The 49,998-nt window shown below is 71.0% G+C and carries 44 protein-coding genes and 1 tRNA gene; 21 read left to right on the top strand and 24 right to left on the bottom strand.

The window, feature by feature from the left end:
* Positions 1-149: 149 nt before the first annotated feature.
* The 5 genes from QNO09_RS36450 to QNO09_RS36470 all read right to left on the bottom strand — a co-directional run bounded on the left by QNO09_RS36450 (position 150) and on the right by QNO09_RS36470 (position 3,825).
* Positions 150-596 (bottom strand): organic hydroperoxide resistance protein, encoded by a 447-nt coding sequence (locus tag QNO09_RS36450; protein ID WP_283974525.1) that lies wholly within the window; start codon positions 594-596, stop codon positions 150-152.
* Positions 597-698: 102 nt separating this feature from the next.
* Positions 699-1,223, bottom strand: a complete 525-nt coding sequence (locus QNO09_RS36455; RefSeq protein ID WP_283974526.1) for a MarR family winged helix-turn-helix transcriptional regulator — start codon at positions 1,221-1,223, stop codon at positions 699-701.
* 10 nt (positions 1,224-1,233) lie between these two features.
* The gene (locus tag QNO09_RS36460) at positions 1,234-2,010 is read right to left on the bottom strand and encodes an energy-coupling factor ABC transporter ATP-binding protein (protein ID WP_283974527.1); all 777 of its coding nucleotides are present in this window, start codon (positions 2,008-2,010) and stop codon (positions 1,234-1,236) included.
* Positions 1,998-2,759 (bottom strand): cobalt ECF transporter T component CbiQ, encoded by a 762-nt coding sequence (cbiQ, locus tag QNO09_RS36465; protein WP_283974528.1) that lies wholly within the window; start codon positions 2,757-2,759, stop codon positions 1,998-2,000. Before cbiQ ends, QNO09_RS36460 begins: the two co-directional genes overlap by 13 nt.
* A 1-nt stretch (position 2,760) precedes the next feature.
* Complete coding sequence (locus tag QNO09_RS36470; RefSeq protein ID WP_283974529.1) at positions 2,761-3,825, bottom strand: energy-coupling factor ABC transporter permease; 1,065 nt, start codon at positions 3,823-3,825, stop codon at positions 2,761-2,763.
* A 168-nt stretch (positions 3,826-3,993) separates the two neighbouring features.
* Here QNO09_RS36470 and QNO09_RS36475 point away from each other — a divergent pair, with 168 nt between their 5' ends.
* Positions 3,994-4,359, top strand: coding sequence for an SsgA family sporulation/cell division regulator (locus QNO09_RS36475; RefSeq protein ID WP_283974530.1), 366 nt, complete (start codon positions 3,994-3,996; stop codon positions 4,357-4,359).
* 214 nt (positions 4,360-4,573) lie between these two features.
* On the opposite strand, the gene QNO09_RS36480 is transcribed toward QNO09_RS36475, so the two are convergent.
* From QNO09_RS36480 to QNO09_RS36490, 3 genes are all read right to left on the bottom strand, one after another.
* Positions 4,574-6,241: a penicillin-binding transpeptidase domain-containing protein gene (locus QNO09_RS36480; RefSeq protein ID WP_283974531.1), complete on the bottom strand. Its 1,668-nt coding sequence runs from the start codon at positions 6,239-6,241 to the stop codon at positions 4,574-4,576.
* Between the two features lie 96 nt (positions 6,242-6,337).
* Positions 6,338-7,969 (bottom strand): penicillin-binding transpeptidase domain-containing protein, encoded by a 1,632-nt coding sequence (locus tag QNO09_RS36485; protein WP_283974532.1) that lies wholly within the window; start codon positions 7,967-7,969, stop codon positions 6,338-6,340.
* A gap of 130 nt (positions 7,970-8,099) precedes the next feature.
* On the bottom strand, positions 8,100-9,848 hold the full coding sequence (locus QNO09_RS36490) for a dolichyl-phosphate-mannose--protein mannosyltransferase (RefSeq protein WP_283974533.1): 1,749 nt from the start codon (positions 9,846-9,848) through the stop codon (positions 8,100-8,102).
* 112 nt (positions 9,849-9,960) lie between these two features.
* Here QNO09_RS36490 and rsmI point away from each other — a divergent pair, with 112 nt between their 5' ends.
* From rsmI to QNO09_RS36545, 11 genes are all read left to right on the top strand, one after another.
* On the top strand, positions 9,961-10,809 hold the full coding sequence (gene rsmI / locus QNO09_RS36495) for a 16S rRNA (cytidine(1402)-2'-O)-methyltransferase (RefSeq protein ID WP_283974534.1): 849 nt from the start codon (positions 9,961-9,963) through the stop codon (positions 10,807-10,809).
* 603 nt (positions 10,810-11,412) lie between these two features.
* Positions 11,413-11,841, top strand: a complete 429-nt coding sequence (locus QNO09_RS36500; RefSeq protein ID WP_283974535.1) for a hypothetical protein — start codon at positions 11,413-11,415, stop codon at positions 11,839-11,841.
* 79 nt (positions 11,842-11,920) lie between these two features.
* Complete coding sequence (locus tag QNO09_RS36505; RefSeq protein ID WP_283974536.1) at positions 11,921-12,811, top strand: TatD family hydrolase; 891 nt, start codon at positions 11,921-11,923, stop codon at positions 12,809-12,811.
* A gap of 119 nt (positions 12,812-12,930) precedes the next feature.
* On the top strand, positions 12,931-14,391 hold the full coding sequence (locus QNO09_RS36510; protein WP_283974537.1) for a resuscitation-promoting factor: 1,461 nt from the start codon (positions 12,931-12,933) through the stop codon (positions 14,389-14,391).
* Between the two features lie 61 nt (positions 14,392-14,452).
* Positions 14,453-15,343 (top strand): 16S rRNA (adenine(1518)-N(6)/adenine(1519)-N(6))-dimethyltransferase RsmA, encoded by an 891-nt coding sequence (gene rsmA, locus QNO09_RS36515; protein WP_283974538.1) that lies wholly within the window; start codon positions 14,453-14,455, stop codon positions 15,341-15,343.
* Positions 15,340-16,239 (top strand): 4-(cytidine 5'-diphospho)-2-C-methyl-D-erythritol kinase, encoded by a 900-nt coding sequence (locus QNO09_RS36520; RefSeq protein WP_283974539.1) that lies wholly within the window; start codon positions 15,340-15,342, stop codon positions 16,237-16,239. Before rsmA ends, QNO09_RS36520 begins: the two co-directional genes overlap by 4 nt.
* A gap of 267 nt (positions 16,240-16,506) precedes the next feature.
* Positions 16,507-18,318 carry an ABC-F family ATP-binding cassette domain-containing protein gene (locus QNO09_RS36525; protein WP_283974540.1) on the top strand — a complete coding sequence of 604 codons (1,812 nt, stop codon included), beginning with the start codon at positions 16,507-16,509 and terminating at the stop codon, positions 18,316-18,318.
* Between the two features lie 191 nt (positions 18,319-18,509).
* Positions 18,510-20,312, top strand: a complete 1,803-nt coding sequence (locus QNO09_RS36530) for an outer membrane protein assembly factor BamB family protein (protein ID WP_283974541.1) — start codon at positions 18,510-18,512, stop codon at positions 20,310-20,312.
* A gap of 58 nt (positions 20,313-20,370) precedes the next feature.
* Positions 20,371-22,248 carry an outer membrane protein assembly factor BamB family protein gene (locus QNO09_RS36535; protein ID WP_283974542.1) on the top strand — a complete coding sequence of 626 codons (1,878 nt, stop codon included), beginning with the start codon at positions 20,371-20,373 and terminating at the stop codon, positions 22,246-22,248.
* 248 nt (positions 22,249-22,496) lie between these two features.
* Entirely contained in the window at positions 22,497-23,189 is a 693-nt protein-coding gene (locus tag QNO09_RS36540) for a helix-turn-helix transcriptional regulator (protein ID WP_283974543.1), read from the top strand.
* 235 nt (positions 23,190-23,424) lie between these two features.
* On the top strand, positions 23,425-23,853 hold the full coding sequence (locus QNO09_RS36545) for a hypothetical protein (protein ID WP_283974544.1): 429 nt from the start codon (positions 23,425-23,427) through the stop codon (positions 23,851-23,853).
* 308 nt (positions 23,854-24,161) lie between these two features.
* Here QNO09_RS36545 and QNO09_RS36550 read toward each other — a convergent pair whose 3' ends face one another.
* Both QNO09_RS36550 and QNO09_RS36555 read right to left on the bottom strand, forming a co-directional pair.
* Positions 24,162-24,476 (bottom strand): hypothetical protein, encoded by a 315-nt coding sequence (locus QNO09_RS36550; protein WP_283974545.1) that lies wholly within the window; start codon positions 24,474-24,476, stop codon positions 24,162-24,164.
* Positions 24,477-24,494: 18 nt separating this feature from the next.
* The gene (locus tag QNO09_RS36555) at positions 24,495-26,174 is read right to left on the bottom strand and encodes a sodium:solute symporter family protein (RefSeq protein WP_283974546.1); all 1,680 of its coding nucleotides are present in this window, start codon (positions 26,172-26,174) and stop codon (positions 24,495-24,497) included.
* A gap of 162 nt (positions 26,175-26,336) precedes the next feature.
* Here QNO09_RS36555 and galT point away from each other — a divergent pair, with 162 nt between their 5' ends.
* Genes galT through galK form a run of 3 tightly spaced genes read left to right on the top strand, consistent with a single transcriptional unit; the run spans position 26,337 to position 29,517 of the window.
* The gene (gene galT, locus QNO09_RS36560; RefSeq protein ID WP_283974547.1) at positions 26,337-27,398 is read left to right on the top strand and encodes a galactose-1-phosphate uridylyltransferase; all 1,062 of its coding nucleotides are present in this window, start codon (positions 26,337-26,339) and stop codon (positions 27,396-27,398) included.
* Complete coding sequence (galE, locus tag QNO09_RS36565) at positions 27,395-28,363, top strand: UDP-glucose 4-epimerase GalE (RefSeq protein ID WP_283974548.1); 969 nt, start codon at positions 27,395-27,397, stop codon at positions 28,361-28,363. The genes galT and galE overlap by 4 nt, the downstream gene beginning before the upstream one ends.
* Positions 28,363-29,517, top strand: a complete 1,155-nt coding sequence (gene galK, locus QNO09_RS36570; RefSeq protein ID WP_283974549.1) for a galactokinase — start codon at positions 28,363-28,365, stop codon at positions 29,515-29,517. Before galE ends, galK begins: the two co-directional genes overlap by 1 nt.
* Before the next feature lie 176 nt (positions 29,518-29,693).
* Here galK and QNO09_RS36575 read toward each other — a convergent pair whose 3' ends face one another.
* A complete protein-coding gene (locus tag QNO09_RS36575) occupies positions 29,694-30,173 on the bottom strand; it encodes a GNAT family N-acetyltransferase (RefSeq protein WP_283974550.1) in 480 nt (159 codons plus the stop codon).
* 307 nt (positions 30,174-30,480) lie between these two features.
* Between QNO09_RS36575 and QNO09_RS36580 the strand changes: the two genes are divergently transcribed.
* Positions 30,481-31,248, top strand: a complete 768-nt coding sequence (locus QNO09_RS36580; protein WP_283974551.1) for a LuxR C-terminal-related transcriptional regulator — start codon at positions 30,481-30,483, stop codon at positions 31,246-31,248.
* Here QNO09_RS36580 and tamR read toward each other — a convergent pair.
* Complete coding sequence (tamR, locus tag QNO09_RS36585) at positions 31,207-31,704, bottom strand: MarR family transcriptional regulator TamR (RefSeq protein WP_215120920.1); 498 nt, start codon at positions 31,702-31,704, stop codon at positions 31,207-31,209. The genes QNO09_RS36580 and tamR overlap by 42 nt on opposite strands.
* A 127-nt stretch (positions 31,705-31,831) precedes the next feature.
* Here tamR and QNO09_RS36590 point away from each other — a divergent pair, with 127 nt between their 5' ends.
* Positions 31,832-32,653, top strand: a complete 822-nt coding sequence (locus QNO09_RS36590; RefSeq protein ID WP_283974552.1) for a trans-aconitate 2-methyltransferase — start codon at positions 31,832-31,834, stop codon at positions 32,651-32,653.
* A gap of 109 nt (positions 32,654-32,762) precedes the next feature.
* On the opposite strand, the gene QNO09_RS36595 is transcribed toward QNO09_RS36590, so the two are convergent.
* Together QNO09_RS36595 and QNO09_RS36600 are read right to left on the bottom strand one after the other, a co-directional pair.
* The gene (locus QNO09_RS36595) at positions 32,763-33,440 is read right to left on the bottom strand and encodes a TetR/AcrR family transcriptional regulator (protein WP_053675827.1); all 678 of its coding nucleotides are present in this window, start codon (positions 33,438-33,440) and stop codon (positions 32,763-32,765) included.
* Positions 33,437-34,456, bottom strand: coding sequence for an acyl-CoA desaturase (locus QNO09_RS36600; protein WP_283974553.1), 1,020 nt, complete (start codon positions 34,454-34,456; stop codon positions 33,437-33,439). The genes QNO09_RS36595 and QNO09_RS36600 overlap by 4 nt, the downstream gene beginning before the upstream one ends.
* A 341-nt stretch (positions 34,457-34,797) precedes the next feature.
* Between QNO09_RS36600 and ppc the strand changes: the two genes are divergently transcribed.
* Positions 34,798-37,530 carry a phosphoenolpyruvate carboxylase gene (gene ppc / locus QNO09_RS36605; RefSeq protein ID WP_283974554.1) on the top strand — a complete coding sequence of 911 codons (2,733 nt, stop codon included), beginning with the start codon at positions 34,798-34,800 and terminating at the stop codon, positions 37,528-37,530.
* Between the two features lie 63 nt (positions 37,531-37,593).
* Here ppc and QNO09_RS36610 read toward each other — a convergent pair whose 3' ends face one another.
* The 8 genes from QNO09_RS36610 to QNO09_RS36645 form a co-directional block, all read right to left on the bottom strand.
* Positions 37,594-38,304 carry an LPXTG cell wall anchor domain-containing protein gene (locus tag QNO09_RS36610; RefSeq protein ID WP_283974555.1) on the bottom strand — a complete coding sequence of 237 codons (711 nt, stop codon included), beginning with the start codon at positions 38,302-38,304 and terminating at the stop codon, positions 37,594-37,596.
* 139 nt (positions 38,305-38,443) lie between these two features.
* Positions 38,444-38,935, bottom strand: a complete 492-nt coding sequence (locus QNO09_RS36615) for a hypothetical protein (protein ID WP_283974556.1) — start codon at positions 38,933-38,935, stop codon at positions 38,444-38,446.
* Positions 38,936-38,989: 54 nt separating this feature from the next.
* On the bottom strand, positions 38,990-39,592 hold the full coding sequence (pth, locus tag QNO09_RS36620) for an aminoacyl-tRNA hydrolase (protein WP_283974557.1): 603 nt from the start codon (positions 39,590-39,592) through the stop codon (positions 38,990-38,992).
* Between the two features lie 69 nt (positions 39,593-39,661).
* The gene (locus tag QNO09_RS36625; RefSeq protein WP_283974558.1) at positions 39,662-40,255 is read right to left on the bottom strand and encodes a 50S ribosomal protein L25/general stress protein Ctc; all 594 of its coding nucleotides are present in this window, start codon (positions 40,253-40,255) and stop codon (positions 39,662-39,664) included.
* A 218-nt stretch (positions 40,256-40,473) separates the two neighbouring features.
* On the bottom strand, positions 40,474-41,454 hold the full coding sequence (locus tag QNO09_RS36630) for a ribose-phosphate diphosphokinase (protein ID WP_283974559.1): 981 nt from the start codon (positions 41,452-41,454) through the stop codon (positions 40,474-40,476).
* Positions 41,455-41,589: 135 nt separating this feature from the next.
* Positions 41,590-43,038, bottom strand: coding sequence for a bifunctional UDP-N-acetylglucosamine diphosphorylase/glucosamine-1-phosphate N-acetyltransferase GlmU (gene glmU / locus QNO09_RS36635; RefSeq protein ID WP_283974560.1), 1,449 nt, complete (start codon positions 43,036-43,038; stop codon positions 41,590-41,592).
* Between the two features lie 124 nt (positions 43,039-43,162).
* A tRNA-Gln gene (locus QNO09_RS36640) sits at positions 43,163-43,235 on the bottom strand.
* 23 nt (positions 43,236-43,258) lie between these two features.
* The gene (locus QNO09_RS36645; protein WP_283974561.1) at positions 43,259-44,119 is read right to left on the bottom strand and encodes a hypothetical protein; all 861 of its coding nucleotides are present in this window, start codon (positions 44,117-44,119) and stop codon (positions 43,259-43,261) included.
* A gap of 167 nt (positions 44,120-44,286) precedes the next feature.
* On the opposite strand from QNO09_RS36645, the gene QNO09_RS36650 reads away from it, so the two are divergent.
* Positions 44,287-45,588: a sensor histidine kinase gene (locus tag QNO09_RS36650; RefSeq protein ID WP_283974562.1), complete on the top strand. Its 1,302-nt coding sequence runs from the start codon at positions 44,287-44,289 to the stop codon at positions 45,586-45,588.
* Positions 45,589-45,611: 23 nt separating this feature from the next.
* On the opposite strand, the gene QNO09_RS36655 is transcribed toward QNO09_RS36650, so the two are convergent.
* Both QNO09_RS36655 and QNO09_RS36660 read right to left on the bottom strand, forming a co-directional pair.
* The gene (locus tag QNO09_RS36655) at positions 45,612-46,145 is read right to left on the bottom strand and encodes an SUKH-3 domain-containing protein (protein WP_283974563.1); all 534 of its coding nucleotides are present in this window, start codon (positions 46,143-46,145) and stop codon (positions 45,612-45,614) included.
* 97 nt (positions 46,146-46,242) lie between these two features.
* Positions 46,243-46,845, bottom strand: a complete 603-nt coding sequence (locus tag QNO09_RS36660; RefSeq protein WP_283974564.1) for a YwqJ-related putative deaminase — start codon at positions 46,843-46,845, stop codon at positions 46,243-46,245.
* Between the two features lie 378 nt (positions 46,846-47,223).
* On the opposite strand from QNO09_RS36660, the gene QNO09_RS36665 reads away from it, so the two are divergent.
* Both QNO09_RS36665 and QNO09_RS36670 read left to right on the top strand, forming a co-directional pair.
* Positions 47,224-48,228 (top strand): SMI1/KNR4 family protein, encoded by a 1,005-nt coding sequence (locus QNO09_RS36665; protein ID WP_283974565.1) that lies wholly within the window; start codon positions 47,224-47,226, stop codon positions 48,226-48,228.
* Between the two features lie 8 nt (positions 48,229-48,236).
* A partial coding sequence (locus tag QNO09_RS36670) for an SUKH-4 family immunity protein (protein WP_502962392.1) occupies positions 48,237-49,998 on the top strand: 1,762 nt, incomplete at its 3' end.

Raw genomic sequence — 49,998 nt, forward strand, 5'->3', positions numbered from 1 at the left:
GGCCCCCACCGCCGCACCGCGTGGAAGCCCAAGTAGCTCCGCTACGAGGGCTTCCACGCGGCACTCCCCCAAGCTCTTCGAGCAGGGGGGACCCCCAGAGCACGCACCGAACGCCGCTCCTTCTCCCACGGAGATCCATCAGAAGGGGCCTAGCCAAGCAGGATGGTCACGTCGATGTTCCCGCGGGTCGCGTTCGAGTACGGGCACACCTCGTGGGCGGCGTCCACCAGCCTGGTCGCGAGGTCGGGGTCGACGACCGGCAGGGAGACGCTGAGGGCGACCGCGAGACCGTAACCGCGCTGCCGGTTGGGGCCGAGGCCGACCTTCGCGGAGACGGTGGAGCCGGTCAGGTCGTAGCCCTCGCGGTTGCCGACGAGGATCAGGGCGTTGTGGAAGCAGGAGCTGTAGCCGGCCGCGAAAAGCTGTTCCGGGTTGGTGCCGTCGCCGTCGCCGCCGAGCTGCGGGGGCATCGCCACCTTGAGGTCGAGCTGACCGTCCTGGCTGGTGACGTAGCCGTCACGGCCACCGTGGGCGGTGGCCTCCGCCACGAACATGATCTTCGTCGGGCGGGTGTCGACGGCGGGGCCGTCAGTCATGCTGTCCTCCCCCGGATCCGGGTGTGCACCAACACATCGTGCACAAGGTACTGGCCGGTAACCGATCGATCGTGCCCAGGGGGTGGCAACCGCGGGTAACCCTCAGCCGGCCCGGTCCGCCGCCGGCTTCGCCAGGTCCGCCGCCGGCTTCGCCCGGTCGGCCGCCGGCTTCGCCCGGTCCGCCGCCGACTCCGCCCGCTCCGCCAGCCGCCACAGCTCCGCACGCAGCCGACCGGCCTCCGTCGCGTCCAGCCCCGTCGCCGTGAACAGCGCGCCGGGCACCCGCCCCGCCCGCTCCCGGAGTTCCTCCCCGCGCCCGGTCACGGCCACGAGCACCGACCGCTCGTCCCGCGCCGACCGCTCACGCCGGACCAGACCGGCCGCCTCCAGGCGCTTCAGCAGCGGGGAGACCGTGCCGTAGTCGAGGCGCAGGGCCGCGGCCAGTTCCTTGACCGTGGTCTCGCCGCGTTCCCAGAGGACCAGCAGCACCAGGTACTGCGGGTAGGTGAGGCCCAGCTCGTCGAGGAGCGGACGGTACGCCGCCGTCACCGCGCGCTGGGCGGCGTACAGCGCGAAGCACAGCTGCTCGTCCAGCAGCGGTGATCCGGTGCTCTCCTCGTTCGTCACGCGCCCATTGTCACGGACGGGCCGGAGCCGCCGGGACGGAACGCGGATCGAAACCGAACGGCAGCTCCAGACGGTGGGACCGCATCAGCTCCTCGTCCGAGAGCAGTGCGCCGGTCGGCCCGTCGGCCGCGATCACCCCGTCACTGAGGATCAGGGAGCGCGAGCACAGCTCCAGGGCGTAGGGGAGGTCGTGCGTGACCATCAGCACGGTCACGTCCAGGGAGCGCAGGATGTCCGCCAGCTCGCGGCGGGAGGCGGGGTCGAGATTGGAGGAGGGCTCGTCCAGGACGAGGATCTCCGGTTCCATCGCCAGCACGGTCGCGACGGCCACGCGGCGGCGCTGCCCGAAGGACAGGTGGTGCGGCGGGCGGTCCTTGAACTCCGCCATGCCGACCCGCTCCAGGGCCCGCTCCACGCGCTCCTCCAGCTCGGGCCCCTTCAGTCCGGCCGCCGCCGGCCCGAACGCCACGTCCTCCCGGACCGTCGGCATGAACAGCTGGTCGTCCGGGTCCTGGAAGACGATGCCGACCCGGCGCCTGACCTCGGCCATGTGCCGCTTGTCCACGGGCAGCCCGGCCACCCTCACCGTGCCGGCGCCGCCGGTCAGGATGCCGTTGAGGTGCAGTACGAGGGTCGTCTTGCCGGCGCCGTTCGGGCCGAGCAGCGCGACCCGCTCGCCGCGGGCGATCGAGAAGTCCACGCCGAAGAGGGCCTGGTGCCCGTCGGGGTAGGCGAAGGCCAGTCCGGCCACGTCGAGCGAAGGGGTCACATCGGTCACAGGGTCCATCCCAGCAGACAGACGAGGAGAGCGGCGCAGGGGAGGGCGAGGGCGTACGACCACTGCGCCCGGGACGCGGTCACCTCGTCGATGACGGGCATGGAGCCGGCGTAGCCGCGGCTGACCATGGCCAGGTGCACGCGCTCGCCGCGCTCGTAGGAGCGGATGAACAGCGCGCCCGCCGACTTGGCGAGCACACCCCAGTGCTGGACGCCGCCGGCTTCGAAGCCGCGGGACTCGCGGGCGATCCGCATGCGCCGCATCTCGTCGGTGATGACATCGCCGTAGCGGATCATGAAGGACGCGATCTGCACGAGGAGCGGCGGGAGCTTGAGGCGCTGGAGGCCGAGGAGCAGTTCGCGGAGCTCGGTCGTGGCGGCCAGCAGCACCGAGGCCGCGACACCGAGGGTGCCCTTGGCGAGCACGTTCCAGGCGCCCCACAGGCCGTTGACGCTCAGGGACAGGCCGAGGACGTCGACCCGTTCGCCCTCCGCCACGAACGGCATGAGCACCGCGAACGCGACGAACGGCACCTCGATCAGCAGCCGCCTGAGCAGGAACAGCGCGGGCACGCGCGCGACGTACGCGACGGCCCCGAGCAGTACGGCGTACAGCCCGAACGCCCACATCGCCTCGCGCGGTGTCGACACCACGACCACCACGAAGGCGAACACGGCCGCGAGCTTGGTGTGCGGCGGCAGGCCGTGCACGGGCGAGTGCCCGTGCCGGTACAGCTTGTGCGCGTGCCCGGCTCCCACGTCAGACGCTCGTCACGCTCGTCGTGTCCGACGGGGAGGTGTCGTCCGTACGGCGGCGGCGCACGGCCCAGAACACGCCGGTGCCCGCGACGACCGTGACGCCCACGCCGATCACGCCCGCGAGCCCGCCGGACAGGCGGGCGTCGTCGACGTCCTCGACGCCGTAGTCGGCGAGCGGGGAGTCGGCGACGGCGTGCTCCTCGGCCTTCTTGTCGATGCCGTGGTCGGCGGCGACCTTCTCCAGCCCGTCGGGGCTCGCGGAGGCGTAGAAGCTGACGAACCCGGCCAGCACGAGGGAGGCGACCAGACCGGCGGCCCACACCTTGCGGTGCGAGGTCCGGGCGGCCACCGGGGCGGGCGCGGGTTCGGCCTGGGGCGCGTCGACCAGTTCGCCGTTCACCCGCAGCTTCAGCTTCTGCGTCAGCCCGCGCGCTCCGTACACCAGGTCCGGGCGTACGGCGATGACCGCGCCGACGGTCAGGGCGGTGATCGCGGCCTCGCCGATGCCGATCAGGACGTGCACGCCGATCATGGCGGTGGCGACCTTGCCGATCGACACGTCGGTGGTGCCGCCGATCGCGTACATCAGCGTGAAGGCCAGCGCGGCGGCCGGGACGGAGACCAGGGCGGCCACGAAGGAGGCCGCGGACACCGACCGGCGGGTGCGGGGCAGCACCTTGACCAGGCCGCGGAAGAGGGCGTAGGCGACGACCGTCGTGACGATCGCCATGTTGGTGATGTTCACGCCGAGCGCGGTCAGGCCGCCGTCCGCGAAGAGGATGCCCTGCATCAGCAGGACGACGGAGACGCACAGCACCCCGGTGTAGGGGCCGACGAGTATGGCCGCCAGCGCACCGCCGAGCAGATGGCCGCTGGTCCCCGCCGCGACGGGGAAGTTCAGCATCTGCACGGCGAAGATGAAGGCCGCGACCAGCCCGGCCAGCGGCGCGGTGCGCTCGTCGAGTTCGCGGCGTGCGCCGCGCAGGCTCACGGCGATCGCGCCTGCGGCGATCACACCGGTGGCGGCGGACGTGGGCGCGTTGATGAATCCGTCAGGTACATGCACCGTTCGATGATGTGGCTTGATGCGAACGGTTTGCAAGAGCGTGATGCTCGTTTTATCTCACCCGTGATATATGCGCCCCGACAGGCGCAATCAGGAAAATATGCGACATTGGAGGGGGAGTGGACGCAGAGTTTCCACTCGGAACGCGCACGGTGAAGGGGCCGTCCGATGTCCGTAGTCGAGCAGTACGCGCGAGCCCATATCGTCTCGGACGCGGTCGTCCCGCTCGCCGACGAGCTGGAGGCGGTTCCGGTCACCCTGCGGTACGACCCCGACCACGATCCCCGGTCGGTGCGCATGGGGCTGCCCGGCGCCGGGGGCGGCGAATGGACCTTCCGCCGCGAACTGCTGGAGGAGGGCCTGCGGGCCCCGGCGGGCAGCGGTGAGGTACGGGTGTGGCCCTGCGGCCGGGTGCAGGTCGTGGTGGAGTTTCACTCCGCGCAGGGCGTCTCGGTGGTGCAGTTCGAGCGGCAGACGCTGATGCGGTTCCTGCGGCGGACGTACGTGGCCGCCGCGGAACCCGTGACGCACTGACGCCGGGGCTCAGCGGCCCGCCGTCAACGGTGCCGACCTCGGGGTTCAGCGGCTCGCCTACAGCAGGTCCTGGCTCAGTCGGCCGCCTTCAGCCAGGTCCGGCGCCCCGGCTCGCCTTCGGCGGCGCCGACCTCGGGGGCTCGGCGGCCCGCCTTCAGCAGGGGTCCGACCCGGGCGTTCAGTGGCTCGCCTTCGGCGGTGCCGACCTCGGGGCTCAGCCGCCCGCCTTCAGCAGCGCTGCCACGATCGGGCCGGCCGTCGAGCCACCGTGGCCGCCCTGCTGGACCACGCCCGCGGCGGCCAGGTCGTCCCGGTAGGCCGTGAACCACCCGTTCGGCTTCTTCTGCCCGTCGACCTCGGCCGTCCCGGTCTTCGCGCCGACGTCACCGCCGACCCCGGCCATCGCCTCCGCGGCCGTGCCGTACGCGGCCGTGTACGACATCAGCTCACGCAGCTGGGACAGGGTGTCCGCGGACATCGCACGCGAGGCCTTCGCCAGCTCGCGTCCGTCCACGTCCGGGGAGACCAGGTAGGGCTGGCGGAACGTGCCGGCCTTGACCGTCGCCGACACCGACGCCATGTTCAGCGGGTTCACGCGGACCCCGCCCTGCCCGATCAGCGAGGCCCCCATCTGGGCCGCCGACTGCACCGGCACCGCGCCGTCGAAGGACGGTACCCCGATCGCCCAGTTGTTCAGCCCCAGACCGAAGACCTGCTGGGCCTGCTTGGTCAGGTCGTCGTTCTTCAGCTTCGGCGCCTGGCTGATGAAGGCCGTGTTGCAGGAGCGGGCGAAGCTCGCCTTGAAGGTGCCGTTCTTGATCTCGAACTTGTCGTCGTTCTGGAACTTCCAGTGGCCGTACGTGAAGTACTTGGGGCACGGGTGCTTCTTGTCCGCCGAGGCCAGGCCCTTCTCGAGCAGCAGCGAGGAGGTGATGACCTTCATCGTGGAGCCGGGGGCCAGGGAGCCCTGGAAGGCGGTGCTGAAGCTGCGGGAGGCGTTGGCGGCGGCCAGGATCTCGCCGGTCGACACCCGCACCACGGCCACCGACGACCGGGCCTTCTTCGCGACCTGCCGCTCGGCGGCGGCCTGGAGCGCCGGGTCCAGCGTGGTCTTCACCGTGCCCGGTGTGCCTTCGCTCAGCTCCAGCAGGGTCTTGTCCGAGAGGTCCTGCGCCTTGGCGGCCTTCCCGCGCACCACGCGCAGTTCGATACCGGCCTTGCCGCCGGCCTCCTTGCCGTACTTCTCGCGCAGTCCGTCCAGGACCGGGCCGATCGAGGCGTACTTCTTCGTGGTCAGTTCGCCGCCGTCCCGGTCGAGGGCCTTGACCGGGGGCGTGCCCGCCGCGCCGGTGACCAGCTCGTCGCCGTCCCTCAGGTCCGGGTGGACGACCGCGGAGTGCCAGTCGACCAGGGGCTTCCCGTCGCTGGTGCGGCGCATGACGGTCAGCGCGCTGTCGTACGTCAGCGGCTTCTCGGTGCCCTTGTACGCCACCGTGGCCTTGACGGTGAACGGCACCTTGGCACCGACGCGCTTGGCCGGGGTGAGGGTGACGTCCTTGACGCGGGCTTCCTCGGTGTAGCCGGTGAGCAGTGGCCGGGCCGCGGAGGGGTCGTCGGTGATGGCGGCGGCCTGGGGGATCTTGCCGGACTGCCAGGCGGTGAGGAAGGCGCGGGCGGTGGTGGTGACCTCGGCCGACGACAGCGGGCCGGTCTTCACCTCCGGCTTCTGGTCCGAGGTCCGTGTCCCGTCGTCGGCGGCGGCCCCGCTACCGAACAGCGCGTAGGCGCCCAACCCGGCGCCGCCGACGACCACGGCGATCATCCCGCCGATCACGGCGGGTCTGGTCTTCCGTCGCTCGGCGACGCGCCTTCTGTTGCCCACTGCTGTTCGTTCCTCCGCGAATCCCCAGGGTCACCGTTGCCCTCGGATGTCCCAACGACGGCCACCACCCTAGAGTCCCGTCCCGCGCAGGTGAGATCAGCCGCCCGTTCGTAGCACGGCTGCGACAATCGGCCCGGCCGCGTCCCCGCCGTGCCCGCCCTGCTCGGTCATGGCCGCCGCCGCGATGTCGTTCCGGAAGCCGGTGAACCAGCTGTTGGACTTGGCGTTGCCGTCCACCTCGGCCGAACCGGTCTTGGCGCCGATGTCGCCGCCGAGTCCGGCCATGGCCTGCCTGGCCGTGCCCTGCGTGGCGGTGAGCCGCATCATCTGCTTGAGCTGGGCGGCGGTGCTCGCCCGCAGGCCCCGGGCCTGGGCCGGCTCGCGGCCGTCCAGCTCCGGCGAGACGAGGTAGGGCTGGCGGAAGGAGCCGGTGATCGCGGTCGCGGTCACCGAGGCCATGTTCAGCGGGCTCATCTGGACCTGGCCCTGCCCGATGGCGCCCGCCGCCCGGTCCGGTCCCTCGACCGCGGGGACCCGGCCGTCGAAGGAGACGACGCCGGTCTGCCAGTTGTCCCGCCCCAGCCCGAAGCGCTCCTCGGCCTCCTGGGTCAGCGAGGCGTCGGTGAGCGGCTTCTCGTCGATGAGCTTGATGAAGGCGGTGTTGCAGGACCGCATGAAGCTGCTCGCGAGCGTGGCGTTCTCGTCGGACTTCATGTTCGTGAGGTTCTTGAACGTCTGGCTCTGCCACACGGCGGTGTCGGGGCAGGGTGCCGGACCGTTCATCGAGGTCACGCCGTTGTCGATGAGCATCGCCGCGGTGATGATCTTCATGGTGGAGCCGGGCGCCGCCTGGCCCTCGAAGGCCGCGTTGAAGCCGTCCGTGCGGTTGTTGGCCACGGCCAGCACCTCCCCGGTGCTCGGCTTGACGGCCACCACCGACGACTGGGCGAACCGCTTGACCGCCTTCTCGGCCGCCGCCTGCGCGCTCGGGCTGATCGTGGTGGTGAGCTTGCCCGGCTCGCCCTCGGCGAGGGTGAGCAGTGGGGTGTCGGGAGCGCCGTCGCCGTCGTGCCGGACGACCAACTCGATGCCGGGGGTGCCGCCGGCCTTCTCGCCGTACTTGTCGCGCAGGGCGTCCAGAAGCGGGCCGAGGGAGGGGAACGTGTCCTTCGTCAGCACGGAGCCGTCGCGCCCCACGGCCTCGATGGGCGGGGTGGCCGACTGCTCGGTGACGAGGGTGTCGTCCTTCTTCAACGCGGGGTGCACGACGGACGGCTGCCAGTCCACGAGCGCCCGCCCGGTGGTCAGCCCGCGCACGACCGTCAGCTTGCTCCGATAGCTCAGCGGCTTGGACTTCCCGTCGTAGGCCACCTTCGCCTTCACCGCGTACGGCACCGTCGTGCCCTGCGCCGTACCGGGCGTGATCTTCACGTCGGTGATGTGCGCGTCGTCGCCGAAGGCGGTGAGGAGCCGCTCGGCGGCCGCGTCGTTGTTCGTGTACGACGCCGCCGTCGCGGCCGTGCCCTTCTGCCAGGCCGCGAAGAACTTGGCCGTGGTCTCCTTGACCTCGTCCTCGCCGGGCGGCCCCGTTCTCTTCTCCGCGGCCACCCCGCTGATGCCGCCGTCGCCGCTCAGCGCGCTGATGAGGTTGTAGGTGCCGTACCCGGCACCGCCCACCATCACCGCGAACACCCCGCCGATGACGGCGGCCTTGACTCCCTTGCCCATTGGGCGATCCCTCCCCGTTGAGCCTCCACGCGTCCCTTTGAACGCGTTCAGAAAGCCCGATCCCGGCAGGCACTCTATGCGCAAGCGGTTACTACCGGGCAGGGAGTTTCGATTTTTGTCCGAACGTGGATCAGACCCAGGTGTCCAGCCACATCCGCGCCCGCCAGTCGCCGATCGGGATGGCCTGGCCGGTGTACAGGGGCCAGAAGTAGATGAAGTTCCAGGTGATCAGGAGGACCAGGACGCCCGCGGCCGTGGCGCCCGCGACGCGGCGGGTGTCGGTGGAGCGGGGTGGGCCGATGATCGCGCCGAGGAGCATCGCCACCGCCAGGCACAGGAACGGCAGGAAGACGACGGCGTAGAAGAAGAAGATCGTGCGTTCCTGGTACATGAACCAGGGCAGGTAGCCGGCCGCGATGCCGCAGGCGATGGCGCCCGCGCGCCAGTCGCGGCGGAAGAACCAGCGCCACAGGACGTACAGCACCGCGAAACAGGCGACCCACCACAGCAGTGGTGTGCCCAGCGCGAGGACCTCGCGGGCGCACTTCTCGCCCGCGTCGGCCGGGCAGCCGTCCTTGCCGGGCGCCGGGGACTCGTAGAAGTACGACACCGGGCGGCCGAGGACGAGCCAGCTCCACGGGTTGGACTGGTACGTGTGCGGCGAGGACAGCCCGACGTGGAACTCGTACACCTGGTGCTCGTAGTGCCACAGGCTGCGCAGCCAGTCGGGCAGGAAGGTCCAGCTGCCGCCCTTGCCGTCGGTCGCGGCCCAGTTGCGGAAGTAGCCGCCCTTGCCGTCGGTGGCGGAGAGGATCCACCCGGTCCAGGACAGGACGTAGGTGACCAGGGCCACCGGGACCGTGGCGAGGAACGCCAGGCCCGTGTCGCGCTTGAGGACCGCCGTGTACGGGTGCCGGGCACCGGCGACGCGACGCGAGCCCACGTCCCACAACACCGCCATCAGGCAGAACGCGGCCAGAATGTACAGGCCGTTCCACTTCGTGCCGATGGCCAGGCCCAGCATCAGGCCCGCCGCCCAGCGCCAGGGGCGCGGGCCCAGGCGGGTGGTCTCGGCCGTGTGCCGGTCGGGCCGGCCCCGGCCGTACTCGTCCACCGGCAGGGCGGCGGCGAGTCTCGCGCGGGCCTTGTCCCGGTCGACCAGCAGACAGCCGAACGCGGCCAGCACGAAGAACATCAGCACGCCGTCGAGCAGTGCCGTGCGGCTCATCACGAAGTGCAGGCCGTCCACCGCCATCAGCGCACCCGCGAGACACCCCAGGAAGGTGGAGCGGAACAGGCGGCGGCCGATCCGGCACAGCAGCAGCACGGACAGCGTGCCGAGCAGCGCCGTCATGAACCGCCAGCCGAAGGGGTCGAACCCGAACATCAGCTCGCCGAGCCCGATGACGTACTTGCCGACCGGCGGGTGCACCACGTACGCCGCCTCGGTCGGGAGGCTCACGTGCGAGCCCGACGACAGGACCAGGTCGTTGGCGTTCTTGTCCCAGCTGACCTCGAACCCGCGCTGGACGAGACTCCAGGCGTCCTTGGCGTAGTACGTCTCGTCGAATATCACCGCCCTGGGGCTGCCCAGGTTCCAGAACCGCAGCACACCCGCAAGCAACGTCACGAGCAGCGGGCCGATCCAGCCCGACCAGCGCACCAGCCGTCCCGCGAGCGGGTGCGGAATGCCGAGCGCCGCCCACAACCGGGGGCCGGGCTCGGTGTACGGCGGCACCAGGCGCTCACGGACGTCGTCGGCGTCGCTTCTGGGCTGCCCCTGGTAGCCGAAGCGGCGCAGCCGCTGCTGCCAGGACGTCCGCTGCTCGAGCGGCGCCTGGCCCTGCCGGGTGTCCGTGGAGGACGCGGTACTGGTCACCGCGCCATCGTAGGGAACCGTTCTGTGTGAGTCCCGTGCATGGCCGGTATGCGTCCGCATCGTCCGCCCCTGGGAGGAGTCCGGGTCCGCCCGCCCTGGGAGGATGGGAAGCGTGATCGGAACCCTCGTACTCGCAGGCACCCCCATCGGCGACATCGCGGACGCCCCGCCCCGGCTCGCCGAGGAACTGGCCGGAGCCGATGTCGTCGCCGCCGAGGACACGCGCCGGCTGCGCCGGCTGACCCAGGCGCTCGGCGTCACACCCAAGGGGCGGGTGGTGTCGTACTTCGAGGGCAACGAGTCCGCCCGGACGCCGGAGCTGGTCGAGGAGCTGGTGGGCGGGGCGCGGGTGCTGCTGGTGACCGACGCGGGGATGCCGTCGGTGTCCGACCCGGGATACCGGCTGGTCGCCGCCGCGGTCGAGAGGGACGTGCGGGTCACCGCCGTGCCCGGGCCGTCCGCGGTGCTCACCGCGCTCGCGCTGTCCGGCCTGCCCGTCGACCGGTTCTGCTTCGAGGGGTTCCTGCCGCGCAAGGCCGGGGAGCGGCTGGGGCGGCTGCGGGAGGTCGCCGACGAGCGGCGGACGCTCGTCTACTTCGAGGCTCCGCACCGGCTCGACGACACGCTGTCGGCCATGGCCGAGGTGTTCGGCGCCGGGCGGCGGGCGGCGGTGTGCCGGGAGCTCACCAAGACGTACGAGGAGGTGAGGCGGGGCGGGCTCGGGGAGCTGGCCGCGTGGGCCGCGCAGGGGGTGCGCGGCGAGATCACCGTGGTGGTCGAGGGGGCGCCGGAGAAGGGGCCCGAGGAGGTCGGGCCCGAGGAACTGGTGCGGCGGGTGCGGGTGCGGGAGGAAGCGGGGGAGCGGCGCAAGGAGGCCATCGCCGCGGTGGCGGTGGAGGCCGGGGTGCCGAAGAGGGTGGTCTTCGACGCGGTGGTCGCCGCGAAGAACGCCGGTGGGTGAGCCGGGTTCGGGGCGGGAGCTGTTGCGGTGCGCGGGGTGCGGGTGGAGTGGGGTGAGCGCGCCCACGCGGCGGAGCCGCACGTCGATGTGGCCCCACGCCTCCGACGGGGGTGCCGTGGCGGAGCCGCACGTCAATGCGGCCCCATGCCTCCGACGGGGGTGCCGCGGTGGAGCCGCACGTCAATGCGGCCCCATGCCTCCGACGGGGGTGCCGCGGTGGAGCCGCACGTCAATGCGGCCCCATGCCTCCGACGGGGGTGCCGCGGTGGAGCCGCACGTCAACGCGGCCCCGCGCCCTGGCGGGGGCGCTGCGGCGGAGCCGCACGTCAATGCGGCCCCATGCCTCCGACGGGGGTGCCGCGGTGGAGCCGCACGTCGATGCCGCCCCGCGCCCTGGCGGGGGCGCTGAACCCTTCTGAGCAGGGCGCTTTTCGTTTGAGCGTGCGCCCCATGGGTGGGCAAAGCAGAAGGGGCGCAGGGGCAAGGGACGCCCAAATCGGGGCCAACAGTCGACAGGTCTGCTGCCATCGGTCCGGCCGAGGAGTCCACTGGGTCGCGGGGGCGGCATCGCCCTCACGCCACAGCGGACCAACAGGAGCTGGCATGAGTGAGATCGCAGGGCAGACCGGGCTCCGCGCCGGTGCGACCGCAGTCGTCAACGAGTCCTACTCCTTCGCCTGCATGCGGTGCGGGCACGGCTGGGAGCAGTCGTACGAGATAGAGCACCACACGGACGCCGCGGGCCACGAGTTCGTCCTCTACGTGGCCGACGGCAAGGTGGTGCCCTCCCCGTTGAGCAGGCCCGAATGTCACCACTGCGACAGCCACGTCGTGCGGATCATGCGGCCCGGGCGGGTCGCGTCGGCGCGCGACGCGGCGCACCGGCCGTCCCGCGTACCGCCGCCCGCCGGGCCCGTCCAGGCGCCCACCGCGGCAGCCGAGGCCGGGGCGGCGGCCGGCCAGGAGCAGCGCGAGCCCCACCACTGGCACCTGTCCGACCTGTTGCACCCCTTCCAGCGCAAGGCGAGCTGACCCGTCCGGCTTCCCTTGTCGACGCCCTCCCCGGTCCTCCCCCATCGGGGAGGGCGTACCCCTTTCGTAGGATCGGGGCATGCCTTCGAACGCCTCCGGCCGCCAGGACAAGAACGCGGCCCCGCCCCTCCCGGAGCCCCTCCGGGTGCCGGTCGCCGATTCCCACACCCACCTGGACATGCAGTCCGGCACGGTCGAGGAGGCGCTGGCCAAGGCGGCGTCGGTCGGAGTGACGGCGGTCGTGCAGGTCGGCTGCGACCTCGAGGGCTCGCGCTGGGCGGCCGAGACGGCGGCGGCCCACTCCGCCGTCCACGCCACGGTCGCCCTGCACCCGAACGAGGCGCCCCGGATCGTGCACGGCGACCCCGACGGCTGGTCGCGGCAGGGCGCCCGCGAACCCGGCGGCCGGACGGCCCTGGACGACGCGCTCGCCGAGATCGACCGGCTGGCCGCACGCGAGCAGGTCAAAGGCGTCGGTGAGACCGGCCTCGACTACTTCCGCACCGGGCCCGAGGGCAAGGAGGCGCAGGAGCGGTCCTTCCGCGCCCACATCGAGATCGCCAAGCGGCACGGCAAGGCCCTGGTCATCCACGACCGCGAGGCCCACGCCGACGTCCTGCGCGTGCTGAAGGAGGAGGGCGCCCCCGAGCGGACCGTCTTCCACTGCTACTCCGGCGACGCCGAGATGGCCGAAATCTGCGCGAGCGCGGGCTACTTCATGTCCTTCGCCGGCAACGTCACCTTCAAGAACGCGCAGCACCTGCGGGACGCCGTGGCCGTGGCCCCGCTGGAACTCCTCCTCGTGGAGACGGACGCGCCCTTCCTCACCCCGGCGCCCTACCGCGGGCGGCCGAACGCCCCCTACCTGGTGCCGATCACGGTGCGGGCCATGGCCGAGGTGCGCGGCGTCGACGAGGACACGCTGGCCACGGCGCTCGGCGCGAACACGGCACGGGCCTTCGGTTACTGACACCGGCCGTACGACTGTGCGTAGTCGCGTCGCTTTGGAGAGTGACGACCGCTCCGCTAGGTTCTGGGGGCCCGATCCGGACCCCTCTGGACCCCCTCCGGCCCCTGGAGCGCGTCGGCGTGAGCAACTCGCGGTACGAGACCTACGAGACGTACGAGACGTATGGCCCGGCCTACGCCGACCCGGCGTACGGCCGTTTCGACGCGCCTCCGGTTGATCTGCACAACGCCGAGACCCTCGGCCACGGGGCGCCCGGCGCCCACGAGGACACCTACCGCCCCGCCTACGAGGACACCTACCGCCCCGCCTACGAGGCCCCGACCCTGCCCGTGCTGCCCCGGCAGGGCGTCCCGGACGGAGAGCCCGCGGGGACCGCCGGCCCGGGCGTGGGTGCGCGCGCCGGGTCACGAGCCGCTGCGCGCACCGGCTCGCACCGCAGGGCCACGCGCCGGCGCAAGGCGCGCTACGCCGAGCGCCCGGACAGTTCCATGCGACGGCTGGTCCCGCAGGCCCTGGTCGTGGCCTTCCTGGCGGGCGGCACCACGGCGTTCGTCGCCAAGGACAAGGCCATCGAACTGAACGTCGACGGCAGGACGCGCACGCTGCACACCTTCGCCGACGACGTCACCGAACTGCTCACGGAGGAGGGCGTCGAGGTCGGCGCCCACGACGTGGTGGCACCCGGGCCGGGCACGCGGATCGCCAGCGGCGACGAGGTCGCCGTGCACTACGCCCGTCCCGTGCGGCTCACCCTCGACGGACACCGGCGCGAGGTGTGGACGACCGCCCACACGGTGGCAGGGGCGCTGCGGCAGCTCGGCGTGCGGCAGGAGGGCGCCTACGTGTCCACGCCCCGCTCACGGCGCATCGGGCGCGAGGGCCTCGCACTGGACGTGCGGACCGAGCGCACGGTCACGATCATGGCGGACGGCCGCGCCCGCACGGTGCGCACCAACGCGGCGACCGTACGGGAGGCCGTCGAGGAGGCCGGGATCACCCTGCGCGGCCAGGACACCACCTCCGTCCCGCAGGGCAGCTTCCCGCGTGACGGACAGACCGTGACGGTGCTGCGGATCACCGGCGGCAAGGAGGTCCGCGAGGAGCCGATCCCGTTCCAGGTGCGGCGCACGGACGATCCGGACCTGTTCCGCGGCACGGAGGTCGTGGAGCGTGCGGGCGAGCCGGGCCTGCGCCGGATCACCTTCTCCCTGCGCACGGTCAACGGCGTCCGGCAGAAGCCGCGCCGGATCAGGTCCGAGGTGGTGCGCGCGCCGCGCCCGCAGATCGTGAAGGTCGGGACGAAGCCGCGCCCGGTGTCCGTGCAGGGCGCCGACCACCTCGACTGGCAGGGCCTCGCGGCCTGCGAGTCGGGCGGACGCCCCGACGCGGTCGACTCCTCGGGCACCTACGGCGGCCTCTACCAGTTCGACACCCCAACCTGGCAGGCCCTCGGCGGCAGTGGCCGCCCCCAGGACGCCCCGGCGGCGGAACAGACCTACCGGGCGAAGAAGCTGTACGTGCGGCGGGGAACCAGTCCGTGGCCGCACTGCGGGGGGCGGCTGCGCGGACAAGGCGAATAACGCGGACCAGGCGGACAAGGGTGGACCCCGAGGGGCGATCGGGCCCCCGTACCCTTGTCCCGTGACCAGCAGCCCCACCCCCGACGCCCTTCTGGGCCCCGCCGACATCCGCGAACTCGCGGCAGCCCTCGGCGTACGCCCCACCAAGCAACGCGGACAGAACTTCGTGATCGACGCGAACACCGTCCGCCGTATCGTCCGCACCGCACAGGTCCGCCCCGACGACGTGGTCGTCGAGGTCGGCCCGGGGCTCGGGTCGCTCACCCTCGCGCTGCTGGAGGCCGCCGACCGGGTCACCGCCGTGGAGATCGACGACGTGCTCGCCGGCGCGCTGCCCGCGACCGTCACGGCCCGCATGCCCGAGCGCGCCGACCGGTTCGCCCTGGTCCACTCCGACGCCATGCACGTCACCGAGCTGCCGGGCCCCGCCCCGACCGCGCTGGTCGCCAACCTCCCGTACAACGTGGCCGTCCCGGTCCTGCTGCACATGCTCGACACCTTCCCGACCATCGAGCGCACCCTCGTCATGGTCCAGGCGGAGGTCGCCGACCGGCTCGCCGCCCCGCCCGGCTCGAAGGTCTACGGCGTCCCCTCGGTCAAGGCCAACTGGTACGCCGAGGTCAAGCGCGCCGGCTCCATCGGACGGAACGTCTTCTGGCCGGCGCCCAACGTCGACAGCGGCCTGGTCTCCCTGGTCCGCCGGACCGAGCCGCTGAGGACGACGGCCTCGAAGCGCGAGGTGTTCGCCGTCGTCGACGCCGCGTTCGCCCAGCGCCGCAAGACGCTGCGGGCCGCGCTCGCCGGCTGGGCCGGATCGGCCGCCGCCGCCGAGGAGGCCCTCGTCGCCGCCGGGGTCTCGCCGCAGGCCCGGGGTGAGTCGCTGACCGTGGAGGAGTTCGCGCGGATCGCCGAGCACCAGGCGAACCGGCACGAGGAGAGGGAGCCCGCGTGAGCGTCACGGTCCGCGTCCCCGCCAAGGTCAACGTCCAGCTGGCGGTCGGCGCCGCCCGCCCCGACGGCTTCCACCCCCTGGCCAACGTCTTCCTCGCCGTCGGCCTCTACGACGAGGTCACCGTCACCCCGGCCGACGAGCTCCGCGTCACCTGCGAGGGCCCGGACGCCGACCAGGTCCCCCTGGACCGTACGAACCTGGCGGCGCGGGCGGCGATCGCGCTGGCCGAGCGGTACGGCCGCAGCCCCGACGTCCACCTCCACATCGCCAAGGACATCCCCGTCGCCGGCGGCATGGCGGGCGGCAGCGCGGACGGCGCCGCTGCACTGGTGGCCTGTGACACGCTGTGGCAGACCGGCGCCTCCCGCGAGGAACTCCTCGACATCTGCGCCGAACTGGGCAGCGATGTGCCGTTCAGCCTGGTCGGTGGGGCGGCCCTCGGGATCGGGCGGGGCGAGCAGCTGACGCCCCTGGAGGTCGGCGGCGCCTTCCACTGGGTGTTCGCGATGGCCGACCGCGGACTGTCCACCCCGGCGGTCTTCCGCGCGTTCGACCGGTTGGGGGAGGGCGTGGACATGCCCACCCCCGTAGCCTCCCAGGAACTCCTCGACGCCCTCGCCAAGGGCGACCCGGACGCGCTCGCCGTTACCGTCTCCAACGACCTCCAGCCGGCCGCGCTCTCCCTCTTCCCGGAACTCGCCGACACCCTGGCGGCCGGCCGCGCCGCCGGTGCGCTCGCGGCGCTGGTCTCGGGCTCCGGCCCGACCACCGCGTTCCTGGTCCGCGGCCCCGAGTCGGCCGCCACGGTGGCTCAGGCCCTGCTGGCGTCCGGGACATGCCGGACGGTGCGCACGGCATCGGGTCCGGCGCCCGGGGCGACGATCGCCGGGCGTTGACCACCCCCGGCCGCAGCCGGGCGCCTGGGCTCCCCCAGTCGTTTCGAGAGGGGGGCACAGCAGTGCCGGAACTGGTCGCGGCCCACGGCGCGGGGACGTGGACGAGGTCACGGCGCTGCTGGAGGCGGGGGCCGATCCCGACACTCTCGGTCTGGCGCTACCAGCGCCGGGCGTGAAGGCGGCGACCGAGGCGTGAACCGCCCGGCCGGAGCACCCCGCCGCGCGACTACCCTGGAGGGTCGATCCATCCCCCTTGGCAGGAGAGTAATGGCCGTCAACCTGGTCAATGTCGAGAACGTCAGCAAGGTGTACGGAACACGCGCCCTGCTCGACGGCGTCTCCCTCGGTGTCTCCGAAGGGGAACGCATCGGCGTCGTCGGCCGCAACGGCGACGGCAAGACCACGCTGATCCGGATGCTCGCCAGGCTGGAGGAGGCCGACACCGGGCGCGTCACGCACTCCGGCGGTCTGCGCATCGGCGTGCTCACCCAGCACGACTCCCTCGACCCCGAGGCGACCGTCCGCCACGAGGTCATCGGCGACATGGCCGACCACGAGTGGGCGGGCGTCGCCAAGGTCAGGGACGTGTTGACCGGCCTGTTCGGCGGGCTCGACCTGCCCGGGTTCCCCAAGGGGCTGGACACCGTCATCGGTCCGCTGTCCGGCGGTGAGCGGCGGCGCATCGCGCTCGCCAAGCTGCTCATCGAGGACCAGGACCTGCTCGTCCTGGACGAGCCCACCAACCACCTCGACGTCGAGGGCATCGCCTGGCTCGCCCGGCATCTGCAGAACCGCAGGTCGGCGCTGGTGTGCGTGACGCACGACCGGTGGTTCCTGGACCAGGTGTGCACCCGCATGTGGGACGTCCAGCGCGGCGCGGTCTACGAGTACGAGGGCGGCTACTCCGACTACGTCTTCGCCCGTGCCGAGCGCGAGCGCATCGCCGCCACGGAGGAGGTGAAGCGGCAGAACCTCGTCCGCAAGGAGCTGGCCTGGCTGCGGCGCGGCGCACCCGCCCGTACGTCCAAGCCGCGCTTCCGTGTCGAGGCCGCCAACGAGCTCATCGCGGACGTACCGCCGCCGCGGGACAGCAGCGAGCTGATGAAGTTCGCCTCCACCCGGCTGGGCAAGACCGTGTTCGACCTGGAGGACATCACCGTCCAGGCGGGCCCCAAGATCCTCCTCGAGCACGTCACCTGGCAGCTCGGGCCCGGTGACCGGATCGGCCTGGTCGGTGTCAACGGCGCCGGGAAGACGTCCCTGCTGCGGGCCATGGCCGAGGCCGCGAGGTCCGACGGCGACACCCAGCCCCTCGGCGGGCGCGTCCGCGTCGGCAAGACGGTGAAGCTGGCCTACCTCTCCCAGGAGGTCGCCGAACTCGACCCGGCCACGCGCGTGCTGGAGGCCGTGCAGCAGGTGCGCGAGCGCGTCGACCTCGGCAAGGGGCGCGAGATGACCGCCGGGCAGCTGTGCGAGACGTTCGGCTTCACCAAGGAGAAGCAGTGGACGCCCGTCGGCGACCTGTCCGGCGGTGAGCGCCGCCGGCTCCAACTGCTGCGCCTGCTCATGGACGAGCCCAACGTGCTCTTCCTCGACGAGCCCACCAACGACCTCGACATCGAGACGCTGAACCAGCTGGAGGACGTGCTCGACGGCTGGCCCGGCTCGATGATCGTCATCTCCCACGACCGGTTCTTCATCGAGCGCACCACCGACCGGGTGTTCGCCCTGCTCGGCGACGGCGCCCTGCGGATGCTGCCGCGCGGCATCGACGAGTACCTGGAGCGGCGGCAGCGCATGGAGGAGGCCGCGGCCGCCTCGTCCCCCGTGGCGGCGCAGCAGCAGTCCGCGGCCCCGGAGAAGAGCGCCGCCGACCAGCGCGTCGCCAAGAAGGAGCTCCAGAAGATCGAGCGGCAGCTCGACAAGGTCTCCGAGAAGGAGGCCAAACTCCACGCCCGAATCGCCGAAAACGCCACGGACTTCGCGAAGGTCGCAGAATTGGACACCGAGCTGCGGGAGTTGGCCGGTCAGCGCGAGGAGCTGGAGATGCGCTGGCTGGAACTCGCCGAGGACGCGTGAAGAGTGCGTGAAGGCGCGTAACGACGGCATCACGGGCCGGTCCGCCCTTGGGAACAGGAGGTGAGACGGCCCGGTCGCTGTCGGAACCTGGTGATACAAAGAGTCGTCTTAGAACTTCATGAAGCGACTCTGAGTCCATGTCGTATCTCAGGGTGTGGCTAAAAATCAGTGATCGAACGGGGGAGCCGCTGATGACTCAGCCGCCCAGTCAGCCGCCGCACGGTGGCTTCGGAGCACCGCAGGACCAGCCGCCGCAGGGCGGTGGTTTCGGAGCACCGCAGACCCCGCCGCCGCCCCAGGGCCCACCCCAGACGCCGCCGCCCCCGCAGGGCCCGCCGCAGCCGGGGTACGGCTACCCGCAGCAGCCTCCGCAGCAGCCCGGGTACGGCTACCCGCAGCAGCAACCTCCGCAGCAGCCCGGTCCGTACGGGCAGCCGGGGCCGTACAACCCCGGCCCCTACGGCCAGCCGCAGCAGCCCGGCCCGTACGGCCGGCCCGGTTACGGCTACCCGCAGCAGCCGCAGTACCCCGGTGCGCCCGGCACCCCGCCCGGAGGCGGCTCGGGCAACCCCTTCAAGGGCAAGCCGGCCCTCATCATCGGCGCGGCCGTCGCCGCGCTGCTCGTCGTCGGCGGCACCGTGTGGGCCGTCACCGGCGACGACGGCGGCAAGAGCGGGAAGAAGCCGGTCGCCCAGAAGACCGACGACGCCAAGCCCGGCTCCTCCGCCCCGGTCAACCCCGGTGACGGCAGCGGCGACGGCGGCGAGGACCCGGAGAACCTCAACGAGGGCCGCCAGGCCGGCGAGGCCAAGGTCCTCTGGTACAAGGAGGCGCCCGACGCCCCCGGTTCCGGCGCCGACGCCCCGGGCATGTGGATCACCGGCAAGACCGCGGTGAAGGCCGCCTACAAGCAGCTCTTCGCCTACAACGTCGGTGACGGCAAACCCGCCTGGGACGCGATCACCTTCCCGCAGAAGATCTGCGCGACGACTCCGCAGAAGACGTCCGACGACACCATCGTCGTCGCGTACATGAGCGGCAGCAGCGACCGCGCCAAGTGCAACCAGCTGCAGGAGATCGACCTCGGCACCGGCGAGAAGGGCTGGAAGAAGCAGGTCGCCGACGGCGCCCTGTTCGACTCCACGCTCTCCGTCGAACTGTCCATCACCGGCAAGACGCTGATGGTGGGCCGCTCCCAGTCCGGTACGGCCTACGACGTCACCAACGGCGACAAGCTCTTCGACAAGAAGCGCTACGGCAACGCCTGCTTCCCCGCCGCGTTCGCCGGCGGCGAGAAGCTGATCGCCGTCTCCTCCTGCGGCGCCGGCACCGACAAGGAGCACGACGAGGTCCAGGAGCTCGACCCGAAGACCGGCAAGGCCAGGTGGACCCAGCCGTTCGACAAGGGCTGGCGGGTCGCGCGCACCTACTCGGTCAGCCCCCTCGTCGTCTACAGCACCAACGCGGACAAGAAGGCCTGGAACATCTCCACCTTCACCTCCGGCGGCAAGTTCCGCTCGCAGGTCGGCTTCGACGAGGACTTCGCCCCCGAGTGCGGCTGGGCGATCCTCGAGCGCGACCTCACCGGCTGCCGGGGCGTCGCCGTCGACGACTCCACCCTGTACCTGCCGACCAAGGCCACCACCGGCGCCAACGAGATCGTCGCGGTCAACCTCGCCGACGGCAAGGAGAAGTGGCGCGTGAAGTCGCCCTCCGACGAGTCGATGCTGCCGGTGAAGACCGAGGGCGGAAAGCTCATCGCCTATGTGGAGCCGTCGTACGACGCGGGCGGGCAGATCGTGTCCATCCCGACCGGCGGCAGCAGCCACAAGCCGTCCACGCTGCTGCAGAACCCGCAGGGTGCCGCGGACATCGAGGACAGCTTCTTCTCCAAGGACATCGACTGGGTCGACGGGCGCTTCTACCTCTCGACGACCCGGCTGAGCGGGAACGACGACACGAAGGAGAAGTTGATGCTCGCCTACGGCAAGTGACTCTTCCTCCTTTCGAACTCCCACCGTCCCGCGCACCCTTCCCCGAGGTACCCACGCCATGACCCAGCCGCCGCCCCCGCCGCCCCAGCAGCCCCCGCAGGGGGGCGGCTTCGGGCCGCCCCAGGACCAGCCGCCGCAGACCCCGCCGCCCGCGGCCGGGCCGAACCTCGGCAAGACCCCGGAACCGGGGTACGGCTACCCCCAGACGCCGCAGCCTCCGCAGACGCCTCCGCCGGCCGGCCCCCAGACGCCGCCCCAGCCTCCGCAGGGTTACGGCTATCCGCAGGGTGCTCCGGCGCCCCAGCCTCCGCAGGCCCCGCCCGGCTACGGCTATCCCGGTCAGCAGCCGGGGCCGTACGGGCAGCCGCAGCAGGCGCCTTACGGTCAGCCGCAGCAAGCGCCTTACGGTCAGCCGGGATACGGCCAGCCGCCCGGTTACGGCTATCCGCAGCAGACCATGCCGCACCAGCCGCAGGCCGGACAGCCGGGCGGCGGCGGGAAGTTCACCGCGCAGATGGCGATCATCGTCGCCGCTGTCGTGGCGATCGCCCTGATCATCGGCGGCGGTGTCTGGTACGCCAAGTCCGGTGGTGACGAGGGCAAGAAGAACGACACCGCCGGCTCCAGCGGCGGCACCGGCGGGACGGACGACGACAACGGCGGCACCACCTCCGGCAAGGAGAAGGCGCCGTCCGACCCCAGCGCCAAGGTCCTTTTCCAGGTCCCGGCGCCCGAGGTGAAGAACGGCAGCACGGTCGTCGTCTCCGGCTCGTGGCTCACCGACAAGGCGTACGTCAAGAGCGGCATCGCCCAGATCGTCGGCTACGACCGCGACAAGGGCGCCGAGCTGTGGAAGATCCCGCTGGACGGCCCGGTCTGCCAGGCCGCCCGCCACGTCACCGACGACAACCTGACGGCGATCCTCTACCAGCCGGCCATGCCCACCAAGGCCGACCCCTCGCACGGGTGCAGCGAGATCGCGCTGCTCGACCTGGATGCCGGCAAAAAGCTGTGGACCAAGACGGTCAAGACCGGTGACCAGCTGATCACCTTCGACAACATCACCCTCAGCGGAAAGACCGTCGCCGTCGGCAGCACCAGCGGCGGCGCCGCCTTCGACGTCTCCGGCAAGCTCCTGTGGAGCCCGAAGCCGACCGACTCCTGCTACGACGCCGGCTACGGCGGCGGCGAGAAGCTGGTCGCGGTGCGCAAGTGCGGCTCGTACGACCAGCGGCAGCTGCACATCCAGACCATCGACCCGAAGTCCGGGAAGGTGATCTCCGAGTACAAGATGACCGAGGGCATCGAGTACGCGAGCATCGTGTCGACCAACCCGCTGGTCGTGGCCGCCGATGTCGGCGACTCCGCGGGCGACGGCAGCGGCATCTCCGACTTCTTCTCCATCGACGGCAAGACCGGCAAGCTGCGCACGCGCATCTCCGCGCCGGGTGAGCAGTTCGCGGCCCGCTGCGAGGGCATCACCCGTGTCGAGGCCTGCAACCTGCTGGCCGTCGGCAACGACCGGCTGTACCTGCCGACCGAGGAGCACGACGGCACCGGCAAGTACAGCCAGACCAACGAGATCGTCGCCTTCGACCTCGCCACCGGCAAGCAGACCGGGCAGCGGGCCGACGCGGGCGACGGCTACACGATCTCGCCGCTGCGCATGGACGGCGGCAATCTGATCGCGTACAAGCGTCCGCCGTACGACAAGGGCGGGCAGGTCGTGAGCATCGACGGGGGCAGCTTCAAGGAGACGACGCTGCTGGAGAACCCCGCGACGGACAATGTCCGCGACGTGGAGACCAGCATGTCACCGGAGTACTCCGAATTCCTGTACGCCGACGGGCACCTCTACATGTCCAAGGTGTACGCGAGCAAGCGGTCGACGGTGCGGGAGAAGGAGTACCTGGCGGTCAGCTTCGGCACGGGCTGACCCAGCTCTGACCGGGTGGTGTCCGGTTCTTGATCGACTGGTGGCTGATACGGCCCCGTCCCTGTTCAGGGACGGGGCCGTATCTGTTCGGCGCGGTCAACCTGGAAGGAGGGGAAGTTCGGCGATCCGGGGCGATTCTCGCGGGTAGGGGGAGCGCAACGTCGAACAAGCGTGTAGCTTCCGGGGGCATGAAGGCGGGGGAGCCGGGGGGCTTCCATAGGGGGCTGGGGTGACTGGGGGGTTGCTCGATGGGAGTACGGCTCATGGTGGTCGACGACCACCGATTGCTGGCCGAGGCGCTGGCCTCGGCGTTGAAACTGCGAGGGCACCGGGTGCTCGCCGCGGCGGCGCCCGCCGCGGGGGCGGCGGAGCTGGTGATCACACGGGCGCCGGAGGTGTGTCTGCTGGGGACGGCGGCACCGGCGGAGCCGGGGATCTTCGACCCGGTGGTGCGGATCAAACGGGAACGGCCGCAGGTCGCGGTGCTGGTGCTGGGGCCGGTGCCCAGCCCACGGGGCATCGCGGCGGCGTTCGCGGCGGGAGCCTCCGGCTATGTCCGGCACGATGAACGCATAGAGGGTGTCGAGCGGGCGATCATGAAGGCGCGGGCGGGCGAGACGGCGGTGGCGCCACAACTGCTGCAGGGTGCGTTCAGCGAGTTGCTCAACCCGGCGGCACAGCCGGACGACGAGGGGCAGCGGTTGCTCCAGATGCTCACGCCGCGCGAGGTGGAGGTGCTGGTGCGCGTCGCCGACGGCGAGGACACCCGCCTCATCGCGGCGGGCATGGGCATAGCACCGTCGACGGCGCGTACGCACGTCCAGCGGGTGCTGATGAAACTGGGCGTGGGTTCCCGCCTGGAGGCGGCGGCGCTGGCAGCGCGGACGGGGTTGCTGGACCGGGCGGGGGCGGTGTCGCGGGACCCGAGGCCGGAGGCCTGACCGGCTGTACGACCAACGTCGTTGAGGCGTGGCCGGCTTCTGGTCGATCTCAGCCCCGCGTGGTCCGCTCCTTCTGAGGGGCACCCCCACGCGCCTTCTTTGCGGCGAGGCACGTCGACCCGATCGACATCCTCTTCGGGAGCTGGATCACATGCGCCCAGAAGATCACTTCCGGTGACAGGATGAGGAAACGGTGTCCTGCCACTTTCGGTGGCAGGACGTCGAAGGGAGCTTCATGAGTTACAGCCCGTCGATCTACAAATTCGTCGACGGCGGTGACGTACCCGTTCCGCCGGACATGGAGCTGGTGCGGTCTGTTCTGGAGCCGCACAATTGCGGGGATCCGCAGCTCACGGCGGGCGAGGACGGAAGCCTGCGGTTCTGGGTCCGGGCATCCGACGGCAGCGAAGCCGAGATCTCCGCCGATGAAACCGGCATCCTGGTGGAGCGCCCGCAGACCGGCGGTGTCTTCGCCATCGTGGCCGAACTCGTCGCCGAACTGGAAGCTGTGATCATCGACCCGAGCACCGGCCGAGCTGTGTGCCGTGCGGAGGAGCGAACACAACTCCCCGCAGACATGCGGGAGGAGGCAATCGTCATCGATATGACGGGCGACGCCCTTGAGGCCGCCCTCTCAGGGCCGACTTACCAGGCGCCACAGTGACAGTCGCCGCACTGTAAGTCCGTAGCGCATTGCATGGCGCCGCGCCTCTCCGGTCATGTGCCGGAGAGGCGCCTTGCAGTCGGGTGGTGGGTCGGGGCCGCGCCGGGGGGGTGTCCGTCCTCGGAACGGCGCGATGGGCCTACTCACCGACTGGCTGGCGTTGACGCGCCAACCGCTGCGGGCGGACACCCCCCGACACGGCCCCTGCTCGCCGTACGCGGGTGCCGGTCCGCCCGGCCTGCGGTGCGAGTGGCGCCTCGTCGCGCCGAGGTGCGCACTCGCCCGGCCCGGACACCAGCACAACTGGGTTACTCCACCCGCTCGTCGTCCTCCGGCTCAACCCCCGGAGGGGCCGGGGCCGCGGGCCTCAGCTTGAGCCACACCAGGAAGAACACCCCGAGCGCCAGCATGCCCACCCCGGTCCACAGGTTGATGTTCACCCCCTCGGCCTTGTCGATGTCGGCATCGGACGCCGTGAACCCCGCGATCATGACGATCACGCCGTAGATGACGAACAGCCCACCGATGATCCGCCGGATGTCGAACAACCGCGCGGCGGTCGCCGACTTGCCCTGCAGCTCGGTGTCCCGCTGCACGTCCTTCTCGGAGTGGAACTCGGACATGGTGTCAGCCTCCCTGGCTCAGAACGAGAACGGGATGTAGCAGGCCGCGGCCAGTACGATCGCACCCCAGCCGAGCAGCGCCGGCTTGCGGTACCAGGCCTCGTCGCCGGGAGCCGGCGGCTGCGACATGCCGGGCGAGCGTGTGCCGTAGACCAGCCCCCGCAACTCCTCGGCGGGCTTGGGCGCGGTGAACAGCGACACCGCCACCATGACGACCGCGCCCGCGACGAAACCGGCGATCGCCGAGACGAAGTTGGCCCCCTGGTCGGAGGGGATGTCGATGATGCCCCGCTCGTAGAGGACGAAGTAGTTGACCATCGCCGCGGTGGTGCCCGCGAGCAGCCCCCAGAAGCCCGACTTCATGGACGCGCGCTTCCAGAACATGCCGATGATGAAGACGACGAACATCGGCACGTTGAAGAAGGAGAACAGCGTCTGGAGGTAGGCCATGATGTTCGAGAAGGACCGGGCCAGGAACGCCGTGCCGATGGAGGCCAGGACACCGATCGCGGTGATGAGCCGGCCGAAGCGCACGTAGTACTCGTCCTCGCGGTCCCTGACGACGTACTTCGCCCAGATGTCCGACGTGAACACCGTGTTGAAGGACGACACGTTCGCCGCCATGCCCGCCATGAACGCCGCGAGCAGGCCGGTGACGGCGATGCCCAGCACGCCGTTGGGCAGGAGCTGTTGCATGAGGTAGGGGATGGCGTCGTTGTACTGGAGGTCGGAGCCGGGCGTGCCGATCCTCGGGACCAGGACCGCGGCGACCAGGCCCGGGATCATCACCAGGAACACGATGAAGATCTTCGGGAAGGCGGCGATCAGCGGGGTGCGCCGGGCCGCCGAGAGGTTCTTCGCGGACAGGGCACGCTGCACCTCGGCGAAGTTCGTCGTCCAGTAGCCGAAGGAGAGCACGAAGCCGAGGCCCAGGACGATCGTCAGCCAGTTCGCGCCGAGCGGGTTGTCGCTGCCGATGCCGGTGCCGCCCCAGGACGTCATGAAGTCGCCGCCGTGGCTTTTCGTCAGGGAGTCCGACAGGCCGTCCCAGCCGCCGACCTTCTTCAGGCCGAGGAACGTGATCGGGATGAGCGCGGCGAGGATGACGAAGAACTGCAGGACTTCGTTGTAGATCGCCGAGGACAGGCCGCCGAGAGTGATGTACGCCAGCACGAAGAAGCCGGCGACCACGATCGCCACCCACTCCGGCCAGCCCAGCAGCGCCTCGACGACGATGGCCAGGGCGTAGAGGTTGACGCCGGCGATGAGGATGGCGGCGACGGCGAAGAGCACGGAACTGAGCAGGTGGGCCGCCTTGTCGAAGCGCAGCAGCAGGAACTCGGGGACCGAGCGCACCTTGGAGCCGTAGTAGAAGGGCATCATCACCAGGCCGAGGAAGACCATGGCCGGGATGGCGCCGATCCAGTACCAGTGCGTGGTGTAGACGCCGTACTGGGCGCTGTTGGCGGCCATGCCCAGGATCTCGGTGGCGCCCAGGTTGGCCGCGATGAACGCGAGGCCGGTCACCCAGGCGGGCAGGGAGCGGCCGGAGAGGAAGAAGTCGAGACTGGTCTTGACCGAGCGGCGGGCGGCGAAGCCGATGCCGAGGACGACGAGGAAGTAGAGGCCGAGGATCGTGTAGTCCAGCCAGTTGGTCGGGAGCCGCAGCTCGGCTGCCAGGGGGGTGGGGGTGTGCATGAGCCCTCGCTTTGTCGCGCGAACCGATACCTCGGGAACGGCTTCTCCGCGTTCGGTGATCGAACCCGTCTGCTGACGTTCTTTGTTTGATTGTGATGTTGACGATTGGGGTGAGGCGTGTTTAGGTATGTTGGGTTATGTTTGAAGGATGAGGAGTCCGGCGTGAAGAAGACCTCGACCCGACTGGCCGACGGTCGCGAGCTCATCTACTACGACCTGCGTGACGACAGCGTGCGGGACGCGACCGACCGCCGCCCGCTGGACCCCACCGTCACCACGTCCGAGATCCGCCGCGACCCCCTGCTCGGCGACTCCGTCGCCATCGCCTCGCACCGCCAGGGCCGCACCTACCACCCCCCGGCCGACGAGTGCCCCCTGTGCCCCTCCGAGGGCGACCGCCTGAGCGAGATCCCGGACTCCTCGTACGACGTCGTCGTCTTCGAGAACCGCTTTCCCTCGCTCGCCGGCGACTCGGGCCGCTGCGAGGTCGTCTGCTTCACCTCCGACCACAACGCGTCCTTCGGCGAGCTCACCGAGGAGCAGGCGGGCCTGGTGCTGGAGGCCTGGACGGACCGCACGTCGGAGCTGTCCCATCTCCCCGCCGTCGAGCAGGTGTTCTGCTTCGAGAACCGGGGCGCCGAGATCGGCGTCACCCTCCAGCACTCCCACGGGCAGATCTACGCCTACCCCTTCACCACGCCCCGCACCGCGCTGATGCTCCGCTCCGTCGCGGCCCACAAGGAGATGACCGGCGGGGAGAACCTCTTCGACGCCGTCCTGGAGCGTGAACTCGCCGGCGAGCGGGTCGTCCTGGAGGGTGACCACTGGGTCGCCTTCGTGCCCTACGCGGCGCACTGGCCGTACGAGGTGCACCTCTACCCCAAGCGCCGCGTGCCCGACCTGCTCGGGCTGGACGAGGGCGCGCGCACAGAGTTCCCCCAGGTCTATCTGGAACTCTTGAGGCGCTTCGACCGGATCTTCGGGGAGGGTGAGCCTCCGACGCCGTACATCGCGGCCTGGCACCAGGCCCCGTTCGGCGCGCTGGAGGAGTTCGACGGGGTCGTGCGCGAGGACTTCGCGCTCCACCTCGAGCTTTTCACCATCCGCCGCACTTCCGGCAAGCTGAAGTTCCTCGCGGGTTCCGAGTCCGGCATGAACGTGTTCATCAACGACGTGCCGCCGGAGCGCGCGGCCGAGCGACTGCGAGAGGTAGCGAGTTCATGAGCGGGAAGTACCTGGTGACCGGCGGTGCGGGATACGTCGGCAGCGTGGTCGCACAGCACCTGCTGGAGGCCGGTCACGAGGTCGTCGTCCTCGACAACCTCTCCACGGGCTTCCGCGAGGGCGTCCCGGCGGGCGCGGAGTTCGTCGAGGGCGACATCCGCGACGCCGCCAAGTGGCTGGACTCCTCCTTCGACGGCGTGCTGCACTTCGCCGCGTCCTCCCAGGTCGGCGAGTCGGTCGCGAAGCCGGAGAAGTACTGGGACAACAACGTCGGCGGCACCATGGCGCTGCTGGCCGCGATGCGCGAGGCGGGCGTTCGCAAGCTGGTCTTCTCGTCGACCGCGGCGACGTACGGCGAGCCGGAGCAGGTCCCGATCGTCGAGTCGGCGCCCACGTCCCCGACCAACCCGTACGGCGCCTCGAAGCTCGCGGTCGACCACATGATCACGGGCGAGGCGGCGGCGCACGGCCTGGGCGCGGTGTCGCTCCGCTACTTCAACGTCGCGGGCGCCTACGGCGCGTACGGCGAGCGCCACGACCCCGAATCCCATCTGATCCCGCTGGTCCTCCAGGTCGCGCAGGGCAGGCGCGAGGCCATCTCGGTCTTCGGCGACGACTACCCGACGCCGGACGGCACCTGCGTACGCGACTACATCCACGTCGCGGACCTGGCCGAGGCCCATCTGCTGGCGCTGCGGGCCGCCGCCCCCGGCGAGCACCTGATCTGCAACCTCGGCAACGGCAACGGCTTCTCGGTCCGGGAGGTCATCGAAACGGTCCGCACCGTGACGGGCCACCCGATTCCGGAAGTGGTCGCACCCCGCCGGGGCGGCGACCCGGCGATCCTGGTGGCATCGGCCGCCACGGCCCGCGAGAAGCTGGGCTGGAACCCGTCCCGCGCGGACCTCGCGGGCATCGTCGCGGACGCGTGGGACTTCGCACAGAACACCTCGAGGGAGCAGTAGTGGGCGCACAGCAGGTGCGGGACGGTTTCGAAGAGCTGTACGGAGCCGCCCCGGAGGGTGTCTGGGCGGCCCCGGGCCGCGTCAACCTCATCGGTGAGCACACCGACTACAACGACGGCTTCGTGATGCCCTTCGCGCTGCCGCACACCGCAGTGGCGGCCGTCTCCCGGCGCACGGACGGCGTGCTGCGCCTGCACTCGGCGGACGTCGAGGGCGGGGTCGTCGAGCTGCGCGTCGGGGAGCTGGCGCCGGAAACGGACCGGAACTGGACGGCGTACCCGGCCGGGGTCCTGTGGGCGCTGCGCGAGGCCGGCCACCCGGTCACCGGCGCCGACATCCACCTCGCCTCGACGGTCCCCTCCGGCGCGGGCCTGTCGTCGTCGGCGGCACTGGAGGTCGTGGTCGCGCTGGCCCTCAACGACCTGTACGAACTGGGCCTGAAGGGCTGGCAGCTGGCCCGCCTGTGCCAGCGCGCCGAGAACGTCTACGTCGGTGCCCCGGTCGGCATCATGGACCAGACCGCGTCGGCCTGCTGCGAGGCCGGGCACGCCCTGTTCCTCGACACCCGCGACCTCTCCCAGCGCCAGATCCCCTTCGACCTGGCGGCCGAGGGCATGCGCCTGCTCGTGGTCGACACGCAGGTCAAGCACTCCCACAGCGAGGGCGAGTACGGCAAGCGCCGCGCCGGCTGCGAGAAGGGCGCGGCCCTGCTGGGCGTCGACGCGCTGCGGGACGTCCCGCACGCCGAGCTGGACGCGGCCCTGGACCGCCTGGGCGACGAGGAGGAGGTCCGCCGCCTGGTCCGCCACATCGTCACGGAGAACGAGCGCGTCGAACGGGTCGTGTCGCTGTTGGAAGCGGGCGACACCCGCGCGATCGGCCCGATCCTGATCGAGGGCCACGCCTCCCTGCGCGACGACTTCCGCATCTCCTGCCCCGAACTCGACCTGGTCGTCGACACGGCCCTGGCCGCCGGCGCCCTGGGCGCCCGGATGACGGGCGGCGGCTTCGGCGGCTCGGCGATCGTCCTCGCGGAGGAGCAGGACGTGGACGCCATCACCAAGGTGGTGACGGAGGCCTTCGCGACGGCGGGCTTCACGGCCCCGCGCGTCTTCGAAGCGGTCCCGTCGGCGGGCGCCGGCCGAGTGCACTGACCCCCCCCGAGAGCGGCGCCCTCCCCTGTGGCCGGGGCACCGCTCTCGCCGTCGTCGGCGGTGACGGACCATCTCCTGGACCGTCACCGCCTGGACCGCCTCGAAGACACCGTCCGGCAGCTCGCCCCGCGCGCCACCGGCCCCTGCCCACGAGGTCTGCGTGGTGACCGCTGCCTTCAGCCGGCGGGGCGCGCCGTTCGGCGCAGCCGCTTCGTCAGCATGTACTCCGTGATCCCCGGCGGGTAGTCCGGCACCGCGCACACCACCTGGTACCCCTGCTTCTCGTAGAACCGCGGTGCCTGGAAGTCCCAGGTCTCCAGGCGGGCCGAGCGGCAGCCGCGCGACGATGTCGCGATGTGTTCCGCCTCCGCGAGCAACCGTGCGCCCAGGCCCCTGCCGCGGTGGCGTTCGTCGACCCAGAGGTAGGTCACGTGGAGCCATGTCGCCCAGGTGTGGCCGACCAGGCCGCCGGCGAGGCCGTCGTCCCGGTCGTTCACAGCCCACACATGCAAGGGGGTGTCCCTTTCGTCCGGTGTCCCGCGCAGGGCGCGCAGGATCGGAGAGGCGGCTGTGTTCGTGTCCCGCAGGCGTGTGCGGAGCAGATCACGTCGGGCCTTGTCGACTTCTGTCTCAAGACGGAACATGCGGCACACCATAAACGCGTCGGACAGTCAGTTCTGCAAATAACCTTCCGCTCCGGGCCCTCGCCCGTACCCTGATGAACAGCACCGGTGGGGGCCGGTGCCGATCAGGGGGCGAGACAGCCGGGTACGACGCCCGGGGTGGGGGTAGCGGTTACTGCACGGCGGCGGTCGTGCGGCTGCGGCGACCCGAACAGGCTGCTGCGGCAAGGACGGACGGTCGGACGTGGCAGATCGGACACCCCGGCGTCGTACCCGAGCGGTGTCCTCCTCCGACGTTGGGGTATCCCCTGCTCTTCAAGAGCTCGGGTAAGGGGGTTTCGTGGTTCGCATCCGAGTCCTGGTCGTCGACGACCATCGCATCTTCGCCGAGTCACTCGCGGCGGCCCTGGCCGCCGAGCCCGATGTCGACGTCTCCGCGGCCGGCAGTGGTCCGGCCGCGCTGCGCAGCCTGGAGCGGGCGGTCGCCGAGGGGCGGCGGTTCGACGTGCTGCTCGTGGACGCCGATCTGGGCGGCAAGGTGCCGGGCACCCGCCCGGCCGTACCCGTGCAGGAGGGCAACGAGGACGGGCTCGTCGACGGGATCTCCCTCGTCACGGGAGTGCGTGCCGCGCAGCCGAACGTACGGATCGTGGTGCTCGCCGAGAAGGACGACCCGCGGCGTGCCGCGCTCGCCCTGCAGGCCGGCGCCTCCGGCTGGGTCGCCAAGGACTGCTCGCTGTCCCGGCTGCTCACGGTCATCCGGGGCGTATTGCGGGAGGAGACGCATCTGCCGCCCGCCCTGCTGACCGGTGTGCTGCGGGAGCTCACCGCCGCCCGCAAGCACCGCACCGAGAGCGAGCGGCTCGTCGAGTCCCTCACTCCGCGTGAGCGGGAGGTGCTGCGGTGCATGGTCGCGGGGCTGGGGCGCAAGGCCGTCGCCGAGCGCCTGTATCTGTCGCCGCACACCGTGCGGACGCACATGCAGAACGTCCTGGGCAAGCTCGGCGTGCATTCCACGCTCGCCGCCGTCGCCCTGGCCCGGCGGGCCGGGGTCGGACCCGCCGACCTAGCCGGGGATGTTGTCGAACGGGGCGGTCAGCTGGCGTAGCAGCCCCGCCAGTTCGCCGCGCTGGGCCCGGGAGAGCTCGGCGAGGATCGCGCGCTCCTGGTCCAGCAGGCCCGCCAGGGCCTGGTCCGCGCGGTCCCGGCCCTCGTCCGTCAGCCGGACCAGGACGCCCCTGCGGTCGCTGGGGTCGGGGAGCCGTTCCACCAGATCCTTCTTCGCCAGGCGGTCGATGCGGTTCGTCATCGTGCCCGAGGTGACCAGGGTCTGCGTGAGGAGCTGCCCCGGCGACAGCTGGTACGGCGTGCCGGCGCGGCGCAGGGCCGTCAGCACGTCGAACTCCCACGGCTCCAGGCCGTGCTCCGAGAACGCCAGCCGTCGCGCCCGGTCCAGGTGCCGGGCCAGTCTGCTGACGCGGCTGAGCACCTCGAGCGGTTCCACGTCGAGGTCCGGGCGCTCCCGGCGCCACGCTGCGACCAGCCGATCGACCTCGTCCTCCATGACGATCAGTGTAGTGGTTGTGTCGACGTAGAGTCTCTTGACGTCCAGTTTCTTGACATCGAGATACCTTCGCGATCACGCTGGGTGTACGTCCCGTACGGTCACCACCAGGACACCAGGAGGACCCATGCCCGCCGCCGCCCCCACCTGGGACCCCGCCCAGTACCTCCGTCACGCCGGCCACCGCGCCCGCCCCTTCGGAGACCTCCTCGCCCGCGTCCCGGACCCGCCCGCCGACCGTCCCCGCATCGCCGACCTCGGCTGCGGCCCCGGCAACGTCACCGCGCTGCTCGCCGCCCGCTGGCCCACCGCCCGGATCACCGGCTACGACAACTCACCCGAGATGCTCGACAAGGCCCACGTCGATCACGAAGGGCCCACCCCGGGCGGCGGGAGCCTCGACTTCTGCCACGCCGACGTACGGACATGGACGCCGGACGAGCCGCACGACCTGATCGTCGGCAACGCCACCCTCCAGTGGGTGCCGGGTCATGCCGAGCGGTTCGCCGACTGGGTGGCCGGACTGAAACCCGGCGGGACCCTCGCCTTCCAGGTGCCGGGCAACTTCGACGCCCCCAGCCACCGGCTCATGCGCGAACTCGCCGGTTCACCGCGCTGGCGCGCCCGGCTCGACGGCACCCTGCGCCACGCCGACGCCGTCCTCGCCCCCGAGGCCTACCACGAGCGGCTGATGTCCCTCGGCTGCACGGCCGACGTGTGGGAGACGACGTACATCCACCTGCTCCAGGGCGAGGACCCGGTGCTCGACTGGGTGAAGGGGACCGGGCTGCGGCCCGTGCTGACCGCGCTCGCCGATGATCCCGAGGAGCGGGAGGCCTTCGTCGCCGCGTACCGGGCGGCCCTGCGCCAGGCCTATCCGGCCGGGCCGCACGGCACACCCTTCCCGTTCCGCCGCGTGTTCGCCGTCGCCCGGAAGGAGAGCCGGTGATCACCGCCCTCGACCGTGTCCGGCTCGCCGCCCCGCCCGGGGGCGGGAGCGGGAGCGGCTGCGGGCGTACCGCGTCGACACCTCGGCATGACCGAGATCCCCGACGAGGCTAGGCCTTGCGGCGTCCTATCAGATGCGGCTTGGCCTCTATGCCGTCCAGGCCGTGCCACGCCAGGTTCACCAGATGCGCGGCCACCTCGGCCTTCTTCGGCCTGCGCACGTCCAGCCACCACTGGCCGGTCAGGGCGACCATCCCGACCAGGGCCTGGGCGTACAGCGGGGCCAGCTTGGGATCGAAGCCGCGGCTCTTGAACTCGCGGCCGAGGATGTCCTCCACCTGCGTGGCGATGTCCGAGATCAGCGAGGCGAACGAGCCCGTCGACTGCGGGATGGGGGAGTCACGGACCAGGATGCGGAACCCGTCCGTGTACTCCTCGATGTAGTCCAGCAGCGCGAACGCCGCCTGTTCGCACAGTTCGCGGGGGTGACCGGCGGTGAGTGAGCTGGTCACCATGTCCAGCAGGCGCCGCATCTCGCGGTCGACCACGACCGCGTACAGCCCTTCCTTGCCGCCGAAGTGCTCGTAGACCACGGGTTTGGAGACCCCGGCCTTCGCCGCGATCTCCTCCACCGACGTGCCCTCGAACCCCTTCGCCGCGAAGAGCGTGCGGCCGATCTCCAGCAGCTGCTGGCGTCGCTCGGCACCGGTCATGCGGGTGCGACGCGCTCGCCGCGGCTTGTCATTGCTCGGGGTGCTGCTCGAGTCGGTCGCCACAGCGACCATCATGCCGCCTCGGCGGGTTCCTTCCCCCTCTGGGAGCCGCCTTCCCCGGAGTTACGGCGCGAATCGATACGGGAGCGTGACGGCCAGCGAACGTCGTACGCCCAGCCCGCCATCTCGAACCAGCGGATCAGCCGGGCGGACGAATCCAGCTGGCCGCGCATCACCCCGTGCCGCGCCGAGGTCGGGTCGGCGTGGTGCAGGTTGTGCCAGGACTCACCGCAGGACAGCACCGCCAGCCACCACACGTTGCCCGAGCGGTCACGCGACTTGAAGGGGCGCTTGCCGACCGCGTGGCAGATCGAGTTGATCGACCAGGTCACGTGGTGCAGCAGGGCCACCCGGACGAGCGAACCCCAGAAGAACGCGGTGAACGCGCCCCACCAGGACATCGTCACCAGACCGCCGATCAGCGGCGGCAGCGCCAGCGAGACCACCGTCCACAGGACGAACTGGCGGGAGACGTTGCGGAGCGTCTTGTCCTTGACCAGGTCCGGGGCGTACTTCTCCTGCGACGTCTGCTCCTCGTCGAACATCCATCCGATGTGCGCCCACCAGAGGCCCTTCATCAGGGCCGGCAGCGTCTCACCGAACCGCCACGGCGAGTGCGGGTCGCCTTCCGCGTCGGAGAACTTGTGATGCTTGCGGTGATCGGCCACCCAGCGCACCAGCGGCCCCTCGACCGCCATGGACCCCGCGATCGCCAGCGCGATCTTCAGCGGCCGCTTGGCCTTGAAGGAACCATGCGTGAAGTGCCGGTGGAAACCGATCGTGATGCCGTGGCATCCCAGGTAGTAGAAGAAGACCATCAGGCCGAGGTCCAGCCAGCTCACCCCCCAGCCCCACGCCAGCGGCACGGCCGCCAGCAGCGCGAGGAACGGAACGGTGATGAAGAGGAGGAGGGCGATCTGCTCGACGGACCGCTTCTTCTCGCCGCCCAGCGTCGCGGAGTCCGCGGCGGCGTCGGTGTGCTGACCGGGTGCCTTCGCGGCGCCCTCGATCACATCGGAACTACTGGTCATACGCGTCCCCTGGGGGGTATGTGGATGGAGAAGGAGTCGCCGGGTCACCGGAGACCGCGCTTCCTACGGTTCCGTAACCTACGGCATCGTAAGTATGGCAGTGCGTCGCCCGGCGGCAAGAGCCCCCGCCCCTGCGCGTCCGGCCGACACCTATCCTGGAGTCGGTCGGACAGCGCGGTCCGCTCTGATTTCTTCCCGGACAACCGGACCGTAAGCGGCGCCCCGCCGCGCGAGACGCCGTCCGGGTTCCCCTCCCAGACGATTCCACCCGTCGCCCACCACCGCCCTTTCAGGGAGTCGCTTCGCGACGCACCTCCTGATTACTGCAAGGAGCCGCACCTGTGAGCAGTGCCGACGACCAGACCACCACGACGAGCAGCGAGCTGCGCGCCGACATCCGCCGGCTGGGCGACCTCCTCGGCGAGACCCTCGTCCGCCAAGAAGGCCCTGAGCTGCTGGAACTCGTCGAGAAGGTCCGCCGCCTCACCCGGGAGGACGGCGAGGCCGCCGCCGAGCTGCTGCGCGGCACCGAACTCGACACCGCGGCCAAGCTGGTCCGCGCCTTCTCCACCTACTTCCATCTGGCCAACGTCACCGAGCAGGTCCACCGCGGCCGCGAGCTGCGCGCCCGCCGCGCCGACGAAGGCGGACTCCTCGCCCGTACGGCCGACCGGCTCAAGGACGCCGACCCCGAGCACCTGCGCGAGACGGTCCGCAACCTCAACGTGCGCCCCGTGTTCACGGCCCACCCCACCGAGGCCGCACGCCGGTCCGTCCTGAACAAGCTCCGGCGCATCGCCGCGCTCCTGGAGACCCCGGTCATCGACTCCGACCGGCGCCGCCTCGACATCCGGCTGGCCGAGAACATCGACCTCGTCTGGCAGACCGACGAACTGCGCGTCGTCCGCCCCGAGCCCGCCGACGAGGCCCGCAACGCCATCTACTACCTGGACGAACTGCACGCCGGCGCCGTCGGCGACGTCCTGGAGGACCTCACCGCCGAACTGGAACGGGCCGGGGTCAAGCTCCCCGACGACACCCGCCCCCTCACCTTCGGCACCTGGATCGGCGGCGACCGCGACGGCAACCCCAACGTCACCCCCCAGGTCACCTGGGACGTCCTCATCCTCCAGCACGAGCACGGCATCAACGACGCCCTGGAGACGATCGACGAACTCCGCGGTTTCCTGTCGAACTCCATCCGCTACGCCGGCGCCACCGAGGAACTGCTGACCTCCCTCCAGGCCGACCTGGAGAACCTCCCCGAGATCAGCCCCCGCTACAAGCGCCTCAACGCCGAAGAGCCCTACCGGCTCAAGGCCACCTGCATCCGGCAGAAGCTGGAGAACACCAAGAAGCGCCTCGCCAAGGGCACCGCCCACGTGGCCGGCCGCGACTACCTCGGCACCGGCGAACTCATCGCCGACCTGCGGATCATCCAGAACTCCCTGCGCGAGCACCGCGGCGGCCTCTTCGCCGACGGCCGCCTCGCCCGCACCATCCGCACCCTCGCCGCCTTCGGCCTCCAGCTCGCCACCATGGACGTCCGCGAACACGCCGACGCCCACCACCACGCCCTCGGCCAGCTCTTCGACCGGCTCGGCGAGGAATCCTGGCGCTACGCCGACATGCCCCGCGACTACCGCGCCAAGCTCCTCGCCAAGGAACTCAGGTCCAGAAGGCCCCTCGCCCCGACCCCGGCCCCCGTCGACGCGCCCGGCGAGAAGACCCTCGGGGTCTTCCAGACCGTGAAGAAGGCCCTGGAGGTCTTCGGACCCGAGGTCATCGAGTCCTACATCATCTCCATGTGCCAGGGCGCCGACGACGTCTTCGCCGCCGCCGTCCTCGCCCGCGAGGCCGGCCTCATCGACCTGCACGCCGGCTGGGCCAAGATCGGCATCGTGCCGCTGCTGGAGACCACCGACGAGCTCAAGGCAGCCGACACCATCCTGGAGGACATGCTCTCCGACCCGTCCTACCGGCGCCTGGTCGCACTGCGGGGCGACGTCCAGGAGGTCATGCTCGGCTACTCCGACTCCTCCAAGTTCGGCGGCATCACCACCAGCCAGTGGGAGATCCACCGCGCCCAGCGCCGCCTGCGCGACGTCGCCCACCGCTACGGCGTACGCCTGCGCCTCTTCCACGGCCGCGGCGGCACCGTCGGCCGCGGCGGCGGCCCCACCCACGACGCCATCCTCGCCCAGCCCTGGGGCACCCTCGAAGGCGAGATCAAGGTCACCGAGCAGGGCGAGGTCATCTCCGACAAGTACCTCATCCCGGCCCTCGCCCGCGAGAACCTCGAACTGACCGTCGCGGCCACCCTGCAGGCCTCCGCCCTGCACACCGCCCCACGCCAGTCGGACGAGGCCCTCGCCCGCTGGGACGCCGCCATGGACGTCGTCTCCGACGCCGCCCACAGCGCCTACCGCAAGCTCGTCGAGGACCCCGACCTGCCGACGTACTTCCTCGCGTCGACGCCGGTGGACCAGCTCGCCGACCTGCACCTGGGCTCCCGGCCCTCCCGCCGCCCCGGCTCCGGCGTCTCGCTCGACGGACTGCGCGCCATCCCCTGGGTGTTCGGCTGGACCCAGTCCCGCCAGATCGTCCCCGGCTGGTTCGGCGTCGGCTCCGGCCTCAAGGCCCTGCGCGAAGCCGGCCTCGACACCGTCCTCGACGAGATGCACCAGCAGTGGCACTTCTTCCGCAACTTCATCTCCAACGTCGAGATGACCCTGGCCAAGACCGACCTGCGGATCGCCCAGCACTACGTCGACACCCTCGTCCCCGACGAGCTCAAGCACATCTTCGACACCATCAAGGCCGAACACGAACTCACCGTCCGCGAAGTCCTGCGCGTCACCGGTGAGAACGAACTCCTCGACGCCGAACCCGTCCTGAAGCAGACCTTCGCCATCCGCGACGCCTACCTCGACCCCATCTCCTACCTCCAGGTCGCCCTGCTCAAGCGCCAGCGCGACGCGGCCGCCGCCGCCGAACAGGCCGACCCGCTCCTCGCCCGCGCCCTCCTGCTCACCGTCAACGGCGTGGCAGCCGGCCTGCGCAACACCGGCTGAACCACCCCGGACACCACCGTGCCCCCGAGCCCGTACAGAGCTCGGGGGCACGGCCGTTCCACGTCAGCCGCGGCCCAACCCGCGCCGCCGCACCACCAGGAACCCGCCGGCCGCCAGCAGCACCGCCGCCACCCCCGACAGCAGACCCACCGGCGCCCCGCTCCCCGTCTCCGCCAGGTCACCGTCCGTACCGCCCTGCGGCGACGGCGACGAGGACACCGGCACACCACCACCGGCCGACGCACTCGGGGACGCCGACACACCCGGCTCACCCGACGCGCCCGGCTCACCCGACGGGGCCTGTGACGCCCCCGTCGACGGCGACCCGGACGCCGACCCGGACGGCGTTGCGCCACCCGGCTCCTGCTCGTCCTCACAGTCCGTCCAGAACACCTTGTGCTTGGCGGATCCCTTCTCCCCCTCGAAGGTCCAGAACAGCTTGTAGTGCCCGTCGGGCAGCGACAGATCCGCACTACGACCGTGACCCTGGGCGTCCAGGGTCAGCGCACCCGACTTCACCGTCTCCCCCTTGTTCTCACTCGGAGGGATGGCGTCGATGTGCCAGTCCACCTCCTGCCCGCCGTCAAAACCGAAGGCGTCCAGGTAGAAGGTGCACACATGCGGCTCGTTACGGCGCAGTTCCTCACCCGTCGAGGCGTCATGGATCTTCACCGTGCCGTTGTCACCGGGCGGAGTGGCCTCGGCGGTGGGAGCGAGCAGGAGGACCGCGGAAGCGGCGGCGCAGACAGCGCCCGAACGCGAGAGAGTGCGCATCGAGAATTAGTCCATCTTCGAGAAGTGACCGGGAAGATGTGGAGGGGGCGGCTCAGCTTCCAGCCTCACCAGGCAACACGTCAATCACGAACACACAACACCTCGACCCCTCCACAGAAGGAGAGAACGCCCCAACCCCTCAGACGGTCACGAACGCGGCCGTCAGCAACCCCACCCCCGACAACGCCAACACCCACGCCGCCCGCGTCCGCAGCAGACCACCCGCCACCACCACCGACGCCAGCAACAGCGCGCCACCCAGCGGAACCCACGCGTACAGGACCCCCGCCGGACCCGAACGCACCGCCTCGTCACCGCCGGGCTTCATCACCACCGTGTAGGCCCCGCCCTGCTCCACCGCGACCGACTTCTCCAGCACCACCCGCGACCGCGGAAGCGAACCCTCCGACAGCGGCGTGTACCGGCCCGAACACGTCTTCGGCCCACACCGCGTCACCTCGACCGTGCCCCGCTCCCGGCCCTTCGTCAGCATCACATGCTGCGCCGTACCCCACGAGGCCCACACACCCGCGACCAGGATCAGCACCGCGACCGCCCCCATCGCCGCGAACCGCCCGAACCGCAGCACAACGGCCGAGGCCCGACGGGAAGAAGCGGCATGGGCAGGCATGGCCGGGATCATTGGCCATGCCTGAACGGCCCGTCAACCTCAGTGGGCGACACGTCAGGAGTTGTACGTGCTCTGCGCCCGCTCCAGGCCCTCGATCACCAACGCCTCCACCGCGTCCGCCGCCCGGTCCACGAAGTAGTCCAGCTCCTTGCGCTCCGCCGACGAAAAATCCTTCAGCACGAAATCCGCCACCGGCATCCGCCCAGGCGGCCGCCCGATCCCGAACCGCACCCGGTGATACTCCGCACCGAACGCCTTCGTCATCGACTTCAGACCGTTGTGCCCGTTGTCCCCGCCACCCAGCTTCAGCCGCAACGCCCCATAGTCGATGTCCAGCTCGTCATGCACCGCCACCACATGGCCCACCGGGACCTTGTAGAACTCCCGCAGCGCGTTCACCGGCCCGCCCGACAGATTCATGTACGACATCGGCTTCGCCAGAACCACCCGCCGGTTCAACGGCCCCGGAGGCCCGATCCGGCCCTCCACGACCTGCGCCTGCGCCCGCCCGGCCCGCTTGAACCTCCCCCCGACCCGGTCCGCCAGCAGATCGGCCACCATGAAACCCACGTTGTGCCGGTTCCCCGCGTACTCCGGCCCCGGATTGCCCAGCCCCACGATCAGCCAGGGAGCGGCGGCATCGGTCGTCACGTCCATGTCTCCTTCATACGCGTCGGCCGCTGCCCCGCACGGGAACAGCGGCCGACGAAACGACGAAGCGGAGGATCAGGCCTCGGCGGCCTCTCCGCCCTCTTCCTCACCCTCCGAGGACTCCTCGGCCTGGGCGGCCAGGACCTGAAGGACGACGGTGTCCTCCTCGACGGCCAGCGTCGTGCCCTTGGGCAGCGGGATGTCCTTGGCGAGGACGGAGTCACCGGCCGTCAGACCCTGGACGGAGACGGTCACGGACTCCGGAATGTGCGTGGCCTCGGCCACGACCGGAAGCGCGTTCAGCACGTGCTCCAGCAGGTTGCCACCCGGGGCCAGCTCACCCTCGGTGTGGACGTAGATGTCGACGTTCACCTGCTCGCCACGCTTCACCAGCTGCAGGTCGACGTGCTCCAGGAAACCCTTCAGCGGGTCACGCTGCACGGACTTCGGAATCGCCAGCTCGTTGCTCGTGCCGTCGATGTCCAGCGCGATCAGCACGTTCGGCGTACGCAGCGCCATCAGCAGGTCGTGACCCGGCAGAGTCAGGTGCACCGGGTCCGAACCGTGCCCGTACAGGACACCCGGAACCTTGTCTTCACGACGGATACGGCGCGCGGCACCCTTGCCGAACTCGGTGCGCGTCGCGGCGGAGATCTTCACCTCGGACATAGTCACTCCTCGAAGTCAGAAACGGGTGGGGGTACCCCCTGCTCTTTCGAGCTTGGGGGAGGTCACCCGGCCACGAACGGCCTGCTACGAAGAGCGCGTCGATAACGGACAGCCGCGTCCCGAAACGGAAACGGCCTCCCTCGCCGAGCAACTTCAGCAGTCTACTCGGAGGGGAAGGCCGCACCCAAAACGATCTACACAGACCCGACCAGCGACTCTTACTGGTCGTCGAACAGGCTCGTCACCGAACCGTCCTCGAACACCTCACGCACCGCGTTCGCGATCGTCGGCGCGATGGACAGCACCGAGATCTTGTCCAGGTCCCCGCTCAGCTCACCCGGCGTCGGCAGCGTGTTCGTGAACACGAACTCACTCACCCGCGAGTTCTTCAGACGATCGCTCGCCGGGCCCGACAGCACACCATGCGTCGCCGTCACGATCACGTCCTCCGCACCGTGCGCGAACAGCGCGTCCGCCGCGGCGCAGATCGTCCCACCCGTGTCGATCATGTCGTCCACCAGGACACACACGCGGCCCTTCACCTCACCCACGACCTCGTGGACGGTGACCTGGTTCGCCACATCCTTGTCCCGGCGCTTGTGCACGATCGCCAGCGGCGCACCCAGCCGGTCACACCAACGGTCCGCCACCCGGACCCGGCCCGCGTCCGGCGACACGACCGTCAGCTTCGCCCGGTCCACCTTCCGGCCCACATAGTCCGCCAGCAGCGGCAGCGCGAACAGGTGATCCACCGGACCGTCGAAGAAGCCCTGGATCTGGTCCGTGTGCAGATCCACCGTCAGGAGCCGGTCCGCACCCGCCGTCTTCATCATGTCCGCGATCAGACGCGCCGAAATCGGTTCACGCCCACGGTGCTTCTTGTCCTGCCGCGCGTAACCGTAGAACGGCACGATGACCGTGATGGAGCGGGCCGACGCACGCTTCAGCGCGTCGATCATGATCAACTGCTCCATGATCCACTTGTTGATCGGAGCCGTGTGGCTCTGGATCAGGAAACAGTCGGCACCACGCGCGGACTCCTGATACCGCACATAGATCTCACCGTTCGCGAAGTCGAAGGCCTTCGTCGGGACAACCCCGACACCCAGCTGTTGGGCGACCTCCTCCGCAAGCTCGGGGTGGGCGCGGCCGGAGAAGAACATCAACTTCTTCTCGCCGGTCGTCTTGATCCCGGTCACAGCACTGTCTCCTCAGAGGTTTCGCAGCTGGGTGTCGAGAGACCTCGCAGCCGGCTTGCCGGAGGCCGTCTCAGCTGGTGGGGGTGCGGGTGTGCACTTATCACCGTACGCCGTGTTTGAGGCATCGGTTTCCGGTCAGCCCTCACCGGCCGACTCCCGGGAAGCCGCCTCAGCCGCCCTCGCGGCCGCGCTCCCCGGACGCTTGCGAGCCACCCAACCCTCGATATTCCGCTGCTGACCACGGGCCACGGCCAGCGAACCGGGCGGCACATCCTTCGTGATCACGGACCCGGCGGCGGTGTACGCGCCGTCCCCCACCGTGACAGGCGCCACAAACATGTTGTCCGAGCCCGTCCGGCAGTGCGAACCGATGGTCGTGTGGTGCTTCTCCTGCCCGTCGTAGTTCACGAACACGCTCGCGGCACCGATGTTGGTCTGCTCCCCGATGGTCGCATCACCCACATAGGAAAGGTGCGGCACCTTCGTCCCGTCCCCGATCGACGCGTTCTTCGTCTCGACGTACGTCCCGATCTTGCCCTTCGCCCCCAGCCGCGTCCCCGGACGCAGATACGCGTACGGACCCACCGTCGCCTCCGGGCCGACCTCGGCGCCCGTGGCCACGGTGTTGTCGACCCGCGCACCCGCACCCACGCGCGTGTCGGTCAGCCGCGCGTTGGGCCCGACCTCGGCGCCCTCCGCCAGGTGCGTCGAACCGTGCAGCTGCGTGCCCGGGTGGACCACGGCGTCCTGCTCGAACGTGACCGTCACATCGATCCACGTGGTCGCCGGGTCGACGACCGTCACACCGGCGAGCATCGCCTCCGTCAGCAACCGGTCGTTCAGAGTCCGGCGGGCCTCCGACAACTGCACACGATTGTTGATGCCGGCGATCTCACGGTGGTCACCGGCCACCGACGCCCCCACCCGATGCCCGGCCTCACGCAGGATCCCCAGCACATCGGTCAGGTACTCCTCGCCCTGACTGTTGTCCGTCCGCACCTTCTTCAGCGCGTCCGCCAGCAACTGGCCGTCGAACGCGAACACCCCCGAATTGATCTCACGGATCGACCGCTGGGCCTCGCTGGCGTCCTTGTGCTCGACGATCGCGGTGACGGCTCCGGTCGCGTCGTCACGGACGATCCGCCCGTACCCCGTCGCGTCCGACACCTCGGCGGTCAGCACGGTGACCGCGTTGCCGTCGGCCGAGTGCGTGGCGGCGAGCGCCCGCAGCGTCGCCCCGGTCAGCAGCGGCGTATCGCCGCACACGACGACCACGGTCCCGTCCACGGACCCGCCCAGCTCCTCCAGGCCCCTCCGCACGGCGTGCCCCGTGCCGTTCTGCTCCGCCTGTACGGCGGTGCGCACGTCGGGCGCGATCTCGCCCAGATGCGCGGTGACCTTCTCCCGCGCGTGGCCGACCACGACGACCAGGTGCTCGGGCCGCAGCTCGCCCGCGGCGGCGAGCACGTGCCCGACGAGACTGCGACCGCAGAGCTCATGCAGGACCTTGGGTGTGGCCGACTTCATACGGGTGCCCTCACCCGCTGCGAGAACGACGACGGCTGCCGGGCGGTTGGCGCTCACGGGATGCCCTTCGGCTGTGGATGCGGTGGGGTGACATCCGCAGGATACCGGGGGGTTTTGTGGGGGGCATGAGAGTGGGCCCTGACTTGGCTGCCGCCGGTCAGGGCCCGAACGTGAGCATGCGCTCCCCCGCCAGGACTCGAACCCGGACAGATGGCACCAAAAGCCACAGTGCTTACCAATTACACCACGGGGGAATGAACTCGACTAAACCGGACATTTAGTCAGGTCGCCGAGCAGCGCCTCCTACTATGCCGTACCAGGCGCCTTCCATGCGACGGTAAAGGTCGGCGCTCTTGAGTACGTACACGATCAAGCAGCCGTGATACGCGTCTGAGGTGTTCTTCCGGCTTGTCTTCGGGTTGTGCTTTTTGAGGGTGGCCCTCTGGAATGTCGAGGGCTCGACACCTACCAAGGCGGCCCAAAACGTCTCGGCGCTCGCCACGTTGGCAGACTCGTGGATGCTCACCCGAAAGCGCAGGCGCTCGCGCTCCACGCCCAGTACGTCGAGCCGGCGCAGGAAGAAACTGATGACGTTCGGGTCGCTGTTGATGAAGTGCAGCCTCTCGCGGCGACCGTACGGCTTGTCCTTGGCTCCCTCGGCCCAGTAGAGGGTCACTCCGGCCAGGAAGACCTCTCTGTCGGACAGGTCGCCGACCGCATCCTTGGCGGCCTCCTTCATGCGCTGTCGTTCCTCGTCGCGCAGGCGCAAGGTGGCGTCCCAGCCCCGCCTCGCGATCGCCGACGCCTCCTCGGTGCTGCGCTTGCGCTCCGGCTTCGGCAGGTCCCGCACCCACAGCGAGATCGAACTCTTCGAGCAGCCCAGCTCCACCTGGATCCGGTCGTACGTCCAGCCCTGGAGCCGGAGCTCCCTCGCCTTCTCTCTCAGGTCGTCCTTCGCGTTCGGGCGCTTCGTCCAGGCCGGCGCGGGTTCGCCCTCCAGCAGGCGGTTGAGGATGTCGTTGTTGTCGACGTGGAGGCGGTCGCGGATCTGGCGGCGGCTGAGCCCTGCGCGGCGCAGCTCCACCGCCTTCTCGCGCAGGCCCTCGAAGTCCGCGTACTTGCCGAGTGCATGTGTCATAGGCATACCGTCCGGGCGGAATGGAGGCTTCCGGGGTCGAACGGTGAGCGATTCAGCAGTTCGAGGCATATCGGGTGGTTTCGCAGCCGAACGGTCACCCTGTGTGGTGTAGGCCAGTCCAGGAAATGCGCCGGAAAACCGGCGGGGGGCGCCTTTAGGCTGGAGGCATGACCGCGACGGGGGAAGACCATGTGACGGCCCGGGGAGGGCCGTGGTGGTGGGCCAGGCGGCGTAGTGCCGTGTTCGATGTGAGCCTGGCGGTGGTGTCCGCGCTGGAGTGCGCGTTGGAGGGGATGCCGTTCGCGAAGGACGCCGGGATCCCGGTGGCGGCGGGGGTCGTCTTCGGGGCGCTGGCCGGTTCCGTGCTGCTGGTGCGGAGGCGGTGGCCGATCGCGGTCGTGCTGGTGTCGATCGCCATCACGCCGGCCGAGATGGGTTTCCTGATGGGGGTCGTCGGCCTGTACACGCTGGCCGCGGCCGAGCTGCCCCGGCGGATCATCGCCTCGCTGGCGGGGATGTCGCTGGTCGGGACGATGATCGTGACGTTCGTGAAGACGCGGCAGGACATGTCGCGGGGGGACTTGGACATAGGGGACTGGTTCGTGCCCTTCGCGGCGATCACGATGTCGCTGGGGTTCACCGCGCCTCCGGTGCTGCTGGGTCTGTATGTGGGGGCACGGCGGCGGTTGATGGAGAGCCTGCGGGAGCGGGCGGACAGTCTGGAGCGGGAGCTTCAGTTGCTCGCGGAGCGGGCGGAGGAGCGGGCCGAGTGGGCCCGGAACGAGGAGCGGACGCGGATCGCGCGGGAGATGCACGATGTCGTCGCGCATCGGGTGAGTCTGATGGTGGTGCATGCCGCGGCGTTGCAGGCGGTGGCGCGGAAGGATCCGGAGAAGGCGGTCAGGAATGCCGCGCTGGTGGGGGACATGGGGCGGCAGGCGCTGACGGAGTTGCGGGAGATGCTCGGGGTGCTGCGCAGCGGTGGGGGCGACGTGCGGCGTGAGCGTGCGGCGTCGGTGCCGTTGGTGGCGGTGGGGGTGGCCGCGGCCGCGGCGGCTTCGCGGGCGGCGGATGACGAGGGGCCGTCGCTGGCGGAGATCGAGGAGTTGGTGGGGCAGTCGGCTGCCGCGGGGATGGTGGTGGCGTTCTCGGTGGAGGGGGATGCCCGGTCGTACGCGCCTGTGGTGGAGCAGGCGGCGTATCGGGTGGTGCAGGAGGCGTTGACGAACGTCCACAAGCACGCGGCCGGGGCGAAGACGTATGTGCGGTTGGCGCATCGGGTGTCGGAGATCGCGATGCAGGTGGAGAACGAGCCGCCTGAGGAGGCGGCGTCGTCGGCGCGGTTGCCGTCCGGGGGGAACGGGCTGGTGGGGATGAAGGAGCGGGTGTCGGCGCTGGGTGGGGTGTTCGTGTCCGGGCCGACGGATGCGGGGGGTTTTCGGGTGTCGGCGGTGATTCCTGCGTCGTAGCCCGTTCGGGGCGGGTCGCGTGGTCAGCCTGTGGTGAGGCGTACGGGGTCGGTGCCGGTGATGAGGGTGGCGAGGGCCTGGTCGATGTCGGGGCCGAGGTACCAGTCGCCGGTGTGGTCGAGGGTGTAGACGCGGCCGCCGGTGTCGATGGCGAGGAGGGCCTGGCTGTCGGTTTCGGCGCCGAGGGGGCAGACGTCGGTGCCGAGGGCGCGGCCGAGGTCGCCGAGGGTGCGGGCCATGTGGAGGCCGTGCAGCGGGTCGAGGTGGAGGGTGGCGGGGGCGACCTGGCGGCCGGGGCCGGTGGGGGTGATGTGGAGTCCGCCGAATTCGGCCCAGGCCTCGACGGCGGCGGGGAAGACGATGTGGCGGTGGCCGGCGGGGGAGGCGTGGTCGCGCAGGGCGTCGGCCCAGATCTCGGCTTGTTTGATGTCCCAGCGTCCGGGTTGCCAGCCGGCGGCGCGCAGGGCGGCGTCGACGGGTACGGCGAAGCGGGATGGGGGTCCCCCCTGCCCGAAGGGAGTTGAGGGCTTGGGGGAGGAGGTGCGGTCGGTGTGCATCTGCCCTTCGTCTCGTCGAGGTTTTCGGGGTGGCGTGAGGGGCGCGCCGGGGTGTCCGGTGGTGCGAGGGTGGTGCGGGGGGTGGGGGTGGGGGGCGTCAGTTGTTCCGGGACGCCGGGTCGACTATGCGCACGCCGAAGTGGGCGCTGAGCGCGGTGCAGGCGCGGCAGGGGGTGGCGAAGCTGCCGTGGAGGGGGTCGCCGTCCTCGCGGATGCGTCGGGCGGTGAGTTTGGCCTGCTTGAGGGCTTTGCGTGCCTCGCCGTTGGTCATGGGTTTGCGCGCGGCGCGTTTGCTGCGGGCGGTGTCGGCGGCGGCGATGTGGCGGGAGATGAGGATGGTTTCGGCGCAGCGGCCGGTGAAGCGGTCGCGCTGGGCGCTGGTGAGGGTGTCCAGGAAGTCCTGGACGAGGGGGTGCAGGGCGGGGGGTGTGTCGCCGCGGGCGGCGGTGCCGGTGAGGGTGGCGCCGCGGACGGAGAGTGCGGCGGCGACGGTGGGGAGGATGCCGTCGCGGCGGTGGCGGAGGACGGGGGCGTGGGCGGCTTCGGTGGAGCTCCAGCCGATGCGGGGGTCGCCGGCTCGGGGGTCGCCGTGTCGCGGGTCGCCGGCCAGGGGGCCGGTGGCGCGGGTGCGGGCTCGTGGGTCGCCGTTTCGTGGGTCGGCGGACCTGCCGGTGTGTGGCCCCGTCTGCGTCGCGTTCATGATCGTCTTCCCCTCCGTGCATCCCCCCGGAGGTCACAGACTGCCAAATGCCGCGGCTGGTGCGGAAGCTGGGGCGCTGCGACACGCCCGGAGCGGGGTGTGCCGTCACGGTGGGGTGACGGCCGGTCACGGAGGCGAAGGGGGTGCCGGCCGGTGCCGGTGACCGGTGTCGTCGCACCGCATAGGCTGTCGGCACCGCGGGCGATGCGGTGATCCGTTCGGAGATCGATGCCGTGAACCGGAGGGGGATCCGTGAGGGTCGGTGCCTGCGGTGACGTGCAGTGAAGTCGAGACAGATGACGTGACAGTCGATACGGGCCGTAGTGCGCCAGAGGTGGTGGATACGGGTCGTACAGAGTGCCGCAGGGGGCAACCGCCATGACGACAGGTCGGCTCGGGCAGCAAGCCGCGCCGCCGAACGCGGCCTACGCCGGGCAGGTCGTGCATTTCCCGGATCCGGTCCGGGCGGCCCGTCACCCGAGAGGGGTACGGGTCGACGAGCATGGTTACCCCGACTTCTCGGCTTACGCGCGTGCGGCCGCGGAGATCGCGGAGCCGCCGGAGGGCTTCGGCGTCGACGAGTTGCGGCTGACGGACTACGTGTCGGCGAACACGGCGCTGTCGGCGTCCGGGCACGAGCTGTGGGACACGGTGCCGGCGGTGGCCACGCCGCACGGTTGGACGTGGCACCACGTGGTGGGGACGCGGCGGCTGGAGCTGGTTCCGGTCGAGGTGAAGGCGCTGCTGCGGCATCACGGGGGCGTGGCCACGTCGGGCGTCGATCATGCCAAGCGGGGCACGCGGCCGCTGCAGGAGACGCGTCCGGCGCACTTCGGGCTGCCGAAGTCGGGTGTCGCGGTGACCGAGTCGCAGGTGCAGGGGGTCGAGGAGGATCTCGGCTACCGGCTGCCGGGTGCGTACCGGTTGTTCCTGAAGGCGGCGGGTGGCTGTGCGCCGGTGGGTGCCGCGCTGGACGCGGAGCTGGGGCTGCTGGTGGACCAGCCGTTCTTCACGGTGCGCGACGAGGCGGCGGTCAATGACCTGGTGTATGTCAACAAGTGTCTGCGTGACCATCTGACCAAGGACTATCTGGGGATCTCCTTCGTCCAGGGCGGGTTGCTCGCCGTGAAGGTGAAGGGTGAGCGGATCGGTTCGGTGTGGTTCTGCGCGTACGACGACGCGCGGGACGTGGATCCCTCGGTGCCGCCGGCGGAGCGGGTGGAGCGGTTGTTGCTGCCGTGCGGGGACGACTTCGATGTTTTCCTGTCGCGGCTGGCGGGCCATCCGCCGGAGTTGGAGACGGTGGCGAATCTGATGGTGGACGGCGGGTTCGCGCGTGTGGTGCCGGTGGGCGCGGTGTCGTCCTCGGCCGTGGGGGAGTGACGTCAGCGATGGTGACCTTCGCGCAGGCGCAGGAGCGCGCGGAAGAGTGGATCAACGGGGACCTGCCGTCGTACCAGCATCGTGAGGTGCGGGTGCGGGAGTTCGACCTCGGGTTCGTGGTGTGGGCCGAGGACCGGGCGGACGGGCCGCGGTCCGACGGCGGTGCGCAGCGGCTGGTGATCGCGCGGGACAGCGGTGAGGCGACGCTGTGGCCCGGGCTGCCGGTGGGTGAGGTGATCCGCCGGTACGAGGAGGAGTACGGCCGTGCGGACGCGGTGGACGAGCCGGCTGCCGCGGCGCCTGCCGCGCGGGTGGATCTGAATCAGACGTCGTTCCTGCTGACTCCGCCGGAGTGGTTGCAGGATGCGGCGGACAAGCTGGGGATTCCGGATGGGCGTGGTGCGGGGGCCGGTGCCGCGTCGGCGGCTGCCGGTGAAGCGAGTTCGGGTGCTGCTGGTGAGGGGGCGGCTTCCGGTTCCGTTTCCGGTGCCTCGGCCGGGGGTGCGGCGCCTCCCGCGCAGGGAGCGCCGGTCGCGCCGGACAGTGGTGCGGCGTGGCCGGCCGCCGGGGGGAGTGACCCTGGGGCGGACGACGGCTCGGTCGCCGGGCCGGGTGCTTCGGCCGCGCAGGGTGTGCCCGCCGGGGCGACGCCCTGGGCCGGTACGGACACCAACGGCGATGCCGGTGACGACCGGTCCGTGCCGTTGCCCGCGACGGTCTTCGCGCCGCCGCTGAGCGAGGACGACGGCACACCGCCGCCGTCGACCGCGCCCGATGCCAAGACGGCCCTGATGTCCGGCGGCAGCCGGCTTCCGCGGACGGCGGTGACGCCGGCGGTGGACGATCCGCACGCCCCTGGTTCCGGTGCGCAGGCCCCCGGGTCCGGTGCGCAGGCCCCCGGTTCCGGTCCGCAGGCCCCCGGGGCCGGCCCTGTGGGTGGTCCGGGCTACGGCTTCCCTTCGGGCCCGGCCACCGCGCCCGGCGTGCCGGGGACGCCGCCCGGTGGGGTGCCGCAGGGTGGCACGCCGCCGGTGCCGGGCGGGCAGCCCTACGGCTATCCGCAGAGCCCGCAGAGTTCGCAGTCGAGTACGCCGCCGCCCGGGTCGGGTGGGGCGACGTACGGGTATCCGCAGGGGGCGGGCGGCGGGGCCGCCGGACCTGGAGGTGGTGCGCCGCAGTCACCGGCCGCGCCGGGTGCGCCGGAGCGGCCGCTCGCGCCCCACGCCGGGGACATCGCCGACGCTGCGACCAGCAAGGCGGCTCCGCCGCCGGGTCGTGGGCGCGACGCGGGTCCGGCGACGCCGCCCCCGCCGGGTGCTCCGGGCGCTCCTGGTGCGCGCCCGGGCAGCACGCCGCCGCCGTCGGGGCCCGGGGGTCCGGGGACTCCGGCGGGTGGTTACGTACCCACGCAGCTCGTGTCGGCGCTCGGCCCCGAGGGGCTGGGCGGCCCGGGAGGGCCGGGTTCCGAGGGGCCTGCCGGTCCAGGCGGTTCCGGTGGTCCTGCGGGTGCCGGGGCTGCGCAGGGTCCGGGTGCCTCTCGGGGGCCGGGTGCGTCTCAGCCCTCGCAGCCGCCGGGGCCTCCGGGAGCGCCGGGCGCCCCGCAGCCGCCTGGCCCGCCCGGTGCGCCGCAGCCTCCGGGCGCCCCTGGTGGCACGCCCCCGGGCGGTGTCCACCAGGCCGCCACGATGTTCGCCGATCCCGGCCGGACGGGCCCGGGCGCCCCGCAGCCGCCCGGCCCGCCCGGTGCGCCGCGCCCGCCCGGTGCCCCCG

Source organism: Streptomyces sp. 378 (assembly GCF_030124145.1).
Taxonomy (GTDB): Bacteria; Actinomycetota; Actinomycetes; order Streptomycetales; family Streptomycetaceae; genus Streptomyces.

Excerpts from the sequence above, each read along its gene's own strand:
- QNO09_RS36450 (WP_283974525.1), bottom strand. The coding sequence starts at position 596 with ATGACTGACGGCCCCGCCGTCGACACCCGCCCGACGAAGATCATGTTC.
- QNO09_RS36460 (WP_283974527.1), bottom strand. The coding sequence starts at position 2,010 with ATGGACCCTGTGACCGATGTGACCCCTTCGCTCGACGTGGCCGGACTG.
- QNO09_RS36475 (WP_283974530.1), top strand. The coding sequence starts at position 3,994 with ATGTCCGTAGTCGAGCAGTACGCGCGAGCCCATATCGTCTCGGACGCG.
- QNO09_RS36485 (WP_283974532.1), bottom strand. The coding sequence starts at position 7,969 with ATGGGCAAGGGAGTCAAGGCCGCCGTCATCGGCGGGGTGTTCGCGGTG.
- QNO09_RS36500 (WP_283974535.1), top strand. The coding sequence starts at position 11,413 with ATGAGTGAGATCGCAGGGCAGACCGGGCTCCGCGCCGGTGCGACCGCA.
- QNO09_RS36505 (WP_283974536.1), top strand. The coding sequence starts at position 11,921 with ATGCCTTCGAACGCCTCCGGCCGCCAGGACAAGAACGCGGCCCCGCCC.
- QNO09_RS36525 (WP_283974540.1), top strand. The coding sequence starts at position 16,507 with ATGGCCGTCAACCTGGTCAATGTCGAGAACGTCAGCAAGGTGTACGGA.
- QNO09_RS36530 (WP_283974541.1), top strand. The coding sequence starts at position 18,510 with ATGACTCAGCCGCCCAGTCAGCCGCCGCACGGTGGCTTCGGAGCACCG.
- QNO09_RS36535 (WP_283974542.1), top strand. The coding sequence starts at position 20,371 with ATGACCCAGCCGCCGCCCCCGCCGCCCCAGCAGCCCCCGCAGGGGGGC.
- QNO09_RS36540 (WP_283974543.1), top strand. The coding sequence starts at position 22,497 with ATGGGAGTACGGCTCATGGTGGTCGACGACCACCGATTGCTGGCCGAG.
- QNO09_RS36545 (WP_283974544.1), top strand. The coding sequence starts at position 23,425 with ATGAGTTACAGCCCGTCGATCTACAAATTCGTCGACGGCGGTGACGTA.
- QNO09_RS36550 (WP_283974545.1), bottom strand. The coding sequence starts at position 24,476 with ATGTCCGAGTTCCACTCCGAGAAGGACGTGCAGCGGGACACCGAGCTG.
- QNO09_RS36555 (WP_283974546.1), bottom strand. The coding sequence starts at position 26,174 with ATGCACACCCCCACCCCCCTGGCAGCCGAGCTGCGGCTCCCGACCAAC.
- galE (WP_283974548.1), top strand. The coding sequence starts at position 27,395 with ATGAGCGGGAAGTACCTGGTGACCGGCGGTGCGGGATACGTCGGCAGC.
- QNO09_RS36575 (WP_283974550.1), bottom strand. The coding sequence starts at position 30,173 with ATGGTGTGCCGCATGTTCCGTCTTGAGACAGAAGTCGACAAGGCCCGA.
- tamR (WP_215120920.1), bottom strand. The coding sequence starts at position 31,704 with ATGGAGGACGAGGTCGATCGGCTGGTCGCAGCGTGGCGCCGGGAGCGC.
- QNO09_RS36590 (WP_283974552.1), top strand. The coding sequence starts at position 31,832 with ATGCCCGCCGCCGCCCCCACCTGGGACCCCGCCCAGTACCTCCGTCAC.
- QNO09_RS36595 (WP_053675827.1), bottom strand. The coding sequence starts at position 33,440 with ATGATGGTCGCTGTGGCGACCGACTCGAGCAGCACCCCGAGCAATGAC.
- QNO09_RS36600 (WP_283974553.1), bottom strand. The coding sequence starts at position 34,456 with ATGACCAGTAGTTCCGATGTGATCGAGGGCGCCGCGAAGGCACCCGGT.
- QNO09_RS36610 (WP_283974555.1), bottom strand. The coding sequence starts at position 38,304 with ATGCGCACTCTCTCGCGTTCGGGCGCTGTCTGCGCCGCCGCTTCCGCG.
- QNO09_RS36615 (WP_283974556.1), bottom strand. The coding sequence starts at position 38,935 with ATGCCTGCCCATGCCGCTTCTTCCCGTCGGGCCTCGGCCGTTGTGCTG.
- pth (WP_283974557.1), bottom strand. The coding sequence starts at position 39,592 with ATGGACGTGACGACCGATGCCGCCGCTCCCTGGCTGATCGTGGGGCTG.
- QNO09_RS36625 (WP_283974558.1), bottom strand. The coding sequence starts at position 40,255 with ATGTCCGAGGTGAAGATCTCCGCCGCGACGCGCACCGAGTTCGGCAAG.
- QNO09_RS36645 (WP_283974561.1), bottom strand. The coding sequence starts at position 44,119 with ATGACACATGCACTCGGCAAGTACGCGGACTTCGAGGGCCTGCGCGAG.
- QNO09_RS36650 (WP_283974562.1), top strand. The coding sequence starts at position 44,287 with ATGACCGCGACGGGGGAAGACCATGTGACGGCCCGGGGAGGGCCGTGG.
- QNO09_RS36655 (WP_283974563.1), bottom strand. The coding sequence starts at position 46,145 with ATGCACACCGACCGCACCTCCTCCCCCAAGCCCTCAACTCCCTTCGGG.
- QNO09_RS36660 (WP_283974564.1), bottom strand. The coding sequence starts at position 46,845 with ATGAACGCGACGCAGACGGGGCCACACACCGGCAGGTCCGCCGACCCA.
- QNO09_RS36665 (WP_283974565.1), top strand. The coding sequence starts at position 47,224 with ATGACGACAGGTCGGCTCGGGCAGCAAGCCGCGCCGCCGAACGCGGCC.